The 55,744-nt window shown below is 73.1% G+C and carries 51 protein-coding genes and 3 pseudogenes; 25 read left to right on the top strand and 29 right to left on the bottom strand.

All coding sequences use genetic code 11. The features are described from left to right. Positions 1 to 97: 97 nt before the first annotated feature. Together AB0C99_RS31465 and AB0C99_RS31460 are read right to left on the bottom strand one after the other, a co-directional pair. Entirely contained in the window at positions 98 to 1,858 is a 1,761-nt protein-coding gene (locus tag AB0C99_RS31465; protein ID WP_362482384.1) for a glycoside hydrolase family 6 protein, read from the bottom strand. A 510-nt stretch (positions 1,859 to 2,368) separates the two neighbouring features. Beyond that, positions 2,369 to 3,280, bottom strand: a complete 912-nt coding sequence (locus AB0C99_RS31460) for a poly-gamma-glutamate hydrolase family protein (protein ID WP_362482381.1) — start codon at positions 3,278 to 3,280, stop codon at positions 2,369 to 2,371. A 283-nt stretch (positions 3,281 to 3,563) separates the two neighbouring features. Between AB0C99_RS31460 and AB0C99_RS31455 the strand changes: the two genes are divergently transcribed. After that, the gene (locus tag AB0C99_RS31455) at positions 3,564 to 4,295 is read left to right on the top strand and encodes a HEAT repeat domain-containing protein (RefSeq protein WP_362482379.1); all 732 of its coding nucleotides are present in this window, start codon (positions 3,564 to 3,566) and stop codon (positions 4,293 to 4,295) included. 3 nt (positions 4,296 to 4,298) lie between these two features. Further along, positions 4,299 to 4,928 (top strand): DUF6000 family protein, encoded by a 630-nt coding sequence (locus AB0C99_RS31450; protein ID WP_362482376.1) that lies wholly within the window; start codon positions 4,299 to 4,301, stop codon positions 4,926 to 4,928. A 112-nt stretch (positions 4,929 to 5,040) separates the two neighbouring features. Here the strand turns inward: AB0C99_RS31450 and AB0C99_RS31445 are convergent, their stop codons facing one another. Together AB0C99_RS31445 and xylA are read right to left on the bottom strand one after the other, a co-directional pair. Next, on the bottom strand, positions 5,041 to 5,508 hold the full coding sequence (locus tag AB0C99_RS31445; RefSeq protein ID WP_362482373.1) for a hypothetical protein: 468 nt from the start codon (positions 5,506 to 5,508) through the stop codon (positions 5,041 to 5,043). Between the two features lie 88 nt (positions 5,509 to 5,596). Next, a complete protein-coding gene (xylA, locus tag AB0C99_RS31440) occupies positions 5,597 to 6,766 on the bottom strand; it encodes a xylose isomerase (RefSeq protein ID WP_362482372.1) in 1,170 nt (389 codons plus the stop codon). Between the two features lie 123 nt (positions 6,767 to 6,889). Here xylA and AB0C99_RS31435 point away from each other — a divergent pair, with 123 nt between their 5' ends. Further along, positions 6,890 to 8,809 carry an FGGY family carbohydrate kinase gene (locus tag AB0C99_RS31435; RefSeq protein ID WP_362482369.1) on the top strand — a complete coding sequence of 640 codons (1,920 nt, stop codon included), beginning with the start codon at positions 6,890 to 6,892 and terminating at the stop codon, positions 8,807 to 8,809. Between the two features lie 53 nt (positions 8,810 to 8,862). On the opposite strand, the gene AB0C99_RS31430 is transcribed toward AB0C99_RS31435, so the two are convergent. Then, the gene (locus tag AB0C99_RS31430) at positions 8,863 to 9,324 is read right to left on the bottom strand and encodes a MarR family transcriptional regulator (protein ID WP_362482366.1); all 462 of its coding nucleotides are present in this window, start codon (positions 9,322 to 9,324) and stop codon (positions 8,863 to 8,865) included. 203 nt (positions 9,325 to 9,527) lie between these two features. Here AB0C99_RS31430 and AB0C99_RS31425 point away from each other — a divergent pair, with 203 nt between their 5' ends. The 7 genes from AB0C99_RS31425 (at position 9,528) to pcaD (ending at position 15,276) form a co-directional block, all read left to right on the top strand. Beyond that, entirely contained in the window at positions 9,528 to 10,322 is a 795-nt protein-coding gene (locus AB0C99_RS31425; protein ID WP_362482394.1) for a CoA transferase subunit A, read from the top strand. A 7-nt stretch (positions 10,323 to 10,329) separates the two neighbouring features. Further along, entirely contained in the window at positions 10,330 to 10,458 is a 129-nt protein-coding gene (locus AB0C99_RS31420) for a hypothetical protein (RefSeq protein WP_362482364.1), read from the top strand. A gap of 7 nt (positions 10,459 to 10,465) precedes the next feature. Then, positions 10,466 to 11,119 (top strand): CoA transferase subunit B, encoded by a 654-nt coding sequence (locus AB0C99_RS31415; RefSeq protein WP_362482362.1) that lies wholly within the window; start codon positions 10,466 to 10,468, stop codon positions 11,117 to 11,119. Between the two features lie 133 nt (positions 11,120 to 11,252). After that, positions 11,253 to 12,050 carry a protocatechuate 3,4-dioxygenase subunit beta gene (gene pcaH / locus AB0C99_RS31410; protein WP_362482359.1) on the top strand — a complete coding sequence of 266 codons (798 nt, stop codon included), beginning with the start codon at positions 11,253 to 11,255 and terminating at the stop codon, positions 12,048 to 12,050. A 3-nt stretch (positions 12,051 to 12,053) separates the two neighbouring features. Then, positions 12,054 to 12,668: a protocatechuate 3,4-dioxygenase subunit alpha gene (gene pcaG, locus AB0C99_RS31405; RefSeq protein WP_362482356.1), complete on the top strand. Its 615-nt coding sequence runs from the start codon at positions 12,054 to 12,056 to the stop codon at positions 12,666 to 12,668. A 44-nt stretch (positions 12,669 to 12,712) separates the two neighbouring features. After that, complete coding sequence (gene pcaB, locus AB0C99_RS31400) at positions 12,713 to 14,113, top strand: 3-carboxy-cis,cis-muconate cycloisomerase (protein WP_362482354.1); 1,401 nt, start codon at positions 12,713 to 12,715, stop codon at positions 14,111 to 14,113. Positions 14,114 to 14,148: 35 nt separating this feature from the next. Next, positions 14,149 to 15,276, top strand: coding sequence for a 3-oxoadipate enol-lactonase (pcaD, locus tag AB0C99_RS31395; RefSeq protein ID WP_362482391.1), 1,128 nt, complete (start codon positions 14,149 to 14,151; stop codon positions 15,274 to 15,276). Between the two features lie 119 nt (positions 15,277 to 15,395). Here the strand turns inward: pcaD and AB0C99_RS31390 are convergent, their stop codons facing one another. The 3 genes from AB0C99_RS31390 to AB0C99_RS31380 all read right to left on the bottom strand — a co-directional run bounded on the left by AB0C99_RS31390 (position 15,396) and on the right by AB0C99_RS31380 (position 17,609). Continuing rightward, positions 15,396 to 15,752: a DUF4265 domain-containing protein gene (locus AB0C99_RS31390; RefSeq protein ID WP_362482351.1), complete on the bottom strand. Its 357-nt coding sequence runs from the start codon at positions 15,750 to 15,752 to the stop codon at positions 15,396 to 15,398. 491 nt (positions 15,753 to 16,243) lie between these two features. Then, entirely contained in the window at positions 16,244 to 16,789 is a 546-nt protein-coding gene (locus tag AB0C99_RS31385; RefSeq protein ID WP_362482349.1) for a hypothetical protein, read from the bottom strand. Further along, a protein-coding gene (locus tag AB0C99_RS31380) for an IS5 family transposase (RefSeq protein WP_362482347.1) occupies positions 16,786 to 17,609 on the bottom strand; the annotation gives its coding sequence in 2 pieces (ribosomal slippage) (positions 16,786 to 17,259 and positions 17,262 to 17,609; 822 coding nt in all). Before AB0C99_RS31380 ends, AB0C99_RS31385 begins: the two co-directional genes overlap by 4 nt. A 144-nt stretch (positions 17,610 to 17,753) precedes the next feature. Between AB0C99_RS31380 and AB0C99_RS31375 the strand changes: the two genes are divergently transcribed. Together AB0C99_RS31375 and AB0C99_RS31370 are read left to right on the top strand one after the other, a co-directional pair. Then, positions 17,754 to 18,143, top strand: coding sequence for a hypothetical protein (locus tag AB0C99_RS31375; protein ID WP_362482344.1), 390 nt, complete (start codon positions 17,754 to 17,756; stop codon positions 18,141 to 18,143). Between the two features lie 98 nt (positions 18,144 to 18,241). Continuing rightward, complete coding sequence (locus tag AB0C99_RS31370) at positions 18,242 to 18,856, top strand: hypothetical protein (protein WP_362482341.1); 615 nt, start codon at positions 18,242 to 18,244, stop codon at positions 18,854 to 18,856. Between the two features lie 105 nt (positions 18,857 to 18,961). Here the strand turns inward: AB0C99_RS31370 and AB0C99_RS31365 are convergent. The 5 genes and pseudogenes from AB0C99_RS31365 to AB0C99_RS31345 all read right to left on the bottom strand — a co-directional run. Continuing rightward, a pseudogene (locus AB0C99_RS31365) lies at positions 18,962 to 19,222 on the bottom strand (transposase); the annotation flags it as partial. 12 nt (positions 19,223 to 19,234) lie between these two features. Further along, positions 19,235 to 19,702 carry a hypothetical protein gene (locus AB0C99_RS31360; protein ID WP_362482338.1) on the bottom strand — a complete coding sequence of 156 codons (468 nt, stop codon included), beginning with the start codon at positions 19,700 to 19,702 and terminating at the stop codon, positions 19,235 to 19,237. A 92-nt stretch (positions 19,703 to 19,794) separates the two neighbouring features. After that, positions 19,795 to 20,202 (bottom strand): DUF6193 family natural product biosynthesis protein, encoded by a 408-nt coding sequence (locus AB0C99_RS31355; protein ID WP_362482335.1) that lies wholly within the window; start codon positions 20,200 to 20,202, stop codon positions 19,795 to 19,797. A 292-nt stretch (positions 20,203 to 20,494) separates the two neighbouring features. Further along, a complete protein-coding gene (locus AB0C99_RS31350; protein WP_362482332.1) occupies positions 20,495 to 20,887 on the bottom strand; it encodes a hypothetical protein in 393 nt (130 codons plus the stop codon). Continuing rightward, positions 20,884 to 21,110, bottom strand: a pseudogene (locus AB0C99_RS31345) (hypothetical protein); the annotation flags it as partial. The gene AB0C99_RS31350 and the pseudogene AB0C99_RS31345, both read right to left, overlap by 4 nt. 282 nt (positions 21,111 to 21,392) lie before the next feature. On the opposite strand from AB0C99_RS31345, the gene AB0C99_RS31340 reads away from it, so the two are divergent. Beyond that, positions 21,393 to 21,845 carry a hypothetical protein gene (locus AB0C99_RS31340; protein ID WP_362482329.1) on the top strand — a complete coding sequence of 151 codons (453 nt, stop codon included), beginning with the start codon at positions 21,393 to 21,395 and terminating at the stop codon, positions 21,843 to 21,845. Positions 21,846 to 22,252: 407 nt separating this feature from the next. Then, positions 22,253 to 22,642 carry a VOC family protein gene (locus tag AB0C99_RS31335; protein ID WP_362482327.1) on the top strand — a complete coding sequence of 130 codons (390 nt, stop codon included), beginning with the start codon at positions 22,253 to 22,255 and terminating at the stop codon, positions 22,640 to 22,642. Positions 22,643 to 22,714: 72 nt separating this feature from the next. Here AB0C99_RS31335 and AB0C99_RS31330 read toward each other — a convergent pair whose 3' ends face one another. After that, complete coding sequence (locus tag AB0C99_RS31330; protein ID WP_362482324.1) at positions 22,715 to 24,493, bottom strand: IclR family transcriptional regulator C-terminal domain-containing protein; 1,779 nt, start codon at positions 24,491 to 24,493, stop codon at positions 22,715 to 22,717. A 154-nt stretch (positions 24,494 to 24,647) separates the two neighbouring features. Here AB0C99_RS31330 and AB0C99_RS31325 point away from each other — a divergent pair, with 154 nt between their 5' ends. After that, a complete protein-coding gene (locus AB0C99_RS31325) occupies positions 24,648 to 25,835 on the top strand; it encodes a 4-hydroxybenzoate 3-monooxygenase (RefSeq protein ID WP_362482321.1) in 1,188 nt (395 codons plus the stop codon). A 61-nt stretch (positions 25,836 to 25,896) separates the two neighbouring features. Here AB0C99_RS31325 and AB0C99_RS31320 read toward each other — a convergent pair whose 3' ends face one another. After that, positions 25,897 to 26,316 (bottom strand): MarR family transcriptional regulator, encoded by a 420-nt coding sequence (locus AB0C99_RS31320; protein WP_362482389.1) that lies wholly within the window; start codon positions 26,314 to 26,316, stop codon positions 25,897 to 25,899. 396 nt (positions 26,317 to 26,712) lie between these two features. Here AB0C99_RS31320 and AB0C99_RS31315 point away from each other — a divergent pair, with 396 nt between their 5' ends. Together AB0C99_RS31315 and AB0C99_RS31310 are read left to right on the top strand one after the other, a co-directional pair. Beyond that, positions 26,713 to 28,170: an MFS transporter gene (locus tag AB0C99_RS31315; RefSeq protein WP_362482319.1), complete on the top strand. Its 1,458-nt coding sequence runs from the start codon at positions 26,713 to 26,715 to the stop codon at positions 28,168 to 28,170. A 109-nt stretch (positions 28,171 to 28,279) separates the two neighbouring features. After that, positions 28,280 to 29,058: pseudogene (locus tag AB0C99_RS31310) on the top strand (SDR family NAD(P)-dependent oxidoreductase). Positions 29,059 to 29,150: 92 nt separating this feature from the next. Here the strand turns inward: AB0C99_RS31310 and AB0C99_RS31305 are convergent. Continuing rightward, positions 29,151 to 29,984, bottom strand: coding sequence for a LysR family transcriptional regulator substrate-binding protein (locus AB0C99_RS31305; RefSeq protein WP_362482316.1), 834 nt, complete (start codon positions 29,982 to 29,984; stop codon positions 29,151 to 29,153). A gap of 58 nt (positions 29,985 to 30,042) precedes the next feature. Between AB0C99_RS31305 and AB0C99_RS31300 the strand changes: the two genes are divergently transcribed. Beyond that, positions 30,043 to 30,459, top strand: coding sequence for a DUF5997 family protein (locus AB0C99_RS31300; RefSeq protein ID WP_362482313.1), 417 nt, complete (start codon positions 30,043 to 30,045; stop codon positions 30,457 to 30,459). A gap of 81 nt (positions 30,460 to 30,540) precedes the next feature. Here AB0C99_RS31300 and AB0C99_RS31295 read toward each other — a convergent pair whose 3' ends face one another. From AB0C99_RS31295 to mgtA, 4 genes are all read right to left on the bottom strand, one after another. After that, positions 30,541 to 31,950 carry a hypothetical protein gene (locus AB0C99_RS31295; RefSeq protein WP_362482311.1) on the bottom strand — a complete coding sequence of 470 codons (1,410 nt, stop codon included), beginning with the start codon at positions 31,948 to 31,950 and terminating at the stop codon, positions 30,541 to 30,543. Continuing rightward, positions 31,947 to 32,987, bottom strand: a complete 1,041-nt coding sequence (locus AB0C99_RS31290; RefSeq protein WP_362482309.1) for a hypothetical protein — start codon at positions 32,985 to 32,987, stop codon at positions 31,947 to 31,949. The genes AB0C99_RS31295 and AB0C99_RS31290 overlap by 4 nt, the downstream gene beginning before the upstream one ends. Then, positions 32,984 to 33,673: a hypothetical protein gene (locus tag AB0C99_RS31285; protein WP_362482306.1), complete on the bottom strand. Its 690-nt coding sequence runs from the start codon at positions 33,671 to 33,673 to the stop codon at positions 32,984 to 32,986. Before AB0C99_RS31285 ends, AB0C99_RS31290 begins: the two co-directional genes overlap by 4 nt. Before the next feature lie 159 nt (positions 33,674 to 33,832). Further along, positions 33,833 to 36,556: a magnesium-translocating P-type ATPase gene (mgtA, locus tag AB0C99_RS31280; RefSeq protein ID WP_362482304.1), complete on the bottom strand. Its 2,724-nt coding sequence runs from the start codon at positions 36,554 to 36,556 to the stop codon at positions 33,833 to 33,835. A gap of 690 nt (positions 36,557 to 37,246) precedes the next feature. On the opposite strand from mgtA, the gene AB0C99_RS31275 reads away from it, so the two are divergent. Then, positions 37,247 to 38,296: a phosphodiester glycosidase family protein gene (locus tag AB0C99_RS31275; RefSeq protein WP_362482301.1), complete on the top strand. Its 1,050-nt coding sequence runs from the start codon at positions 37,247 to 37,249 to the stop codon at positions 38,294 to 38,296. An 85-nt stretch (positions 38,297 to 38,381) separates the two neighbouring features. Here AB0C99_RS31275 and AB0C99_RS31270 read toward each other — a convergent pair whose 3' ends face one another. Continuing rightward, positions 38,382 to 39,416, bottom strand: coding sequence for a LysR substrate-binding domain-containing protein (locus AB0C99_RS31270; protein WP_362482298.1), 1,035 nt, complete (start codon positions 39,414 to 39,416; stop codon positions 38,382 to 38,384). Positions 39,417 to 39,488: 72 nt separating this feature from the next. On the opposite strand from AB0C99_RS31270, the gene AB0C99_RS31265 reads away from it, so the two are divergent. Both AB0C99_RS31265 and AB0C99_RS31260 read left to right on the top strand, forming a co-directional pair. Next, positions 39,489 to 40,445: a dihydrodipicolinate synthase family protein gene (locus AB0C99_RS31265; RefSeq protein ID WP_362482295.1), complete on the top strand. Its 957-nt coding sequence runs from the start codon at positions 39,489 to 39,491 to the stop codon at positions 40,443 to 40,445. A 110-nt stretch (positions 40,446 to 40,555) separates the two neighbouring features. Further along, on the top strand, positions 40,556 to 41,200 hold the full coding sequence (locus AB0C99_RS31260; RefSeq protein ID WP_362482292.1) for a maleylpyruvate isomerase N-terminal domain-containing protein: 645 nt from the start codon (positions 40,556 to 40,558) through the stop codon (positions 41,198 to 41,200). A 4-nt stretch (positions 41,201 to 41,204) separates the two neighbouring features. Here the strand turns inward: AB0C99_RS31260 and AB0C99_RS31255 are convergent, their stop codons facing one another. Together AB0C99_RS31255 and AB0C99_RS31250 are read right to left on the bottom strand one after the other, a co-directional pair. Further along, a complete protein-coding gene (locus tag AB0C99_RS31255; RefSeq protein ID WP_362482289.1) occupies positions 41,205 to 42,068 on the bottom strand; it encodes an alpha/beta hydrolase in 864 nt (287 codons plus the stop codon). A gap of 222 nt (positions 42,069 to 42,290) precedes the next feature. Then, positions 42,291 to 42,656 (bottom strand): YrdB family protein, encoded by a 366-nt coding sequence (locus AB0C99_RS31250; protein ID WP_362482286.1) that lies wholly within the window; start codon positions 42,654 to 42,656, stop codon positions 42,291 to 42,293. A gap of 226 nt (positions 42,657 to 42,882) precedes the next feature. On the opposite strand from AB0C99_RS31250, the gene AB0C99_RS31245 reads away from it, so the two are divergent. Next, positions 42,883 to 44,703, top strand: a complete 1,821-nt coding sequence (locus tag AB0C99_RS31245; RefSeq protein WP_362482284.1) for a S8 family serine peptidase — start codon at positions 42,883 to 42,885, stop codon at positions 44,701 to 44,703. An 85-nt stretch (positions 44,704 to 44,788) separates the two neighbouring features. Here the strand turns inward: AB0C99_RS31245 and AB0C99_RS31240 are convergent, their stop codons facing one another. The 3 genes from AB0C99_RS31240 to AB0C99_RS31230 are packed head-to-tail and all read right to left on the bottom strand — an operon-like array spanning position 44,789 to position 47,604. Beyond that, on the bottom strand, positions 44,789 to 46,921 hold the full coding sequence (locus tag AB0C99_RS31240; protein ID WP_362482281.1) for a protein kinase: 2,133 nt from the start codon (positions 46,919 to 46,921) through the stop codon (positions 44,789 to 44,791). Between the two features lie 51 nt (positions 46,922 to 46,972). Further along, a complete protein-coding gene (locus AB0C99_RS31235; RefSeq protein WP_362482279.1) occupies positions 46,973 to 47,296 on the bottom strand; it encodes a hypothetical protein in 324 nt (107 codons plus the stop codon). Between the two features lie 59 nt (positions 47,297 to 47,355). Then, on the bottom strand, positions 47,356 to 47,604 hold the full coding sequence (locus AB0C99_RS31230; RefSeq protein ID WP_362482276.1) for a DUF6296 family protein: 249 nt from the start codon (positions 47,602 to 47,604) through the stop codon (positions 47,356 to 47,358). Between the two features lie 67 nt (positions 47,605 to 47,671). Here AB0C99_RS31230 and AB0C99_RS31225 point away from each other — a divergent pair, with 67 nt between their 5' ends. Then, complete coding sequence (locus AB0C99_RS31225) at positions 47,672 to 48,091, top strand: hypothetical protein (RefSeq protein WP_362482273.1); 420 nt, start codon at positions 47,672 to 47,674, stop codon at positions 48,089 to 48,091. Between the two features lie 5 nt (positions 48,092 to 48,096). On the opposite strand, the gene AB0C99_RS31220 is transcribed toward AB0C99_RS31225, so the two are convergent. The 3 genes from AB0C99_RS31220 to AB0C99_RS31210 form a co-directional block, all read right to left on the bottom strand. After that, positions 48,097 to 48,882: an N-formylglutamate amidohydrolase gene (locus AB0C99_RS31220; RefSeq protein ID WP_362482386.1), complete on the bottom strand. Its 786-nt coding sequence runs from the start codon at positions 48,880 to 48,882 to the stop codon at positions 48,097 to 48,099. Positions 48,883 to 49,123: 241 nt separating this feature from the next. Further along, complete coding sequence (locus AB0C99_RS31215) at positions 49,124 to 50,158, bottom strand: aldo/keto reductase (protein WP_362482270.1); 1,035 nt, start codon at positions 50,156 to 50,158, stop codon at positions 49,124 to 49,126. A gap of 110 nt (positions 50,159 to 50,268) precedes the next feature. After that, positions 50,269 to 52,548, bottom strand: coding sequence for an MMPL family transporter (locus AB0C99_RS31210; protein ID WP_362482267.1), 2,280 nt, complete (start codon positions 52,546 to 52,548; stop codon positions 50,269 to 50,271). A 175-nt stretch (positions 52,549 to 52,723) separates the two neighbouring features. Between AB0C99_RS31210 and AB0C99_RS31205 the strand changes: the two genes are divergently transcribed. Continuing rightward, positions 52,724 to 53,170, top strand: coding sequence for a nucleoside deaminase (locus AB0C99_RS31205; RefSeq protein ID WP_362482264.1), 447 nt, complete (start codon positions 52,724 to 52,726; stop codon positions 53,168 to 53,170). Positions 53,171 to 53,562: 392 nt separating this feature from the next. Continuing rightward, positions 53,563 to 55,614: an elongation factor G gene (gene fusA / locus AB0C99_RS31200; RefSeq protein ID WP_362482261.1), complete on the top strand. Its 2,052-nt coding sequence runs from the start codon at positions 53,563 to 53,565 to the stop codon at positions 55,612 to 55,614. Positions 55,615 to 55,744: the final 130 nt, after the last annotated feature.

Here is a 55,744-nt window from a genome sequence, read left to right as displayed (position 1 = left end):
TCCTCGTCCTCGTCCCACAGTGCGGTGATCAGCCGCTGTACGGGAACGAGTTCACCCGGCGCCGCGCCGCCGGGCGTCGCGGCCCCCGCCCCCGCGCTCACAGCGCCGGATACGCGTTCTTCATGAGCTCCTGGAACTGGGCGGAGAACCACTGCCCCGACAGCGGCGCGTCCGGAAGCGCCCCGGACATGCTGTTGCCGTTCCGGGCGTTGCCGGTGTACGTCGGGTCGCACATCCGGTCGAAGCCCTTGCCCTGGTCGTTCGGGATCTCCTTGCTCGCCCCGTCGGACTCGCCCGGGGGCTTCATCCAGACGTACGCGTCGATGCCGGCCGCCGGAGCCGCCTGGGGCCGCTCGCCGAGGCCCGCGCCGGACTGGTTGCACCAGTTGCCGAGGTGGATGCGGCGGTCGTAGCGCCCGCCGTTCACGTACGTGTCGACGCTGGTCGTGGCGCCGGGCCCGGTGGGCCGGGCGGTGCCGCCCCAGCCGTTGCGGGAGGTGTCGATCAGCATGCCGACGCGCGGGTCGAAGCCGATCGAGACGAGCCGGTCGCGCATGGCCTGGGCGTACGAGAGCTCGTCGGTGTAGCGGTTCCAGTCCACCCACTTCGACTGGCGCACGGAGACCCCGTTGACCGAGTCGCCGATCGCGAAGTGGTCCTCCTTGAGGGCGCTGTAGTTGGCGGTGTTGACGATGAAGCCGTGCACGTCGGCGACGGTCGCGCCCTCGGCGGTGGCGGCGGTCTTGAACAGGTCGGCGGAGGGGCCGAGGTTGTCGTCCCAGCCGAGCCAGCCGTGGTGCCCGGCGTCCACGTAGTTGTAGACGTTGGGGACGGCCGCCAGCTTGTGCAGGGCGTAGCCGACGCCCTTGACGTAGTTGCCGTTGGCCTTCATCACGTCGCAGTTCGCGGTGGCCGTCGGACGGCCGGAGACGTTGGTGACGAGGTTGGGCAGGGAGTCGATCTCGACGGTGGTGACGATCCTCAGCCCGGCGTACTTGGTGTCGCCGAGGATCGTCGCGATCGGGTCGATGTACTGGGTCCGGTAGCGGTCGATCTCGGTCGGCCCGAGCTCCCCGTTGGAGGCGAGGGCGGCGCAGTCGCGGCCCGGGAGGTTGTAGACCACGAGCTGGACGACGAGTTCCCCGGAGCCCTTCTGGCGCAGCGCCTCGTCGAGGTGGGCGCGCAGGCCCATCGAACCGGCGGAGCCGCCGATGGCGGCGATCCGGTCGAGCCAGACGCCGGTGGGCTGGTTCGCCACCCGGCTGCCGCCCGGCTCGGCCGCGGCCTTGGCGGACCACTCGGGATTCACGTACACCTTGGCCCCCGCGTAGGGGTTGTCGACCCGGCTCCCGGCCGGCGGCGGCGTGGTGGGCGGGGTGGTGGGCGGTGTCGTCGGGGGTGTGGTGGGCGGGGTGGTCGGGGGCGCGCCGTTGCAGACGACGCCGTTGAGGGTGAAGAGGCCCGGGACGGCGTTGGTGCCGCTGTAGGAGCCGTTGAAGCCGAAGGAGGTGGAACCCCCGGTGGCCAGGCTCCCGTTGTAGGACACGTTCTTCGCGGTGACGGCGGCGCCGGACTGGGTGATCGTGGCGTTCCAGCCCTGGGTGACCTTCTGGTCGCCGCCGAAGGACCACTCCACCGTCCAGGCGGACAGCGGGTCCCCGGTGTTGGTCACGGTCACGTTCGCGCCGAAGCCGGTGTTCCACTGGCTGGAGACCTGGTAGTCGACCCGGCAGCCCGGGGTGGCGGCCCCGGCGGCGCCGGTCCCGATGACGGTGGCGGTGGCGCCGGTCGCGGCGATCAGCCCGAGCGCGGCGAGCAGGGCGGTACGGCTGGTGGAGCGGCTGGTGGAGCGGCTCATGGGGGTGTGACCCCTTTCAGTGTCCGTTCGGGGTGCGCGGGGATACGCGCGGCCCGAGGCCGAATGCGAGGGGGGTGCCGTCGTACGGGGTGCTCCGGAGCCGCGGCGGGTGCGGACTCGGGTGCGGATTCGGGTACGGGTTCCGGCGCGAGCTCCGGTGCGGATTCGCGTGCGGGTTCCGCTGCGGTGACGGGGGATGTCGCATGAGCGAGTCCTTCGGCGGGGGCACGGCCATGACGGCGTGCCGGCGGAATGGAAGCGCTCCCACTGGTGGGGCCAGACCGTAGCGTCAACCGACTCCGAGGAAAAGAGGGTCCGGCGGATTCGCCGGCCGATCGCATTCGACTCTTCACGCGTCTTGACGGCGTGTCGCGGACTCTGCACAGTGGGAGCGCTCCCACTGGTTCAGTTCCTGACGGTGCGCCCCGTGCGGTGCGCCGTGCACGACCCGGGACCGGGCGGACCCGCGGGAGGGCCCGCCCGGCCCCGGTCTCGGAGGTGTCGGACGGATCAGGAGGTCGTGAACTTCGCGTCGAGGCCGAGCTCGTGGTTCCTGACGGCTTCGCGCACGCCCTTGACGAAACCGTTCCAGAAGTGGTCCGCGTACGGGCTCGCCGTGCTGGGGACGCCCGCCGTGGTGCGGCGGTTGTCGGCGCCCGAGAAGGTGCCGAACATCGCTTCGCGCAGCCCGGTGGACAGCTCCAGCTGGGCGCCCGCGCCGGTACGGGTGCGGTTGACGATGTTGGCCGGGTCGTCGCCGTTGATCGGGTCGTCGGCGCCCGCGACGACGACGGCGACGCTCCGGTCGGCGCCCGCGCCGGGGGAGGTGATCCCGTTCGCCGCGAGCGAGGCCAGCAGATTGCGCTTGAGACGTTCGTCCCGGCCGCCGATGACGATCTTCCGCTCGGCGGAGTCGAAGCCGTGGAGGGAGACGGCGTACAGGTTGTTCGCGCACACCGCGAGCGCGGCGGGGTCGTCGCAGTGGGTGGAGGTCACGTGCTGGGGGCCGGAGTTCTTGAGCGCCTCGAACATCCAGAAGTCGCGCTGCGGCTCGCCGGGCACGGCCGACGCCGCCGGATCGGTGTCGTACGCGAAGGGCCGGTAGCCCGCGACGGCCATGCACAGCTCGCTCGTGCCCGCCTCGATGCCGCCGCCGTGCGGGGCGAGGACGGCGGTGCCGCCGACGGGGAGGCTGGTGGCCTTCGCGTTGTCCGAGACCACGGGCGCGCCGAGCCGGAAGCGACGCATCCAGTCGGTGCCCTCCAGGTGCGCGGTCCTGCTGTAGAGCTCGGTGTTGGACCCGTACGTATCGGCCGCGGCGGCCGGCGTCGCGCCGCCGCCGGCGATGGCGTTGAGCGTGGGCAGGGCCGCCGCCGCGGCGACGGCGGAGGCGAGGACGGAGCGTCGGCTGGTGTTCTTCATGGCGCTGATCTTGCCGGGGCCCTGGGCGGAGACGACCGGTGGGTCCCCTGAGCATGACAACCTCGGCCGCCCCGGCCGCTCATCCGTCAGCCGGGCCCGCCCGTCGGCTCGCCCGAGGGCCCGCCCCCGCCGCCACCGAAATGGCTGGCGCACCGACGCGGCCTGCGGGGAGACTGCGCAGGTGAGCGACACCAAACCCGCCCCCGACCGGAACCTGGGAGTACGACGGGGCCCAGTTCCGGCAGCCGACCATGGCGGGCGGGCGCCGGGACCGCTCCGCGTCGTGACCTCTCCCATCGAAGCACTCGTCCGGCAGCTCGACGGCGAGGCCGACGAGTCCTACGACGCCCGCGCGGAGCTGATTGGGATCGGCGCCGAGGCCATCCCGGCCGTCATCGCGGGCCTGCCCTCCCTCGGTGGTTTCGGGCAGCTGACCGCCATCGAGGTCTTCGAGGAGGTGGCTGATCCCCGTTGCGGCCCCGCTCTCATCGGCCTGCTGGCCGGCGACAACCCGACCGTCCGTGAATGGGCGGCCATGGCCCTGGCGAGCCTGGAGATCGAGGGCGCCGTCGAGCCCCTTCGCCGCGCCTACCGCGCCTGTCTGGAACGGGCCACCCCACCGGACTGGAGCGAGCCCGTCGGCATCCGCTGGGCCCTGACCGAACTCGGCGCCCGCATCCCCGTCGTCCCCCCGCTCACCGCCCGCCTACGGGCCACCGTCGCGGAGGACGCCCCCGGCTGGCCATCGGCCCACTTCAGCGAGATCGTCGGCGACCTGGCCGACCACGCCCAGGTGATTCTTCACGCCCAGTTCTGGCGTGTGGACGCGGGCCACACGTACGGCGTCCCAGGCCCCGGCCTGGACTGGGAACCCGACTGGACCGCCCCCTGGGAGCGCCTGGTTGAAGAGTCCCGCACCTGCTGCTTGCTGGAAGCCCGCGAAGCCCCGGTCGGCGACAACATCTTCGTCGCCCTCACCTGGATCGACCGGACCGACCTGCACCCGGAGAGGTGACCCATGCCGTCCCGACACCCCGAGGAGATCGGCTACGGCCATGTGGTCAAGAGCTACGTGACGAGGACATACGGCGGCCTCCCGCGCTATCTCGTACTGAACGGCGGGCGGTTTCTCGGTCCCCGGTGGTGGCACACCACCCGCTTCACCCGGCACTTGCTGAATGACGCCGCCGCGATCACCGACGAGGAACTCGAAGCCCTCCTCGGGTACGAATGGCGCTCGCGCCTCACCGCCGCCTGGCTGATCGGCGTCGACCGCCGCGAACGGTTCCGGGCCCGCATCGGCGAGCTGCTCCTGGCCAGCGAGGTCTGCTACTCCGGCGCTGCCTACTGCTTCGCCCTGGCCCGCTTCGGTGCCCACGCGGACGCCGAGATCCTCACCGCCTACCTCGACCGCTACCTCCCGCGCACCGACCTCCACTACGACCAGCCCGCCGCCCTGGGCGCCCTCCTCCGCCTCGACGCCCTCCTCGGCACCCGTCACGCCGACCGCTTCACCGAGCCCGGCGGCCTCTGGGACGAGTGGGTCAAGGGCGTGGCGCGCCTCGGCTACTCCGCCACCGCCCCCGCCGAACAGCGCCGTTGGGCGGACCTCCAGTGCGAGTTCGCCGACGGCTGGCGGCGCGCGTAGTGCGGCGCGCGGCGCCGACCGCGCGTCAGGATCTATGGGCGCTGACCCGTGGGCCCTGAGCCGTCGGCCTTGACCCATGGGCCCTGACCCATGGGCTTCGCCCCGTAGATCCCTACCCGGCCGGGTCCTCGCTCTCCGGGGCGCAGTCGCCCACGACGGACACCGTGCCGCCCCGTTTGACGAGGGTGTTCGCGGCGGGGTCCATGCGGGTGTAGCCGCAGGGTCCGTCGGTGAGGGCGCCGCTCTCCACGCGGTAGGAGCGTTCCAGGACCACGCAGAGGGTGCCGTCGCCGCAGGCGCCCTCGAAGAGCTTCTTGATCTCCGCCCAGTTCGCGCGGCCTTCGGCGGTGTCGTCGTCGAAGAGGAAGCCGTTCCTGCCCCACTCCGGAACCCGGATCTGGTCCGGGACGCCGCCGTCATCGCCCGCGCCCGTGGCTCCGTTCCCGCTCGTATCGACGCCCTTGCCACGGTCGCCGTCTCTACCGCTACCGCCGCTGCCGCCGCCATCGCAGGCGACGGCGGCGGGAAGGCACAGGACGAGCGCGACGGCCGCGCGGGCAGCGCTTGCCGAGATCCACATGACGCATCACCGATCCCCCGACGATGAAGTGGTGCTCGGAGGATGACACAGCGCTCACCACCCGTACAGGGCATGGGCGGGACGGTGTTCAGTGCACCCCGAGCAGGTGCTCCAGCGCCAGTTGGTCCAGCCGCTCGAAGGCCATCGAACGGCTCCCGGCGGCGTCCGCGTCGAAGGTCTCGTACGCCGTGGGGTCGCCGAGCAGGCCCGCGAGGCCGTCCGGGGCGGTGGGGACGGCGAGCTCGTCGAGCCGGGAGGCGGCGAGCGCGTCCCGGACCTCCGGGTCGGCCCGGAAGGCGGCCGAACGCTCCTTGAGGAGCAGGTAGTTGCGCATGCAGCCCCTCGCCGACTCCCACACCCCGTCGAAACCGTCGGTGCGCACGGGCTTGAAGTCGAAGTGACGCGGGCCCGCGTAACCGGCCGTCTCCAGGAGGTCCACCAGCCAGAACGCCTGCCGCAGGTCCCCGGCGCCGAAGCGGAGGTCCTGGTCGTACTTGATGCCGGACTGCCCGTTGAGGTCGATGTGGAAGAGCTTCCCGGCCCACAGCGCCTGCGCGATGCCGTGCGGGAAGTTGAGCCCGGCCATCTGTTCGTGCCCCGTCTCCGGGTTGACGCCGACGAGTTCGGGCCGCTCCAGACGCTCGATGAAGGCGAGGGCGTGCCCGATCGTCGGCAACAGGATGTCGCCGCGGGGCTCGTTCGGCTTGGGCTCGATCGCGAAGCGGAGCGGGTGGCCCTGCTCGGTGACGTACTCCCCGAGCAGGTCGAACGCCTCCTTCAACCGGTCGAGCGCCACTCGCACGTCCTTGGCCGCGCCCGACTCGGCACCCTCCCGTCCACCCCAGGCGACGTAGACCGAGGCGCCCAGCTCGACGGCGAGATCGATGTTCCGGATCGTCTTGCGCAGCGCGAAACGGCGGACGTCACGGTCGTTGGCGGTGAAGGCGCCGTCCTTGAAGACGGGGTGGGTGAAGAGGTTGGTGGTGGCCATCGGCACCTTCAGACCCGTGCGGTCGAGCGCGGCGCGGAAGCGCGTGACGGCCTTCGTCCGGACGTTTTCTTCCGCTCCGAACGGAATGAGGTCGTCATCGTGGAAGGTGACCCCGTACGCCCCCAGGGCGGCGAGTCGCTCCACCGTCTCGACCGGGTCGAGCGCGGGGCGGGTGGCGTCGCCGAACGGGTCGCGGCCCTGCCAGCCGACCGTCCACAGACCGAAGGTGAAGCGGTCGTCGGGCGTGGGAAGAAGCTCATGCGGCATGTCCGGCTCCTTGACGAGGCTGGCCGTGAGATTTGTTTTCTGTGATAACTAATACCGTCGGGGAAGGGCCGGGCGCCAGTGCCCGCCCACGACGACGGACAGAACCGGAAGGAGAGGTGGGCCATGCCGGCACGCCCGGTGGTCATCGGCGTCGACAGCTCCACCCAGTCCACCAAGGCCGCGGTCGTCGACGCCGAGAGCGGTGCCCTGCTCGCCGTCGGCCGCGCGCCGCACACCGTCACCGGCACCGGCGGGGCTCGCGAGAGCGACCCCGAGGAGTGGTGGGCGGCGCTCGGGCAGGCCGTCGCCGCGGCCCTCAAGGAGGCCGCCGTGCCGCCCGCCGCCGTCACCGGCATCGCCGTCGCGGGCCAGCAGCACGGCCTCGTCACCCTCGACGCCTCCGGCCGCCCGCTCCGCCCGGCCCCGCTCTGGAACGACACCCGCTCCGCGCCCCAGGCCGCCGCCCTCACCGCCGCGCTCGGCGGCTCCGGGGCCTGGCTCGGCCGCACCGGTTCCGTCCCCGTCGCCGCCATGACGGCCGCGAAGTGGCAGTGGCTGCGCGAGCACGACCCCGCCACGGCGGCCCGGACCGCCGCCGTCCGACTCCCGCACGACTTCCTCACCGAGCGCCTCTGCGGCGAGGCCGTCACCGACCCCGGCGACGCGTCGGGCACGGGGTGGTACGCGACGGGCCCGGGCGACGCTTCGGGCACCGGCTGGTACGCCGCGGGCTCCGACGACGTGTTGGGCACCGGATCGTACGCCACGGGCTCAGGCGACGCGTCGGGTGCTGGCTGGTATGCGACGGACTCCGGCGCCGACCCTGGCCGCGCTGCCGCCGGCTCAGGCGCCGGCCCGGGCCGCCCCGCCACGGGTCCCGGCGCTGGTCCAGGCCAGCCCGGCGCGGGTCCCGGCGCCGGCCCAGGCCGGCCCGCCACGGGTCCCGGCGCTGGCCCGGGCCGCCCCGCCACGAATCCCGGCGCCAGCCCGGGCGGCCCCATCGCAGGTCCCGGCGCCGGCCCAGGCTGTCCCGCCACGGGCCCCGCCACCGGCCCCGGCCGCCATCCCACGGGCCCAACCGTCCCCGCCCCCACCCCCGCCCCCGTCTCCGGCCCCGGCCGCTACGACCCGCAGATCCTCGCCCTCCTCGGCCTAGACCCCGCGCTCCTGCCGGCCGTCGCCCCCACCGGGGGCACCCGTGTGGGCTCGCTCACCCGTGCCGCCGCCCACGCCCTCGGCCTGCCGCCCGGCATCGCCGTCGCTGCCGGGACCGGCGACAACATGGCCGCCGCCGCCGGCCTCGGCCTGGGCGCCCACGGTCTCCTGGACCACCCGGTCGTCAGCCTCGGCACCTCGGGCACGGTCTTCGCCGCCACCCGCGCCCGCCCCGCGAGCCCCGGCCTGTCCGGGTTCGCCGCCACCGACGGCACGTACCTGCCGCTGGGCTGCACCCTGAACTGCACCCTCGCCGTCGACCGGATCGCCGCCCTCCTCGGCCTCGACCGCGAGGACGCCGGGCCCGGCGACGGCCTCGTCCTCCTGCCGTACCTCGACGGCGAACGCACCCCCGACCTCCCGCACGCCACGGGCCTGCTCACCGGCCTGACCCACGCCGCCACCCCGCCCGCGCTCCTCGGCGCCGCCTACGAGGGCGCCGTCTTCACGGTGCTCCGCGCCCTCGACGAACTCCTCGCCGCCTGCGGACTCGACCCCGCCGCGCCCGAGGTACGGGACCGGCCGCTGCGCCTGATCGGTGGCGGCGCGCGGGGCCGGGCGTGGACCGAGACCGTGCGCCGCCTCTCCGGCCGCCCGCTCGTGGTCCCCGCCGCCACCGAACTCGTCGCCCTCGGCGCCGCCGCCCTCGCCGCCGCGGCGGCCACCGGAGCGGAACCGGTGGCGCTCGCCCGCGCCTGGGGGACCGGCGACGGCCCGACCCTCGACCCCGTACCGCGCGACGAGGAGACCTGGGCGCGCATCGGGACAGTCCTCGACCGGGCCGCCCCGGCACTCCTCGGCGCGGAGACGGACGCGGGCCCCGCCTGACGACGGGTCGGCGCGGGGCGGCCCTCGGCGGCCAGGACGCGGTCGCTCGGGGGTCAGGGCGCGGCGGGCGGTTCCGCCGGGGCGCGCAGTTGCTCCGCCGCGTCCGAGACGCGGCGGAGCAGGGAGAGGAAGTCCGCCTGCTCCTCGGGGGAGAGGGGGGCGAGGAAGACCTGGTTCATCCGGGCCGTGCGGACGGTCAGCTTCCGGTGGGTCCGCTCGCCGTCCTCCGTGAGCCGGAGCAGCGAGCGCCGCCCGTCGTCCGGGTCGCGCACCTTGTCGAGCAGCCCGCGCCGGGTCAGCCGGCCGACGACCTCCGCGATGGTCGAGCGGTCGAGCGTCACCCGTTCGCCCAGCGTGCGCTGGTCGAGCCCCGGTTCGGCCAGCAGCGCGTTGAGGACGCCGAACTGGGGGGAGGTGATCTCCTCCGAGACCATGGTCGTCCACAGCAGGTGGTGCGCCTGCTGGAGCCGCCGGGCGAGATGCCCGGGATGCGTGGTCAGGTCCACCGCGGCCATGGCGTGCCTCCTGCTGCCGTTCGTCGGTGCACGGAACGATACCCGCCCGCGATCTCGCCGCCCTCGACCCGTTGACGATGGCAGGGCCGACGCAGATACTCAGTGTACTGACTAAATTATTCATGCCGCAGTGAGCGATGTTCGCCGGGGGAGCAACTGCCCCCGTGCTTCTTTTCGCTCGGACCGGAACGAAGGGCTTCCCCATGGACAAGGTGGTCGCCACCGCCGCGGACGCGGTGGCCGACGTCCCCGACGGCGCCTCGCTCGCCGTGGGCGGCTTCGGCCTCAGCGGCGTGCCGAACGTCCTCATCCAGGCGCTCCACGAGCGCGGCGTCGGCCGCCTCGGCGTCGTCTCCAACAACTGCGGGGCCATGGACTCGGGCCTCGCCGTCCTGCTCGCCGCGGGCCGCATCGCCCGCGTCACCGGCTCGTACATCGGCGCCAACAAGGAGTTCGCCCGCCAGTACCTCGCGGGCGAGCTCGACGTGGAGCTGATCCCGCAGGGCACCCTCGCCGAACGCCTGCGGGCCGGCGGCTGCGGCATCCCCGCCTTCTACACGCCCGCCGGGGTCGGCACCCAGGTCGCCGACGGCGGACTGCCCTGGCGGTACGACGGCCGGGGCGGGGTCGCGCTCGCCTCGCCCGCGAAGGAGGTACGGGAGTTCGACGGCGTCCCGTACGTCCTGGAGCACGCCATCCGCACCGACTTCGCCCTCGTCCGCGCCGCCAAGGGCGACCGGCACGGCAACCTCGTCTTCCACGCCGCCGCCCGCAACTTCAACCCCCTCGCCGCGATGGCCGGCCGGATCACCGTCGCCGAGGTCGAGGAACTGGTCGAACCCGGCGCCCTCGACCCCGACCACGTCCACCTCCCCGGCATCTTCGTCCAGCGCGTCGTCGCCCTCACTCCCGCTCAGGCCGCCGCGAAGGGCATCGAACGGCGCACGACCTCCGAGCCGACGACGCCGGGCGGAGCACGTGAACCCGGTGGCGTATGAGCTCCCCGTGACATACCAGCTCCCCGTGACGTACGAGCTCCCCGTGACGTACGAGACCAGCGCAACGCGCGAGATCAGCACCCCGCACGGGACCCCCGCAACGTACGAGACCACCGCAACGCAGGAGACGGAGTAGACCCGGCATGACCTGGAACCGCGAGCAGATGGCCGCCCGAGCCGCCCGCGAACTGCGCGACGGACAGTACGTCAACCTCGGCATCGGCCTGCCGACCCTCATCCCCAACCACCTCCCCGCTGGGGTCGAGGTCGTCCTCGAATCCGAGAACGGCATCCTCGGCACCGGCCCGTACCCCACCGAGGACCAGGTCGATCCCGACCTCATCAACGCGGGCAAGGAGACGGTCACCGTCCTGCCCGGCGCCTCCTTCTTCGACTCGGCCCTCTCCTTCGGCATGATCCGGGGCGGCCACATCGACGTCGCCGTCCTCGGCGCCATGCAGGTCTCCGCCCGCGGCGACCTCGCCAACTGGGCCGTGCCCGGCCGCCTGATCACCGGCATCGGCGGCGCGATGGACCTCGTCCACGGCGCCCGCACGGTCATCGTCGTCATGACGCACACCGCCAAGGACGGCTCCCCGAAACTCGTCGAGGAGTGCGACCTGCCGCTCACCGGACGCGCCTGCGTCGACCGGATCATCACGGACCTCTGCGTCCTCGACGTCACCGCCGACGGACTCGTCCTCGTCGAGACGGCCCCGGGCGTGACGGCGGAGGAGGTGGCCTCGAAGACGGCGGCACGGGTACGAGTCCCGGCCCCCGCACCTACGGACGCCTGACCGGCCGCCCGCCGTGCACCGGGCCGCAGCCCCCGCCCGCCGCGCCTTGCCCTGACTCCCGGTCCCCGGCCCCACCCCCTTCTCACCCGCCCCGCCGCCCTACCCCGCCTCCCTGATCCACCCAGGAGCCTCCATGGCCGACCTCACCCAGGCGCGCATAGACGCCGAGATCGCCGCCCACCAGGACGCCTACGACCAGGCCCTCGCCTCCGGCGCCCCGCCCCGGCACCACCCGCCGCGCGACTACGCCCCGTACCGCAGCTCCCTGCTCCGCCATCCCCGGCAGCCGCTCGTGACCGTGGGTGCGGGAGGTGCGGGAGCTGCGAGTGCAGGGGACCCTGACGCCGTCGAGCTGACCGGGCCCGTGTTCGGGGCCACCGACGTCACCGAGACTGACAGCGACCTGACCAGCGGGCACGCGGGCGAACCGCTCGGCGAGCGGATCACCGTCTCCGGCCGTCTCCTGGACCGCTCCGGCCGGCCCGTCCGGGGCCAGCTGATCGAGATCTGGCAGGCCAACGCCTCGGGCCGGTACGCCCACCTGCGCGACCAGCACCCAGCCCCGCTCGACCCCCATTTCACCGGCGTGGGGCGGACGCTGACGGACAATCAGGGAAACTACCGCTTCACCACCGTCAAGCCCGGCGCCTACCCCTGGCGCAACCACACCAACGCCTGGCGCCCCGCCCACGTCCACTTCTCCGTCTTCGGAACGGCGTTCACCCAACGGCTCGTCACCCAGATGTACTTCCCCGGAGACCCGCTCCTCGCCCACGACCCGATCATGCGCTCGGTCACCGACCGCGCCGCCCGCGAACGGCTCGTTGCGCGATACGAACACGCCCTGTCCCAGCCGGAGTTCTCCCTCGGCTACACCTGGGACATCGTGCTCGACGGACCCGCCGCCACCTGGACCGAGGAAGGACGCTGACCCATGCCCTCCCTGACTCCCACCGCGTCCAGCACCGTCGGACCCTTCTACGGCTACGCCCTCCCCTTCCCCGGCGGCGAACGCCTCGCGCCCGAGGGCCACCCCGACCGCGTCACCCTCCACGGTTACGTACGCGACGGCGCCGGCGAACCCGTCCCCGACGCGCTCCTGGAGTTCTGGCAGGTCGCGCCCGACGGCTCCCTCGCCGGGGCGCCCGGCTCGCTGCGCCGGGACCCGGTCACCGGCGGCTTCCTCGGCCGCGACACCATCCGCTTCACCGGCTTCGGCCGCGTCGCCACCGACGCCGACGGCCATTACGCCGTACACACCCTGACCCCCGGGAACCCCGGGAACCCCGGGAACCCCGGGAACCCCGGGAACCCCGGGAACCCCGGGAACCCTGGCCAACCCCACCTCGCCATAGCCGTGTTCGCCCGCGGCCTCCTGCACCACCTGTACACCCGCGTGTACCTTCGCGACGGCCCCGACCCACTCCTCGACCGCCTCCCGGCCGACCGGCGCGCCACCCTGATCGCCGCCGAGGAGCCGTACCGCGTCCACCGCTTCGACATCCGGCTCCAGGGCGAGGGCGAGACGGTCTTCCTGGAGTTCCCGTGAGAGGGCTCCCTGAGGGTCCCGTGACCGGGCGCCCCGGAGTTCCCGTGAGCGGGCCCGCCACCCCGGAGCCGGCGGGCCCGGACGCCGGACTGCTCGATCCCGTACGGGCGGGCTCGCCCGCCGAGGCGGCCACCGGCGACACCGCCTTCATGCGGGCCCTCCTGGACGCCGAAGCCGCCCTCACCCGGGCCCAGGCCGCCCTCGGCACCGCCCCCGCCGAGGCCGCCCGCGCGGTCACGGACGCGGCGGCGGACCCGTACCGTTTCGATGCCCGCTCGCTCGCCCTGCGAGCCCTGGACGGCGGCAACCCGGTGATCCCGCTCGTGGCGGACCTCACCGCGGCGGCGGGGGAGTGGGGCGCGTACGTCCACAGGGGTGCCACCAGCCAGGACATCCTGGACACGGCCGCGATGCTCGTGGCCGCCCGCACCCTGGAGGCGGTCCTCGCGGACCTCGCGCGCACGGAGGCGGCGCTGGCCGCCCTCGCCGCCGCCCACCGCGACACGCCGATGCCCGGCCGCACCCTCACCCAGCACGCCGTCCCCACCACCTTCGGGCTCAAGGCGGCGGGCTGGCGCTCCCTCGTCCTGGACGCGCGGGACCGGCTGACAGCGGTACGGGACCGACTGCCCGCCCAACTGGGCGGGGCAGCAGGAACGTTGGCGGCCTTCGCCAGGACGTCCGACGGTCCGGGCCCCGAGGCCGACCGCGTACTCGCGCTGCCCGCCGCGTACGCGCGTGAGCTCGGGCTCGCCGTGCCTCACCTCCCCTGGCACACCCTGCGCACCCCGGTCGCGGACCTCGCGGGGGCGCTCGCGCTCACCGCCGGGGCGCTGGGGAAGCTCGCCGCCGATGTGCTCACCCTCTCCCGGACCGAGATCGCGGAGGTCGCGGAGGGGACGGGCGGGGGTTCCTCCGCGATGCCGCACAAGGCGAACCCGGTGCGCGCGACGCTCGTCGCCTCGGCCGCCCGGCGGGCCCCGCACCTCGCCGCGAGCCTGTACGCCTGCCTGCCCGCCGAGGACGAACGCCCCGCCGGAGCCTGGCACGCCGAGTGGGAGCCGCTGCGCGAGCTGCTGCGCCTCACCGGCGGCGCCGCCCACCACACCGCGGCCCTCGCGGAAGGACTCCGCGTCGACGCGGCGGCGATGCGGGCCCACCTCGACCTGACCGGGGGACTCCTGGCCTCCGAACGCCTCGCGGGCGCCCTCGCCCCGCACCTGGGACGGGCCAGGGCTCGCGCCCTGCTGACCGAGCTGGCCGCCCGCAGCCGCGCCGAGGGCCGGGCACTCGCCGACCTCCTGGCCGAGGCGGCCGCCGCCGACGTACCGGAACTGGCGGGAACGGACCTGGCCGACCCGACCCATCTGACCGCGCTGACCGACCCGACCCGAGCCACGGGCCTGGCGGGCCCCCTGACCGACCGAGCCCTGGAGCGACGTTGACCCCGCAGACCCCGCAGACCCCGCTGAGCCTCGCGATGAGCCTCTACCACCGAGCCGAGGGTCCGGCGGACGCACCCGTCCTGATCCTGGGCCCCTCGCTCGGCACCTCCACCGCCCTGTGGGACGCGGTCGCCCCCGAACTCTCCCTCACCCATCGCGTCGTACGTTTCGACCTGCCCGGCCACGGGCGCTCGCCCGCCGGTCTCATCGGGACCGGGGCGACCGTGGCCGACCTCGCCGGGTTGGTCCTCGACCTTGCCGACGCGCTCGGAGCCGAGCGGTTCTCGTACGCCGGGGTGTCCCTCGGCGGCGCGATCGGCCTCCACCTGGCGGCTTTCCGCTCCGAGCGGATCGAAAGACTGGCGGTGGTCTGCTCCTCCGCGCACTTCGGCGGGTCCGAACCCTGGACGCGGCGGGCGGAGACGGTACGGCGGGAGGGCCTCGCGTCTCTGGTGGCGACGGCGGAGGCCCGCTGGTTCACGCCCGGCTTCACAGTGCCGCGCCTCGTGGAGGACCTCCGGACCGCCGACCCCGACGCCTACGCGGCGTGCTGCGACGCCCTCGCCGCCTACGACCTGCGGGAACGGTTGCGGGACATCACCACGCCCACCCTGCTGATCGCGGGCCGCGAGGACCCCGCGACCCCGCCGGCGCACCTGCGCGAGCTGGCCGACGGCATCCCGGGAGCCACCCTCACCGAACTCCCCGACGCCTCCCATCTGGCCCCCGCCGAGCGCCCGGAGGCCGTTCTCACGGCGCTCCGCACCCACCTCTCGGGGACTTCCGCTCGGAGCGGAATGAAAGTGCGCCGCGAGGTGCTCGGCGACGCGCACGTGGACCGGACCCAGGCAGGGCAGACTCCGTTCACGGCCCGCTTCCAGGACTTCATCTCCCGCTACGCCTGGGGGGAGATCTGGACGGACCCGACCCTCTCCCGCCGCGAACGCAGCCTGATCACCCTCACCGCCCTGGTCGCCCACGGCCACCACGACGAACTAGCCCTGCACATCCGAGCCGCCCGCCGCAACGGCCTCACCCCCGAAGAGATCGCCGCGGCCCTCCTCCAGACCGCCGTCTACTGCGGCGTCCCCGCAGCAAACGCAGCCTTCACGGTGGCCCAGCGCACCCTGACAGAGGAAGAGCCCCCGAACCCGACCCCGTAGCCACCACCGCGCCCCCGGAAGGCCCACCGGGACCACCCAGCCCACCCGGACGCCTCGGCACGCTCGGAGCCCATGGGCCGTCGGTCCACGAAGAAGTCCTAGCGGAATGACCTTTCGCGTCAGGAGTCGATCTCCCATTGGAGGGCGCCGGCCCGAGCAAGGGGTTCCAATGCCTCGACGAAGGACGACTCATCTGTTCCGGGCGGGAGGTCCACCGCGAGGTAGGTGCCCTGGAGCCACTCGTGTGGCAGACCGACGTCGACGGCCTTGCCGTGCAGGAGCTCATGTATCTGGTCCCGGTCCGTGTGCTTCACGACGAGTGCGACGCGAAGGGTCCGGTGGCCGGACTTGCGCACGACCCTGGTCACCAGGTGGTTGCCGTCGATGGTCACGACGTCGCGATGGCAGATTCCGTAGGTGAAGAACGGCAGACAGGCCACCTCGAACATGTCCTCGGTGAGCCGGCGTGTCCACAACTGCTCGCGCCAGCCGTCCTGCCGGTCCTACAGATCAGCGTGGATGATGTAGTTGGTGTGGCCCCGGCCGATCGGGTCCTCGTGCGTGATGATGGCGATGGAGTGCCTCCCGGAGCTGGTACCGACTCCCAGATCCTGCAACAGCCACCTCGGCCTCGATGTGGCGGGGCGTGTTCGGGCAACGCCAGCAGGCCAGTGCGCATCCGAGGGTGACGTCGTTACGGTTGCCGCCGGCCAGAGCGACGGCGAGTGGGAATGCCAGAGGCATCGATGATCGGACGACACTTACCGTCCGTCCTGTCCCGATCGACGGGGGCTTTGTCCAGTCTTGGTCCCCCATTAACGCCAGGTTGTGGGAGTCGTCGATCGTCGCTATGCCTGAGCCGAAGCCAAGCTCCTTTGGGAGGTGTTCGCAGGCGATTCCGGTGTGGAGTACAAGCGATCTAATCACCTCGAAGATCATTCCGTGAGGAGCGTTAAGACGTCGTTTCTTATGGCTGAGCGAGCTCTGGTTTCTCGCACGAGTTGCGGAGTGCTGTCAGCGCTTCCCAGCCTTTTCCCTGCGTGAAGAGGTGGCGGATGGCGCCCTGGCCGGTGTCCAGGATGACGTAGTACTCAGGAGTAAGGGACATGCCCCAGGGCTCGAGGGTGTGGGTGCGTGCCAGAGTCTGGCCGCATGTGGTGCAACTGATCCAGGGGACCAGGACGAGCTGATCGCCCAAGCCGGCTGTGGTCGCAGGCAGGGGTGCGCTGGCCGTGTTTTCGATCAGGTGCAGGGCTGAGGTGGATTCACTGCCGGGGCACTGGGAGAGACGCGGAGCAAGTGGATGGGGCCACATCCCCCAGGCTTCGCAGACAACGGCGATCTCGGCCCGGGTGGTCTCGTCGATGGGCACTTGGTGCCGCAGCAGGGCGGAGACAAGCAGTTCGAGGCCACCTTCCTGGTCGCCGATGCTCCAGTAGTCCACGACGGCCTGGGTGTCGTCGGGCGGCAGGAGGGCGGCGAGCCGGTGCCATACGGCAGCTTCGTTGGTCATGTCGGGAGAGTAGTGCGGGCGAGTCGACGGTGTCCGATGAGGACGGCGGCTATGCCGACGAAGGCGGGGAAGTGTTCGGCCTTGCGTTCGTAGCGGCGGTGGAGCCTTCGGCAGCCTGCCAGCCAGGACACGGTTCTCTCCACCACCCAGCGGTGTCGGCCCAAGCGTTGTGAGGACTCGACGCCCTTGCGGGCGATGCGGTGGCGGATACCCCGCCAGCGGAGCCATCGGCGCAGGTGGTCGTAGTCGTAGCCCTTGTCCGCGTGGAGTTTCGCCGGCCTCCGGCGCCGAGGTCCGCGGCGGGACCGGATGGGCGGGATGCCGCGCACAAGCGGTTGCAGACCCTGGCTGTCGTGCATGTTCGCGCCGGAGATACCCAGGGACAGCGGCAGTCCGTTTCGGTCGCAGAGCAGGTGGATCTTCGATCCCAACTTGCCGCGGTTGGTCGGATTCGGTCCCGTCAGTGGCCCCCTTTTGCCGCCCGCAGGCTGACGGAGTCGATCGCGCATCGCGACCAGTCCAGCTCGCCCCGTGCTCCGAGTTCGTCGAGGATGACGCGGTAGAGCCGGGCCCAGATCCGATCCCGGCTCCACTGGGCGAACCGGCGGTAGACCGTCTGCCAGCTCGGGCCGAACACCGACGGCAGCTGCCGCCACGTGCAGCCCGACGTCGCCACGAAGATGATCGCGGCCAGGGCCTCACGGTCACCCGCCCGGCGCCGCCCTCCGCCCTGCGGACGTATCACCACCGTTGGCGGCACCACCCGCCGGAACAACACCCACAACTCGGCCGGCACCAGCCGCTCCACCAGATCCGTCATGCACGGATCGACGAACGATCACGCCATAAGAAACGATGTCTAAGTGGTGTCCCGTATAAGGCAGTGACCTGGAGCTTTGCCTGACGGTGCGGTCGACGCGTGGAGCCGAAGAGAGCGTGCGAGTGCCCGGCGCACGGAGTCGGTGTGCACCCCGATTACCTGGTCGGACGCCGCCTTGAGCAAGTAGTCGCCTCGTGGCACCGGTATGGCTCGGAGGACCCGTCCGGCCCGCTGGACGTATGGCTGATGGACAGTGATGCGGTCGCCACGCGCATCACGACCGGTTCGGACTGGTGCCTGATCGTGGAGACATCGGCCCCCTTCGCCGGGTACGACATGGCGGAGTCGGGCCGTATCGAGGTGGCGCCGAGCAGCGACGAGACCCCGTTCTCGGAACACGTAGGCGAGACGGTGCTGGCAGTCGGTGAAGAGAGCGTCCCGGACCACGGACGGATCGCACTGGAGATCACCTTCGCCTCCGGTCGTGTCCGGTGTGAGAGCCACTCCGGTGAGCTTCACCTGTCCAGCGATTGACCGACACACCAGCCTGCGGCGAGAACGGTGTGAGACTCCTGCAGCAGCTGGTGTGATCAAGGCGCACGGCGTCGCAGCCGACTGTCACCGCTGGTTCCGTGTCTATTCAGCTGGACCTGACGATGTCCGCCGTTCTGGACGGACATTTTGGAATCAGAGGGACGTGTCATCGAAAGGGAGTGATGATGTCGAATTTCTTGGAATGGCAGGACCGGATGTTGCGAGCGGTCTGGCGGGACGGGGACCGGATTCCCGAGGAAGTGTCGACTTGGATGGGGGAGCTGTACGACGAGCGTGGAGGAATTCCGGAATCTGAGTTTCGTGACTCCTGGACCTCGCGAACCTTCTCCATGGCGTGGTCGGCCTTCAAGCTGGTCAGAGAGTCGGCGGAGCAGGACGCCGGGAGAGCGACCACCGGGGACGACTTCTCCTACATCGACTACATTCGTGACCCGGAGATGGGACCGGTCGGGGTGGTCCGTATCAAGTCTGCGGAGGTCTCCACGCCCGAATGGGCAGAGGTTCTGTGCGCTGTGGCAGAAGGAGTGCAGGAATTCGTCATGAGTCACCATCGCGTGACCTGGCCCGTCTGCGGCGAGCATGGCCGTGGCCTGCATGTGGACTACCTCTTTGACACTGCGGTCTGGAGATGCGCGGGCGGAGCCACGGATGGTCACGTGGTGAGAGCGATCGACCCCGCCGTGCAGCTGTAGATCACCAGATCGCCAGGGCCCTTTCTCTGGGACATTGGCGCCCATGGTTCGTTGGGCAGCAAGGGTCTGTCGAATCCGTCACCTGTGGATCAGTGCATGATCACGTTGGTTGAAACTGGCCCACACCCGGACCTTCGGACACTCGCTGAACCGTCGATGGGCCGTTGCCCCTGACAGCCCGAAGGACACTGTCGGCAGCTGCTGCCACGTACAGCCCGACGTCGCCACGAACACGATCCCCGCCGGCACCTCCAGGTCACCGTGCCGACGCCGACCACCGCCTTGAGGTCGAGACGGCGCCTCCGGCACCGCCTGCTGGAACATCTCCCACAGCTCGTCCGGCACCAACCGCTCGACAATCCCCACGACCTGTCGCGCCTACGACTCGCTCGAGCAGACGGTATCGGTCCAGGTCGCCCGGAGGTCACGGCAGACAATGGTGAGGGTGCCGTCCCAGCATGCAATCTCATGGCTGCAGCCGTCCCTGTGCGGCAGGATCTCGTCGAGAATCACCGTCCCGAGGTCCGTTCCCCGTTCCTCGTCGACGGGATCGATGACGAAGCCGGACACCCCCGCGTAGCAGATCAGCAGGTCCTGGTCGTGCTTCCAGCAGTGGTGTTGGAACTCGATCTCGATCTCCTCGCCGTCGGCGCCCCGGACGGCCCGGAGTGTCAGGTCCTTCACGCATCGCCTGCTGCGGAAGTCGTAGTGGTCCGCGTCCGTGGCGAAGGCCCGGGCGCCTGGCGGCAGGTCACCGGAGACCAAGGGCAGGTGGCTCAGGTAGCGAGCCGGGTCCAAGACCCCTGACAGGTCGCCGACCCGCGCATCGAGATTGACGTACTCCATCGACTTTCGCCCCCGCTCATGACTTGCCACTGGCCGACGAATCGTCGCACAGACCCACCAAATGAGATGACGTCTAAGGCGGTGGGCCGGCCCTACCCGCGATCTCGTGCCTTCTCGTACGCGTCCAGTTCGCCTGCGTTGCCCGTGAAGGCCGGGCCGCAGCCTGGCGGCAGGCGATCGATAACCATCGCCACCGCGTCCTGCGCGCTGTCCGTCTCGGCGATCCGCGGGCAGCTTCGGAGTGGTCCTTCGACGTAGTACAGGCCGTCGGCGAGCGTGCAGATGTAGGGGACGTCCCAGGTGTACTTCATCTCAGTGCACCTGCTGAAATGCAGCTCCCACATGCCGGTCCACGGGAAGAGCTGACGAAGCAGCGGCTGGGCGTGCGCTACCCGCACCAGCTCGGCAAACGGCTTGAGAAGCGGTGACTCCTCCGACCGGGGACGTTCGCTGTAACGGGTCAGGGCCTTGTGCCAGGCTGCGTCGACAGTGTTGGTCATGCTGCGATTGTGCAAGGTTTCCCACGTCCCTGACATCAAAGATCACTTGCCAGTGGAGCATGGTCTGATGGGGACGCGTGAACTCACCTCAAGGGCAAGGGGTTTACTCGCTCCGCTCATTCTTCACCCAGGTCCTCCAGTCAACCTTTTCCAGCCTGAGGTTGCAGGGCGCAGGGTTCGCGTGGGGCGGGGCGGAACGCTCGGGCTGGCAAGGTCCTTGATTGACAGCAGGTGATGGTCCGCCAGTGGGTGGGTTGCGCCGACACCTGGATTGTGCTACTCGTCGCGTGTTCTACCAGTACGTGGCCGGTCCCGTGATGACCCAGCCAGCGTCGGTGGGCCTGATCCAGAAGCCCAATGCCACCTCGATTATCTCCGCGCGGTAGGTGAGCTCAACGTAGACATGGCTGCCGGTTTGGCCCCAGTGGAAATCCGCGAGATCCAGTTCGCCAAGCCAGGACAGATCCTGCTCCCACTCGTCGGCAGCAGGGCTTCCACTTGCCTCGTCTCTATCGGTGCTTGCTTCGACGGACCCGGTCCACAGTGACTTGAGTACATGACGGACCGGGTGGTGATCGATGAGCTGTTCGGCCTCAGGGATCCTCCCGGTTCGGAGCAGGCTGAAGTAGCGGCGAACGACAGCTTCGACATCCGCGTTGGCAGGGTGCTCCGTCCAGATCCTCACCGCGAGATCATACGAGCTCGATAGCTGCCGCATTCTGAGCTGGCCAGTTGGAGGGTGAGGACGGCGTGGGCGACGTTCGTGATCAGGGTCGTTGAACAGCGGAGTTTGCGGAGGAGTCGCCAGGACTTGAGGGTGGCGGTGGCTTGTTCGACCGGTGCACCCGGATCTTGACCTGAGACCGGTTGACGGCCTGCTGGCCGATGGACAACTTCTCCCACCGGCCGGCGCGTTCAGATCGACTCCGCCATCGTGCGAACTCATCAGCCTGCCACTGTCAACGGCCGAAAGGGGAAAAGGGGTGCATCGGCCTGAGGAAGCGGATGATCAGGCCCTCGGTCGATCGCGCGGGGGCCTAACCATCAAGAGTTACCTCGTCTCCGACGAAGCGGCAGTCAGCCTGGTGTCATTCCTGATCCGGGCAAGAACCCTTTGTAGGCGCGTCCTTGTACTCCGGCCGTAGATCGTCATCGTGGATACCGAAGCCGTCCGTCGGTAGCCTACGCCCGTGGCTGGTACCTGGGACGAAGTGCAGTTGATCGCGCATGGCTTTGAGCGCGTGTACGTCGAGTTGGAGTGGTACAGCGGGCCGCGTGCCGGCCTCGGCGATGTCGACGGCGAACCGCACTACTTCCAGAGCGACAACTGGGATGACGTCGACGAAGCCGACGTGTACCGCGTCTGGCCGGCGAGCGACGCGGCGGTGAAGTTGGAGCGTGAGCAGTGGGCGATCTTCGCCAGGTGGAACGAGTGTTATGAGGCAGGGTTGGTGGAGCCGGAGACCCACCCCGGCCACGGCGGGACCGACGCCCGATACGACGAGCTGGCCCTGCTGCTGGCGCCGTACCGTCAGGCGCCGGACGATGCGAGGCGGCTGGTGGGCGAAGTCCGGTTCGATGCAGGGGCCCGATACCGGGTCGAGGGTGTGGACTACTGGCTCCGGTGGCGTCCCGTCAGGTGAGGCTGGCTTTGATCGTTAGAGGTTGTGTGGACAGCCAATGATCATGCGGTGACCTCGGGCGTCGACATGGTGCGGCGCGCGTGGTCGAGCAGGCCCTGGGCGAGGGAGCACTGCCGGAGCGGCTATGTCCAGGCCGTCTCCAGCACCCAACCCGTCACTACGCACGCCGGGAACTTCCGGGCCAGGACCCTGGTCGCGCAGGTCCCGAAACGAGCCTGGCAGCAGTTGTCGGCCAGAACGGGCGCGAAGGGCGAGCGGCACTACGACTGGGCACGGATCGACATCCACGACCCTGTCGGTCGGCGTGGCCGCCTTTCGGCAGCGACTATGCTCTGCGACGACATCGCGTGTCGGTCATCGGCTGGGTGAGGCATGGAGGTGTCGGGACATGCCGTCGGAGGCATTCCTTGTCAGTCGAGTTGAACCACATGATCGTCCATGCCCGGGACAACCGGGAGTCCGCGGAGTTCTTCGTGGCGCTGCTGCAGCTTGGGATCGCCGAGGAGTGGGGTCCGTTCATCGCGGTCGCCCTGGGTAATGGCGTCACGTTGGACTTCGCCACCATTCCTGCGGACAGCATCACCCCTCAGCACTACGCCTTCCTGATCTCCGAGGAAGAGTTCGACGCGGCGTACGCGCTGATCGGGCGGCGTGGCATCGAGCACTACGCCGACCCCCATCGGAAGCAGCCCGGCGCAATCAACCACAACGACGGGGGCCGGGGCGTGTACTTCATCGACCCGGCCGGTCACATGATGGAGTTCCTCACCGTGCCTTACGGCGGTTGGGACTCGTAACGGCATGCTCTGAGGGTCGTGCCTCGGCATGGAGCGCGGCCCTCCGCCGTTGCCCGTAGCGCATGGGTGTGTTCAGAACGCCGGGACCTGGGCGAATCGTTCCGTGACGTGCAGGTCCGTCTCGATGTCCTCGATCGTGCGGGCCAGTTCCGGCAGTACTTCGGTCACGCACTCCTCGCGGGTTCTGCGGGCGCTGTGCAGGGCCACGTTCACCGCCGCGACGGTCGTGCCCTCGCGGTCGCGTACCGGCATGGCGATCGAGCGCAGACCGACCTCCAGCTCCTCGTCGACGAGTGCGTATCCCTGTCGTCCTACCTCCTCGACGAGCGCGTCCAGCTCGGTGCGGTCCGTGATCGTGTGCGGGGTCAGGGGCGTTGGTGCGGTGCTTGCGAGGCGTTTCGCGCGGTCCTCGGGGGCCAGCCCGGCCAGCAGGACGCGGCCCATGGAGGTGGCGTACGCGGGGAAGCGCGTGCCGATGGTGATGTGGACGTTCATGATGCGCGTCGTCTCCACCCGGCCCGTGTACTGGACCTCGTCACCCGTCAGCACCGCCAGCGAGGCGGACTCGCGCACCCGCGCGGCCAGCCCGGCCAGGTGCGGCTGGGCGATCCGGGTCAGGGTCGTACGCGACAGCGGCGGGAAGCCCAGCGACAGGACGCGCGGGGTGAGCCGGAAGGCGCGCCCCTCCGTCGCCACGCAGCCCAGGTGCTCCAGCGTGATGAGGGCCCGGCGCGCGGTGGCCCGGGCGAGGCCCGTCGCCTCGGCGACGGCCGTCAGCGGCAGCGCCTCCCGGCCCTGGCCGAAGGCCGTCAGCACCGTCAGGCCCCGCGCCAGCGACTCCACGAACTCCCGGCCCAGTTCCTGCTTCGACGCCCCCGTCCAAGTGGCGAGCCCGGTCGTCGCCGCCGTCGCCGTCGCCGGGGGCGCCTCGCGCAGCGTCCGTTCCATGGTGTCGGCCGTCTCCCGTAGGCGCGGCAGCAGCGCGCCCGGCAGCGAACCGGCGTCGTGCCGGCTGGTGTGGCTGACGGCGCTCAGCACGCAGGCGATCCGCCCGGCCGGCCCGCGGACCGGCACCGAGAGGGCCACCAGGCCCGGTTCGATCAGCTGGTCGTCGACCGCCCAGCCCCGCCGCCGCGCCTCGGCCACCCGCGCCTCGAAGCCGTCGGCCGCCTCGGGCCGGGGAGGCAGGGCGGGGTATCCGCGACCGTCGCGACGGGCGGGCGGGCGGTTGTCGGGGCGGCCATCGGGACCGTTGTCGGGGCGGTCATCGGGACCGCTGTCGGGACAGTTGTCGTCCGGGTCCAGCGGCGCCTCGCCCGCGTGCGACCGCACCGCCAGTCCCGTCGTCTTCGCCCACTCCGCCCACTCGGATTCGTTCCACTCGGAGGCGAACAAAGCCCCGGGGGCGGTGCGTTCCGCCGGCAGGGGGTCGCCGATGCGGAAGCTCACGGACATGGCCCGCCGTCGCGTCGCCTGGTGGACGAAGCGGATGCCGTCGCCGTCCGCCACCGCCAGCGACACCGACTCGTCCAGGGCGTCGGCGAGGGCGTCGGCGTGGGCGCCGAGGAGGTCCGGCAGGCGGACGGCGGCGAGATAGGAGTTGCCGAGCTCCAGCAGTCGCGGGGCGAGGACGATGTCGCGGCCCTCGACCCGTACGTAACCCATGCGGGCGAGCGTCCCGGTGATCCGGTCGACCGTGGACCGGGCGAGACCCGTCGCTCGCTCCAGTTCGCCTACCGGCATCCGGCCGTCGGCGCCGGTCAGCCGGCGCAGCACGTCGATCCCGCGCAGGAGCGGGGTGACGGCCTCGGGCGGCGCGGCTGCCGGCGTGTCGTGCGTCGTCGGTGACATGGGGCTCCCCGTCGTGGATCTCCGGCCCACCGTAGTGAACGCGCCGGCCGACGGGCGCGGCGGCCCGTTGACACGGGCGCCCGGCCGCGCCCACACTCCCAGCATAGTGAAGATCTCTTCACTATGCGAACGGATGCGACACAGGGGAGACTCCATGCACACCACCGTCGGGATCATCGGCGGCGGCCCCGCCGGCCTGCTCCTCGCCCGGCTGCTGCACCGGGCGGGCATCGACAGCGTCGTCCTGGAGAGCCGTGACCGCGCCTACGTCGAACGGCGGCAGCGGGCCGGGATCCTCGAACAGGCCACCGTCGACGCCTTGCGCGCGGCGGGCGCGGGCGCCCGGCTGGACGCCGAGGGGATCCCGCACGACGGCATAGAGCTGCGCCACGACGGCCGCGCCACCCGCGTCGACTTCCCCTCGCTCACCGGCGGCCGGCGCGTCTGGGTCTACGCGCAGACCGAGGTCGTCAAGGACCTCATCGCCCTCCAGCTCGCCGGGGGCGGCCCGCTGCTCTTCGGGGCCGAGGTCACCTCCGTGGAGGGCGCGGACACCGACCGGCCGCTCGTCCGCTACGCCCACGAAGGCCGCGAGCAGACGCTGACCTGTGACTACGTGGTCGGCTGCGACGGCTTCCACGGCGTCACCCGCGACGCCGTCCCGGCGGGCGAGCGGCGCACCTACGAGCGCACGTACCCCTACTCCTGGCTCGGCATCCTGGCCGAGGCGCCGCCCGTGTACGAGGAGCTGATCTACGCGCACTCGGAGCGCGGCTTCGCCCTCGCCAGCATGCGATCGCCCTCCGTCAGCCGCCTCTACCTCCAGGTCCCCAACGGCACCGACCCCGCCGACTGGCCCGACGAGCGGGTCTGGGACGAGCTCGACGCCCGCCTCGCCCTGCGCGCCGACCCCGCCTGGCGCCTCAAGCGGGGCGCGGTGACCCAGAAGTCCGTGCTCCCGATGCGCAGTTCGGTCACCGAGCCGATGCGGTACGGCCGGATCCTGCTGGCCGGCGACGCCGCGCACATCGTCCCGCCGACCGGCGCCAAGGGCCTCAACCTGGCCGCCGCCGACGTCATCGTCCTGGCCCGCGCCTTCGCCCGGCTCAAGGAGACCGGCTCCACCGCGCTCCTCGACACCTACTCCGACACGTGCCTGCGCCGGGTCTGGCGCGCCGAGCACTTCTCGTACTTCATGACCACGAACCTGCACACCGACCCGGCCCAGACCCCCTTCGACACCCGTCTCCAGCAGTCGCAGCTCGACCGCGTCGCGGCCTCCCCGCACGCCGCCGCCGAGCTGGCCGAGAACTACACGGGGCTTCCGCTCGACCTGGGCTGAGGCCGTGGCGGCCGGGGGGCCACACCGCCCACCTCGCCCACCACCGCCCGCTCCCGTGGTCTCAGGGGCGGGGCCAGGGGCGCCCGTCGAGGCGTTCGATGTCCCGGTTGAAGCGCTGGAGGGCGGTGGCGAAGTCGGCCACCTCCTCGGGGGTCCAGTGTTCCAGGACCCGCTCCAGCCCCTGGATGTTGAAGGTGCGGTCGGCGTCGAGGCGCCGTTCGCCCTCCTCGGTGATGCGGAACTTGCGGGCGATGCCGCCGTCCGGGTCCGGGATGCGCTCGACGACACCGGCGCGGAGCATCGCGGCGGTCTGGCGGTTGAGCGTGGAGGCGTCCAGCCCGAAGGCGTCCGTGAGCTGGCTGATCGACAGGGGACCGTCCATGCGGATCCGGCTGAGCAGGACGTACGCGCTGCGGTCGAGGTGCCACCCGGAGGCCCGGGGGCGGGGCGTGCTGAGGTGGGAGTGACGCCCGAGGAGCATGGTCTCGAACTCGACCAGGTGGGTCGGCTTGGCCGCCGGGCCGGCAGAGCTGGTAGGGCCGGTCGGGCCGACCTGGTCGACAGGGCCGACCTGGTCGGTCTCGTCGGGCGCGCCGGTCTCGTCGGTCTCGTTCGACGCGTTTGACGCGTTGGTCTCGTCGTTCATCGGGGTCCTGTCACGGCGATGTGGCGGGGCTTGGCGGGGCTGGGCGGTGGGCTTGCGGGCGGGGGCGCGCGGTGCGGATCGGGCCGGGGGCGTATCACACAGCATATGCAGGCTGCATTGCTTGTGCATGATGCATAACGTGTGTACGTTGCACAATGCCCCATCCCCTGCGCATCGCCCGAACGCCGCCAGGCGCCCGGCGAACGGCACACGCCGACCGAGGAGAGACCCATGTCCGCCCCCACCCCAGCCGCCCGCACCGGAGGCGCCGGCGGCATCGTCGGCGTGCTCGCCCTGGCCGGCATCGTCGCCGCGCTCATGCAGACGCTCGTCGTCCCCCTCATCGGCGACCTGCCGGCGCTGCTCCACACCAGCCCCTCCGACGCCTCCTGGGTGATCACCGCCACCCTGCTCGCCGCCGCCGTCGCCACCCCCGTCGCCGGCCGCCTCGGCGACATGTACGGCAAGCGGCGCCTGCTCCTCGCCTCGACCGTCCCGCTCATCGCGGGCTCCGTCGTCTGCGCCCTGTCCGGCTCCGTCGTCCCGATGGTCGTCGGACGCGGACTCCAGGGCCTCGGCATGGGCGTCGTACCGCTCGGCATCAGCCTGCTCCGGGACGTCCTGCCGCCCGAGCGGCTCGGCTCCTCGATCGCCCTCATGAGCGCCTCCATGGGCGTCGGCGGCGCCCTCGGCCTGCCCTTCTCCGCCGCCGTCGCCGAGCACGCGAGCTGGCGCGTGCTGTTCTGGGTCGCCGCCGCCCTCAGCCTCGTCGTCGGCGTCCTCGTCTGGCTGGTCGCCCCGGCCGGCAACGTCGCCCCCGCCGCCGGACGCTTCGACCTGCCTGGTGCCCTCGGGCTCGGCGGCGGGCTCGTCGCCCTGCTGCTCGCCGTCTCCAAGGGCTCCGTCTGGGGCTGGGGCAGCGCCACCACGCTCGGCCTGTTCGGCACCTCGGCCGTGGTCCTGCTCGCCTGGGGCTGGTGGGAGCTGCGCACCCGCGACCCGCTCGTCGACCTCCGCGTCACCGCCCGGCCGCAGGTCCTCATGACCAACGCCGCCTCGATCCTCGTCGGCTTCGCCATGTACGCGCAGTCGCTCGTCGTTCCGCAGCTCCTGCAGTTGCCCGAGGCGACCGGTTACGGTCTGGGGCAGTCGATGATGGCCATGGGCCTGTGGATGGCCCCGGCGGGCCTCATGATGATGGTCCTCGCCCCGCTCGGCGCCAAGCTCTCCGCCGCCCGCGGCCCCAAGGTCACCCTCTCCGTCGGCAGCTTCGTGATCGCCGTCGGCTACCTCTCCTCGCTGCTCCTCATGGGCACCACCTGGGGCCTGCTCATCGTCACCCTCATCTGCAACACGGGTGTCGGTCTCGCGTACGGAGCCATGCCCGCCCTCATCATGGGAGCCGTCCCGCAGGCCGAGACGGCCTCCGCCAACAGCTTCAACACCCTGATGCGGTCCATCGGCAGTTCGGTGTCGGCCGCGGTCATCGGTGTCGTCCTCGCCCAGCTCACCACGGACTTCGGCGGCCACGCGCTGCCGTCCGAGAGCGGCTTCCGCATCGCGCTCCTGATCGGCGGCGGCGTGGCCCTCGCCGCCTCGGCCGTGGCCGCCCTCATCCCCGTACGCCCGGCAGCCGCCCCCGTCGCCGAGCCGCGCCCCGCCCCGGCGGCGGACGCGACCACGGCCTGAGCGGCGCCACGAGCGACCAGGACGACCCGAGCGCCACCAGCAGTACGAGCAGCACACGCCGCACCATCAGCACCAGCAGCACACGCACCCGGAACGGAGAACCCCCCTCATGACCCACCCCCAGGACTTCGCCGGCCGTACCGCCGTCGTCACCGGGGCCGGCTCCGGCATCGGCCGCGCCACCGCCCTCGCCTTCGCCGCCCGCGGCGCCCGGGTCCTCGTCGCCGATCTGAACGGCGACGCCGCCGCCCAGGTCACCGCGCTGATCGAGGAGGCCGGCGGCACCGCCGTCGCCGTCGTCGGCGACCTCAGCGAGCAGGCGGTCGTCGACCGGCTGGTCGCCACCGCCCTCGACGCCGGGGGACCGGACGGCACCATCGACGTGCTCGTCAACAACGCCGGGATCATGGACAGCATGTCCGCCGTCGCCGATGTCTCCGACGCGGAGTGGGAGCGCCTGCTGCGGATCAACCTCACGGCGCCGTTCCTGCTGACCCGGGCCGTCGTGCCGCACATGCTGGCGGCCGGCAAGGGGGCGCCATCGTGTTCACCGCCTCCGAGGCGGGGCTGCGCGGCTCCGCGGCCGGTGCCGCCTACACCGCCGCCAAGCACGGCGTCGTCGGCCTCACCAAGTCGCTCGCCGTGACCTACCGGCACCGGGGCATCCGTACCAACGCGATCGCCCCCGGCGGCACCCTCACCAGCATCCGGGTCGACCTCGACCCCGAGGCGGCCGGGCCGCGGGCCCTCGGCGCCTACATGGGGAACGTCGGGGAGCCCGCCGCGGCCGAGACCCAGGCGGAGGCGATCCTCTTCCTCGCCTCCGACGCGGCGGGCAACATCAACGGGGCCGTGCTGCCCGTGGACGGCGGCTGGTCCGCCGTCTGACGCCCGACGGCCGACATCGGCGGCCGACAGGCCGACATGGGCGGGGTCGAGACCGGCGCGCCTACCGAAGGGCGTGCCTACGGCCGACGCGCCTACGACCGGCGGCGCGGCTTCCCGGAGCGTCCGCTCTTGGGGGCCGCGCCCCCGGCCGGCTTGCGTCGGCCGCCCGCGCCCTGGGGCTTCTGCCCGCCGCCCTGCTTCTGCCCGGCTCCCTGCCGCCGGCCCTGCTGGGGCTTCGCCGCCGTGCCGGGCTTGCGGTCCTGCTCCTCCGGGCGACGGCCGCGCGAGCTGTTCACCGTACGGCCGCGCACGATGCCGATGAAGTCCTCCACCAGCTCCGTGGTGGCGTCCTCCGGCCACGACAGCGCGATCTGCGACTGAGGGGTGCCGGTCAGCGTCCGGTACGTGAGGTCCTTGCGGTGGTGGAGGCGCGCCAGCGACTGGGGCACGGCGAGCAGGCCGATCCCCGCCGCCACCAGCTCGATCGCGTCCGCCGTGGTCGCCGGGCGCTCGAACGCGGGACGGCCCGGGGGCGTCTCCCAGTCGAGGGTGTCGTCCAGCGGGTGCAGCAGGATCTCGTCGGCGATGTCCTCGACCGCCACCTCTTCCGCCGCCGCCACGACGTGGTCCTTGGGGACCACGATCACGGTCGTCTCGACGTAGAGGGGGATGGCGCTCAGTTCCGTACGGTCGACCGGAAGCCGCAGGAAGCCCGCGTCCGCCTTCCGCTCACGCAGCAGGCCCTCCGCCTCGGCCGCCTCGACCTGCACGAGCTCCAGCGGGACGTCGGGCAGCCGCTCGTTCCAGATCCGCACCCACTTCGAGGGCGTCACCCCCGGCACGTACGCCAGCCGGAAGGCGGGGGAAGCCGGGGAAACGGCGGAAGCCGAGGGGGCGGGGGTGGGGGATGCGTCCGAGCCTGTCACCTGCCCAGATTACCGGCCGTGGTCGGCGAAGGCGCACCCGCCCGATATTCTTGTCCGCATGACGCAGCACCAGACCGCCCAGACGATGAAGCCCGCCACCGCGGCGAAGAAGCTGGGTGTGTACCTCGACGCCACCCCCGCCGACTTCCGCGAGGGCGTCGTTTCCCGCGCCGAGCTCAACGCCCTCCAGACCGACCCGCCGGAGTGGCTGCGCGAGCTGCGCCGCACCGGACCGCACCCGCGCCCCGTCGTGGCGGCGAAGCTGGGCATCTCCATCTCCGGCCTGGCCCGGGGCGGCATCACGGAGCCCCTCACCACCGAGCAGATCGACGCGATCAAGGACGAGAACCCGGAGTGGCTCCAGAAGGAGCGCGCCACCCAGGCCGACGTTCGCAAGGAGACCGTCCGCATCAAGGAGCTCCACGCCGAGAAGGCGGAGAAGGCCGCGAAGGCCGCCAAGCCCCGGCAGGACTGAGCTTTTCCGCAGCCCCTGCCGGTCCACCCACCTCCCCGCCTGGCCTTGCTGGCCCCTGCCCGGCCCTTTCGGTCCGGCGGGTCAGCGGGCGGCGCAGTCCGCGGAATCGAGGATGCCGGTCATCCGCGCGGACGGCAGGGCCGGATGGGCGGCGGCCTCCTCCCGCGCCCGGTCGTCCGGGTCCGACAGGAGCCGCTCCAGCAGGGCCGGGCCCGCGCCCGGGTGTCCAGCCGCCGCCGCGCGTACGGAGTCGTCGGGGTCGGCCGCGAGTCGTTCGAGGACGGCGGGCGGCAGCTCCGGGTCCGCCAGCGCCACGGCCCGGGCGTGCGGATCGGCGGCGTCCGCCAGGCGGCGGATCCGGTCCGTGGGGAAGCGCGGGTGCTCGACGATCAGCGGCCGGAGGTGCGACGCCTCGCCGTGCTCGCGCACCAGCCGCTCCAGGACCTCCGGCGGAGCGTCCGGTCGGCGGGCGGCGGCCCGCCGGACGAGAACGTCCCGGTCGGCGTCCAGGCGGCGCCACGCCGCCTCGGGCAGATCGGCGCAGGACGCGAGCTCCCGCCGGAAGTCCGCGTGCGGGCACTCCAGATACGTCAGCCGCTCGTCGAGCGGCAGCTCCCGCAGCCACGCGGTCGAGCCGCAGTCCCAGTGGTACGCCGCGCGCGCCGTGCCGTCGCCGGAGTCCATTTCGGCTTCCACGAGCGCGTACAGCCGCGCCCTCGTCTCGGCGTCGGTGTGCCGGCTGCGCGCGACCGCCATCCGCACGTGGGCGTCCGTGGCGTCCGTGGCGTGCGTGGCATCCGTGGCGTCTGCGAGCCGGGCGACCATGCCGGGGGTGAGGTGCGGATTGCGGGCCACTGCGCGGCGGACGTGCGTGTCACCGCGGGTGACGAGGCGCGCGAACCACGCCTCCGTCAGCGGCACCGTGCCCGCTGCGGCGCACTGTGTGGCGGGGTCGGTGAGACAGGGTTCGACCAGGTCGGCGGGGATGCCGCCGGGTGGACTGAAGACGACGGTGGTGTTGCGGACCTTCGCTTCCGGGTCGGTGAGCAGGGCGCGCTGTACGGCCAGGGGCCGGTCGCGCCAGAGCTGGGCGATAGCTCTGCGGACCGCCGGATCCCGGTCGGCGGCGAGTTCGGCGCGGGGGCGCCCGTACGCCTCCTCCATGCCTTCGAGACTCGTGAGCACGACGCCCTGGGCGACCATGGAGCGGATGAGCCGAGGGAAGGCGTCCCGTACCGCCGGATCGGGATGGCCGGCGATCACGCGGCGCATCGCGGGGGAGATCCGCGAGCCCCGGAGCCTGACGGCCGCGTCGGGATCACGGCGCAGCACGGCCTCCACCACGGCGTCGGGGACCACCCCGGTCCGCCGGAGGATGCCGTCCCGCCCGTCCGGGTGCGCGGCCAGCCGCATCAGTACGTCCTCGGGGGCCTCGGGATTGCGGCCGAGGCCGGTTAGGAGCGGGCGGAGCGGGCGGATGGGGTGCGTCATGTGGGGTCCTGGGGCGGGCGGGTCATTTCGGGCGGGGCTCCCGATCCCTCGGGGTCGGGAGCGGTGAAGTCGGGGCTCGCGAAATTCGGCCTGGGGTAGCCGAGGGCCGAGAGTCGGTTGAGCGAGTGGGCGGACCAGAGCTGCGTGAAATGGGTATCGGGGTCTGGAACGGGACCGGTGCCGCCGGTGGAGGTATCCGTGTCGAGCGCTACGCGCAGGAAGGGAACGATGCCGCGTTCCACCAGCGCGTTCCGCCAGGCTTCCCGGGCCTCGGCCACGTCGGCCCGCTCGGGCACCGGTGACGGCGGTCCCGCGCGCACGGCGGTGACGACGAGGCCGACCACGGCGACGAGGGCGACCGCCCCGGCGACCGCCGCGAACCACCAGCCCGCCTGCACCAGGGCGCTCGCCAGGGACGACCGAGGGTCGAGCACCGCGAGGACGTAGCCGACCAGCAGGGAGATCAGCGCGGCGGCCCCCGCGAACGCGGGAGCGAGGACGGCGACGACAGCCGGGAGGCCCGCCCCGGACCGCGTCCCGTCAGGGGCTTCGCGGGGCGTGAGAGGGTACGCACGCGGCTCCGTCAGCCCCGGAACCCTTTGCGCTCGCGGAGCTCTCGGCGCCTTCGGCGTTTCCGGGCGTACGTGGAGCCCGAGCAGCGTCGCGAGCAGGCGGCGGCCGAAGGACATCCGGGCCCAGCGCGCGGGGGCGACCTCGCTGCTCGCCGGGCGCCCGCCCCCCAGCACGGCGGCTGCGAAACCGCGGCCGGGCGCGGGCGGGACCCGCGCGGCGGGAGCGGACGGGGCGGGGGAGCCGCGATGCGCCTCACGGACGCGCACGTAGTGGTCGTACTCGACGGCCGCTGCCGCGGCGATGACGCCGGAGGCGGTGATGGCCTGCGTGCGCAACCGCGCGGCTTCGGGCCGTTCGCCGAGGGCCGGCAGTTCCGGGCGTTCGTGGGCGGTGCGCAGCACCTCGTCGAGGATCCGCTCGTAGTCGGGACGGTCCTCGGTCAGCAGGTGCGGAAAGCTCCTCACGGCGCCTCCTCCCCGAGCGCGCGCCCCTGCCGCCATCGTGGCGCGGGATCCGGGGTGTGGGAATCCGTCACGGCCTGCCGGTGCGCCGCGCGCGGTGGGGCGGTGGGGGAGTGCGGCGCTCCCGGCGGGGCGCCGGGCCGGACTGCCCGTTCCCGGCCGGCCGGATCCGGACCCTGATCGGCTGAGGCTGAGGCTGAGGGTGAGGCCGGGGGCGAGGGAGAGGGCGACGGAGCCGGCGGCGGTGAGGGCGTGGCCACGGCCGGCGGCGCGGTGGCCACGGGTGACGCCGCTTGCGGTGCCGCGGGCTCCGGGACCGGTTCGGCCGGCTGCCGTTCGCCGGTGACGGCCTCGTTCACCGTCTGCACGCGGCCCAGTTGGGTGAGGAGCATCGGGGCCGAGATGCCGACCACCAGGGCGGCGTACCCGCCGCTGATCTGGCCCGTGGTCCCGAACAGGACCGCCGCCCCGGCCCCCATCACCCCGTGCACGACGGCCGCGACGGCGTCGACGACGGGGTCGAAGTAGGCGGGAAACCTTGGGGGTTCGCCGGACGCGGTCCCTGGCGCCGCGGATTGCCGGTGTGCGCGGCGGTCCTCCTGCCAGGAGACGAACCGCGTGTACACGTCCAGCGCCCCGCGCAGCAGCCCGCCCGCCGCCCCCAGGAGGATCAGCGTCGAGACGTCCACGCGCTCCCCCGGCCGGCGGCGCCGCCCCCTGCTCGCGCACTACCGCTCACGGCCATGCCCATGACCAACAGCCTGCCATGTATGCCGCCGTCCGGGGATTCTTTCTCGTCATCCGTCCTCAGGTGCCCCCAGGGCATGGCCCTGAGGGCGCCGCTTCCGCTACAGCCAGGTCCCGAAGCGGCGGATGTAGAGCGTCTTCACCGCCTGCGTCAGGGCGCAGTAGGCGAGCAGGATGCCGATCAGCCACGGGAAGTACGCGGCCGGCAGGGCCACGAGGCCCAGGCTGTCCGCGAGCGGTGAGAACGGCAGGTAGAGGCCGGTCAGGACCGCCAGGGCCGTCATCACCATCACCGGCCAGGAGGCCCGGCTGCGGAGGAACGGGATCTTGCGAGTGCGGATCATGTGGACGATCAGAGTCTGCGACAGCAGTCCCTCCACGAACCAGCCGGACTGGAACAGGGCCTGCTCCGCCGGGGTGTTGGCGGCGAACACGTGCCACATCACCAGGAACATCGCGATGTCGAACACCGAGCTGATCGGCCCGATGGTCAGCATGAACCGGCCGATCCCCTTGGCGTCCCAGTTGCGAGGCTTCCGCAGGTACTCCTCGTCCATGCGGTCCCACGGCGTCGCCAACTGGGCGATGTCGTACACCAGGTTCTGCACGAGCAGCATCACGGCCAGCATCGGCTGGAACGGGAGGAACGCGCTGGCGACGAGGACCGAGAAGACGTTCCCGAAGTTCGACGACGCCGTCATCTTGATGTACTTGATGGTGTTGCCGAACGTCGTCCGCCCTTGCACCACGCCCTGTTCGAGGACGGTGAGGTCCTTCTCCAGGAGGATGATGTCGGCCGACTCCTTGGCGATGTCCACCGCCGAGTCCACCGAGATGCCGACGTCGGAGTCCCGGAGCGCGGCGGCGTCGTTGATGCCGTCGCCGAGGAAGCCGACCGTGTGGCCCTCCGCCTGGAGCGCGCGCACGATCCGCGCCTTCTCTACGGGGTTGACCTTCGCGAACACGCTGGTACGGGCGCTCAGTTCGCGAAGCTCCGCCTCGTCCAGGCCGTCCAGCGCGGCGCCCGTGACGACCGTGCCCACGTCCAGGCCGACGTCCGCGCAGACCCGCGCGGCGACCAGCTCGTTGTCGCCGGTGACGACCTTCACCGTGACGCCCTTGTCGGCGAGCGCCCGCAGCGCCTGGGCCGCGTCGGCCTTGGGCGGGTCGAGGAAGGCGAGGAAACCGATCAGCGTGAGCTCCGACTCGTCGGCCACGCCGTAGGTGTCGCGCGGCTCCCGCAGCGTGCGGGTGGCCACCGCGAGCACGCGCAGCCCCTGCCGGTTGTGCTCCTCCGCCACCCGGGCCACGTCCTGGCGCAGCGGCTCGGTGAGCGCGACGGTCTCGCCCCGGTCCCGCACCCAGGCGCACCGGGCCAGCACCTCCTCGACCGCGCCCTTGGTGATCATGACGTGCTCGGGGCGCCCGAGGTCCGCTCCGAGGAGCCCGTTGCGGTTCAGGACCACGGACATGCGGCGCCGCGCGAAGTCGAAGGGGATCTCGTCGACCAGCGTGAACCGCGCGTCGACGACAACCTCCTCGGCCTCGCCCACCCGGGCGACGATCGCCCCGTCCATCAGGTTCCGCAGCCCGGTCTGGAAGTGCGCGTTGAGGTAGCCGTACTCCAGGACCTCCCGGTCCTCGTCCCCGCGCACGTCCAGGTAGCGGTCGAGGACGATCCGGTCCTCGGTCAGCGTGCCGGTCTTGTCCGTGCACAGCACGTCCATCGCGCCCAGGTTCTGGATCGCGTCGAGCCGCTTGACGACGACCTTCCGCTTCGCCAACGCGACCGCGCCCCGGGCCAGGTTGGCGGAGACGACCATCGGCAGCATCTCGGGTGTCAGACCCACGGCGACGGCCACGGCGAAGAGGAACGCCTCGTTCCAGTCGCCCTTGGTCAGCCCGTTGATCGCGAACACGACCGGCACCATCACCAGCATGAAGCGCAGCAGCAGGAAGCTGACCCGGCGCACGCCGTCGTCGAAGTTGGTCTGCGGGCGCTCGCCGACGAGCGAGCCCGCCATCGAGCCGAAGTAGCTGTCGGAGCCGGTCGCGACGACGACACCGGTCGCCGTCCCGGACGTCACCGACGTGCCCATCAGGCACAGGTTCCCGGCCTCCACCGGGTCGGTCACCTCCGGACGGCCGTGGTCCACGCCCCGGATGTCGTCCTTGGCGACGGGCAACGACTCGCCCGACAGGGCGGCCTGGGAGACCATCAGGTCCTTGGACGCGACGAGCCGCAGATCGGCCGGGACCAGGTCTCCGGCGGCCAGCCGTACGAGATCGCCCGGGACGACCCGCTCCATGCCGACCTCGCAGGGTGTCGGCAGGCTGCTGCGCCCGGCCCTGCGCACGACGGCGGTGGTCGTCGTGACGAGCCGGGCCAGCGCGTCCGCCGCCCGGCCGGAGCGGTACTCCTGCCAGAACCGCAGCAGGCCGCTGACCAGCACCATCACCGACAGGATGACGACACCCGGGTCGGCGGGGTCCTGCCAGAACATGACGGCGGCGAGGAAGACGAGTACGGCGATGAAGGGGTTCGCGTACGCCTTCGCGAGCTGGACGTACCAGCGCGGCGCGCGTTCCTGGGCGACGGTGTTCGGGCCGTGGCGCTCCAGGCGCGCGGCGGCCTCGGCCCGGGTGAGTCCGCTGCGGGTTGCGGCGAACTCCCGCAGGACCCGGTCGCCCGGGTGTCCGGCGATCTCGACGAGCCGGGCGGCGACCCGGCGGGTACGGGCCTCCAGCTCGGCCGCCTTGCGCTCGCGGCGGGTACGGGTGCCCCGGCCCGGCGGAGCGAGCTTCTGGGGGGTGAGCAGGGTCATGACGAATCCTCCCTCGGCGATTCCGGGCACGCCGGAGCGCGCACCGGATCACGGAGCGGTCGTGCGCACGCGGGCTCCTTGGAGCGTCCGCGCGGCGGAATGATCGATGAGTGAGAGGGGGTGGGTACGCGTACCTGACGGAGGTTCGGCCGGTCGTGTCGGCGGCTAGCGGTCCGGCGCGCGTCGGCGCGGGGGACCGGATCGGGTGCCGGCTCGCCGGACGGAGGCGTGCGCGGGCGCGCACGTTCGTCAGGAGGTCACGTACGGAACGGCGCGGCGAAGAGACGGCGCCGGAGAATCGCCGGTACGGGCCGGGCGCGGCGGGGCCCCCGGTGACACGGACGTGTCGGGGTCAGCCGGCCGGCAGGGTGCGGCGAGGACTTCCTTCGGGACTCATCCCGAACACCTCCTCGCCTCGCACCGATATGCCCGTCGCCCACCGCACAGCGGGTGCGGCGCGGGAGTCCAGGACGTCCACCGCGCGGCGACCCCTTGACCGTACCCCACGCGGACGGCCCGCCGCGCGGGACCAAGGTCCCGGCCGGCGGGGGTCGGAGGTCCGACGTACTCGTCTGACCTGCGGCTTTGCGCGCGCCGCAGCGCTGAGGAGCCGTCATGTTTCGACCGTTCCTTTACCGGGCGGGGTGACGTGGTCATGTCGCGGTGGCTTCGTAGGATGCGCGCGGGGAGTTGATCAGGCAGCCCGCCACCTGGACGGCGGGCCGGAAGGAGAACGCCGACGCGGTGGTCGCCGACCTGCTGGCGAAGGGCTTCGTCGGCCGGGTGGACTCGGTCGCGCTCCCCGCGGGTCCGGGCCATATCCTCAGCGAGGCCGACAACGGGCGCACCGCCCTGATCCTGGAGGGCGCCGGGGCCCGGGTGCGGGTCGACGAGATCGCCACGCGCACCCAGGCGACCGGGCACGACGGTGCCTCCCAGGTGGTCGACGGCATCAACCGCGTGCCGGGACGCAACGTGGGCTGCGGCGGGGTCGGCGACGACCGGCGCCGCAACGCCGCCGGCGAACTCGCCGCGGAACCGCGGCCGGTGCGCGACATCCTGTGCTTGGACCCCGACGAGATCGTGGTGTTCCGCCCGGAGTGGGGCGCCGCCACGCCCTCCCAGCCGACGGGCGACAGCGTGGACGTGCTCATGGACGGCAACTGGGTCGTCACCGGGCTCCGCAGCCCCGCCGGCGGACCCGTCCCCGCGGGCGGACGCGTCCTCCAGGGGATCGGCGCCGGTGCGCAGTGGCTGCGCGCCCACAGCGAGTCGAACAAGGCGTTCAAGCCCGGCACCACGATCACGGACTCCCGGGGCGCGGTCGTCAGCGGCTCCGCCCTGTCCGCCGTCGCGGGCGGCGGGCCCGCCCTGGTCCGCGACGGCGAGATCATGAGCAACGCCGACGCGAACGGGACGTTCGACCCCGACACGAACGTCGTCACCAGCGGCATCGCGCAGCGTCACCCGCGCACCCTCGCCGGGGTCACCGCGACCGGGGAACTGCTGCTCGTGACCATCGACGGCCGGCTGCCGCAGACCAGCGTCGGCGTCACCGTGCCCGAGGCCGCGGCCGTCTTGAAGTGGCTCGGCGCGAGGGACGCCCTGAGCCTCGGCTCCGGCGGCGACACCAAGCTCCTCGTCAAGGGCACTCTCTACAACCGTCCGATGGACAGCCGGCAGGCGGCGGCGCCCACCGAGTGCAGGGTCGGCAACGCGGTCGTGGTCGTCCCGCGCTGACCCGGGGGCCGGGGGCGGCCCACATACCGATGTCCGCGTGCCGATGTCCGAGTGCCGCGTGCCGGGTGCCAGGTGCCGGGGTCCGTCACCCGGCCACGCCGTCCGGCTTCCCCTCCCCGCCCCCGGGCGTGCCGCCCAGCACCGGCGGTACGGAGTCGCGCAGCGCGCGGATCAGGGCGGCGACCGCCGGGTGCGGGCCCGCGCCGCCCCGGAACGCGATCCGGGTGCGGCGGCGCACCGGGAGCGGTGTGAGGCGGACGCCCGACGGGGGTTCGAGCGCCCCCAGCCGAGGGACGACGGCCACGCCCTGCCCGGCCGCCACGAAGGCCAGCACGGTGGCGAACTCGTCCACCTGGTGCCGTACGCGCGGCGCGAACCCGGCGGCCCGGCAGACCCGTTCGGTCACCGCGCGGCAGAGGGTGTCCGGGGACGACACGATCCACGGCGCGTCCCGCCAGGGGGCGAGGACGGACAGCCCGGGGGCGGTACCCGGCTCCTCCCCGCCGGGCCCGGAGTCCGCCGGGTCCGGCACTTCGGCCCCGGACGCGGCGGCGTCGGACGCGTCGGCCCCGGACACGTCGGCCCCGGGCGCGCGCGTGGCCAGGAACATCGCCTCCTCGCACAAGGGCTCCTCCGCGAGCCCCGGTTCGAGCGCGGCGGGCACCAGGTCGTAGCCGTGGACCAGGGCCACGTCGAGGTCCCCGGCGCGCAGGGCGTGCGCCGCGCCCGCCGGGTCCACCTCCGAGACCATCGGCTCCAGCGCCGGGTGCCGGGCGGCGAGCAGGCCCAGCGCGCCCGGCAGGATCGTGCGGGTCGCCGTGGGGAAGGCGCCGATGCGCAGCGGGCCCGCCGGGCCGCCCCGCGCCTCGGCGAGCTCGGCCGAGGCCAGTTCCAGGTGTTCGAGCACGGCCTCGGCGTGCCGGACCAGCCGCTCCCCGGCCGGGGTCAGCCGCACCCGCCGCCCGGTCCGTTCGAGCAGCGGCACCCCGGCCTCCCGCTCCAGGGTGCCGAGTTGCTGGGACACGGCGGACGGGGTGAAGGACAGGGCCTCGGCGACGGCGGCGATCGTGCCGCGCAGGGCCAGTTCGCGCAGGAGGCGCAGACGACGGACATCGAGCATCAGCTCAGCTTACGTTTCGGATCGGAAAAGCGAACTGGACCTGGAGGGTCCGCCGCGCCCACCCTCGACGACATGGCACAGGAACAGACCACCACCGCCCCCGTCACGGCCGCCGCGCCGGAGTCCGCGACGGCCGGCTTCGACCCGTACGGCATCCACGTCCCCCTCGTCACCCCCTTCGCGCGGGACGGCCGCCCCGACCTCGACGCCCTGGAGGGGCTGGCCCGCTCCGTCCTCGACGACGGCGCCGCCGGGCTCGTCGCCCTCGGTACGACCGGCGAGGCTGGCGCGCTCGACGCCGACGAGCGCCGGGCCGTCGTCGACACCTGCGCGCGGGTGTGCCGCGAGCGGGGCGCCCAGCTCGTCGTCGGCGCCGCCGGGGGTGCCACGGCCGACGTCGCCCGGGACCTCGCCGCGTTCGGCCGGTGGCCCGAGGCCCGCGCGGCCCTCGTCACGGTGCCCGCCTTCGTCCGGCCCTCGCCGGAGGGGGTGCTGGCCCACTTCGAGCGCCTCGCCGCGGACAGTCCGGTGCCCCTGATCGCGTACCACATCCCGTACCGCACCGGCCGGTCGCTGGACGCGGGCACCCTGCGCGCGCTCGGGAGCCTGCCCGGGGTCGTCGGGGTCAAGTACGCGGCCGGCGGCGTCGACGAGGACACCGTCCGGCTCCTCGGCGACCTGCCGCCGGGCTTCGCGGTGCTCGCGGGCGACGACGTCTTCGCCTCGCCGCTGCTGGCCCTCGGCGCGAGCGGCGGGATCCTGGCCTCGGCGCACCTGGCGACCGCCCGCTTCGCCGAGCTGGCCGAGACCTGGCGGGCGGGTGACGTGGCCCGCGCGCGGGCGCTCGGGCACCGCCTGGCGCGGCTGTCGGCCCTGCTGTTCGCCGAGCCCAACCCGACCGTCGTCAAGGGCGTCCTGCACGCCCAGGGACGCATCCCCACCCCGGACGTGCGGCTTCCGCTGCTGCCCGCCGGGGAGGAGTCGGTCGCGGCGGCACTGAAGGAGACGGAGGCGGCGACGGGGGCCTGAGCCCGGGCCGGGTGGCCAGTCGGCCCGGGACTGGTCGGTCCCCGCGGCTCGACCGCGCCCCGGGCCGCCGCCTCCTTGTCCGGTCGCCCCGGCGCCCGTACGGTGCCGACGTGGATCTCTTCTCGCCCTCCTGGTCGGCGTTGCGCTCGGCGGTCGCCGGGCTTCCCGACGAGGACTTCGGGCGTCCCTCCGGGTGTGCCGGCTGGCTGGTGCGGGACCTGGTCTGCCATCTGGTCATCGACGCCCAGGACGTGCTGATCACCCTGGTCACGCCGGCCGAAGGGCCGCCGACCGTGGACGCCGACACGTACTGGAAGCTGGTGCCGCCGCCGACCGGCGAGGACCCGCTCGACGCGCTGATCCCGCGCCTCGCCGCCGCCTACGGGGACCCGGCGCTGCTGCGGTTCCACCTCGACGACGTGGGGGCGGCGGCGGGCCGGGCCGCCGGGCTCGCCGACCCCGCCGCCCTCGTGGCGACCCAGGACGAGGTGCTGACGGCCGGCGACTACCTCACCGCGTACGTACTCGAATGGACCCTGCACCACCTCGACCTGGGCCCCGCCGTGCCGCCCCCGCCCGCCGAGGCGCTGGCGGCGGCGCGCGGCTCGCTGGAGCGGATCGCCGGGGCCGCGTTCCCCGCCGCCTTCACGGACGGGGACGCGCTGCTCGTCGGCACTGGGCGGCGCGCCCCCACCGAGGCGGAGCGGGGCGCGCTCGGGCCGCTCGCCGCGCGGCTCCCGTTCGTGCTCGGCTGAGCCGTCAGCAGGTGGCGCCCGCGGCCTGCTCGATCAGGCGCGTGACGACGTCGGGGTGGGACATCATCGCCACGTGCGAGGAGTCGATCTCGACCGTGTGGGACTTCGCCCGCTTCGCCTCGAACCGCTCCAGGTCGGGGGCGATGGCCTTGTCCTGCCTTGCCACCAGGAACCACGACGGGATCGTCTTCCAGGCCGCCGCCGTCGCCTTCTCGGCGAAGCCCGCAGCCGTCACCGGGCGCTGCTCGGTCGCCATGACCCGGGTCTGCTCCTCGGGCAGGTCGGCGGCGAACACGCTGTGGAACTTGTCGTTCTGGATGTACAGGTCCGTGCCGCTGCCCGTCGCGTCGGTGTACGGGACGGGCCGGACGGCCGTGCCCAGCTCGCTGCCGGGGAACTTGGTGGAGAGACCGGCCGGTGACTCGCCCTTGTCGGGCATGAAGGCCGCGATGTAGACCAGCGCCTTGACGTTCGGGTTGCCCGCCGCCGCGCCGCTGATCACGGCGCCGCCGTAGGAGTGGCCGGCCAGGATGATCGGGCCCTTGACGCTCTTGAGCACGCTGGCGACGTACGTGGAGTCGTTGCCGAGGCCGCGCAGCGGGTTCGGCGGGGCGACGACCGGGTAGCCGGCGTGCTGGAGCCGGTCGACGACGTCGTTCCAGCCCGAGGCGTCGGCGAAGGCGCCGTGCACGAGGACCACCGTCGGCTTGGCGCCGTGGCCGCGCGCGGCGTCCGTGCCGTCCGCTGCCGTCGCCGTGGTCGCGGCGGGGCCGGTCGCGAGCGCGGCCGACGTGAGCAGGAGCGCCAGGGCTCCGGCCCGGCGGACGCGACGCCGGGACGGGGTGCGGTGGGCGGCGGGCACGGTCATGGGGCGCTCTCTTTCGTGGGGGTGGCCTACGTTCGTGGGGGTGGCCGGGGCCGCACCCAGCTTCGGCACACTGGGCCCGGCGCGGCGCGCTCAGCCGGGCAGGAGGGTGAGCGCGGCGGCCGGCCGGATGACGCGTTGCGCCACTTGGAGAGCCCCCGGCGGACGCGTCACGCCCCGGCGGCTCACGCCCTCGGCGGACGCCTCACACCCCCGGCGGCCACGTCACGCCCCGGCGCCCCGGGCGCGTCTCTCCGCCGTGGCGAGTGCCGTGTTGACCGCCGCCACGACGGCGAAGGCGAGCGCCCAGCCCGGCCCCGCCAGGACGTACAGCGCGGCCGTGGCGGCGCCGTAGACCAGGGCCTTCACCGCGAGGATGCCGGCGAGGGGGAGGCGGATCCGGGCCTTGGGCGCGGCGAACAGGCCCCACAGGGTGGCCGCGGCGGCGGGGGCGGCCACGGCGAGGAGCAGGCCGGCGGGGACGGACCCGGGGGTCGCCCAGCCCCACCAGGCGAGGAGGGCCAGGGCGGTGAGTTCGAGGAGGAAGGCGAGGGCCTCGTTGAGGACGTGCAGGGGCGTGGGCAGCTTCATGGTTGATCATTCTCCGTCCACTCCGATGGATATCGGACCAACTCGGCCTAACTGCGGCCCAATGCAGTCGGGTTGCTGTCACGTTAGATCAACAACGTGTAACGAAAAAACGCTTGTCGGACAGAATCCTTCCCTCCGGTAGCCGTGGCCTGGGATCTTGCGTCCACCCCACACAACACAGGACCCGGACGGCGCCACCAGCGTCTCCGGGCCATCGGAGGACGCATTGTTTTCCCAGATATCCAGCAGGCTGAGACTCCCGATCGCCGCCGCTGCCGTCGTCAGCGCCGCCCTCGCCCTCGCCGCCCCGGCCCAGGCCGCGCCCGCGACCGGCCCCGAGGTCCCCGCCGCCGCGACGAGCGCCCGCACCGCCCCCGCCACCGCCGCGGCGCCGGCCGCCGCCGGTGCCTGGGCCGCCGGCACCCGCGCCTACCTGGTGATCACCGCGCCCGGTGCCACCGCCTCCGCGCAGACGGCCGTGACCGCCAACGGCGGCACCGTCTTCGCCGCCTATGACGCGATCGGCGTCATCGTGGCCCACTCCACCAGCGCCTCCTTCGCCGCCACCATGCGCGGCGTCTCCGGAGTGCAGCAGGTCGGCGCGACCCGCACCTCCGACGTCCCGGCCGACGCCTACAACCCGGCGCTGCCCGCGAACCCGACGCAGTCGACCACGACGCTGACCGAGTCCAACCGCTGGGACATGACCCAGATCAAGGCCGACCAGGCGTGGGCCGTCACCACCGGGTCCGCCTCGGTCAAGGTCGGTGTGCTGGACACCGGCGTCGACGACCAGCACCAGGACATCGCGCCCAACTTCAACGCCGCCGACTCCGTCTCCTGCGCCTACGGCAAGGCGGACACCCGCGCCGGAGCCTGGCGCGACGTCGGCACCCACGGCACCCACGTCGCCGGGACCATCGCCGCCGCCAAGAACGGCAAGGGCGTCATCGGCGTCGCGCCCGGTGTGAAGATCTCCTCGGTCCGCGTCGCGGAGCCCACCAGCAGCCTGTTCTTCGCCGAGAACACCGTCTGCGCCTTCGTCTGGGCCGGTGACCACGGCTTCAAGGTCACCAACAACAGCTACTACACGGACCCGTGGCAGTTCAACTGCCCCGACAACATCGACCAGGCCGCCATCATCGAGGGCGTCCGCCGCGCCCAGGCGTACGCCGAGGGCAAGGGTTCGCTCCAGGTCGCCGCCGCCGGCAACTCCAACTACGACCTGGCGAACAAGACGACCGACACGGAGAGCCCCAACGACTCCACCCCGGTCACCCGCACCATCACCAACGCCTGCCTCGACATCCCGACCGAGCTGCCCGGCGTCGTGACCGTCGCCGCGCAGGCCAGCGGCGGCGCCAAGGCGTCGTACTCCAACTTCGGCAACGGCGTCATCGACATCGCCGCGCCCGGCGGTGACGGCGCGACCCAGGTGTACTCGACGCTCCCGGGCGGCAAGTACGGCAACATGAGCGGCACGTCGATGGCCTCCCCGCACGTGGCCGGTGTCGCGGCCCTCATCGCCAGCGCCAACCCGACGTACACCCCGGCTGACATCCGCAACGCGCTCGGCACCCAGGCGACCGACAAGGCGTGCCCCTCGGACGCCCGTTGCACCGGCACCACCGCCAAGAACGGCTTCTTCGGCGAGGGTTCGGTCGACGCGCTGAAGGCGGTCGGCGGCGGCACCACGCCCACCGGCCCGTACTTCGAGAACGTCAACGACGTCACCATCGTCGACAACGCCACCGTCGAGAGCGCCCTCACCGTCTCCGGCGTCACCGGCAACGCCCCCGCGACCCTCAAGGTCGGCGTGGACATCAAGCACACCTACCGCGGCGACCTCGTGCTCACCCTCGTCGCCCCGGACGGCACCGTGTACCCGCTGGAGGACTTCGCCAACAGCGACAGCGCCGACGATGTCCTCAAGACGTACACCGTCAACGCCTCCTCCGAGGTGGCCAACGGCACCTGGAAGCTGCGCGTCCAGGACATCGCCACGCAGGACACCGGGCGCATCGATGCCTGGAACCTGACCTTCTGATCCATCGTCAGGCGCCCCGCCCCCTCTCTTGAGGGGGGCCGGGGCGTCCTGTCGTTCCCGGCCGCCCGCTGCCCGCATACGCTCTTCAGCGCCAGGCCGGATGCCCCTCCGGCGCGCTCCCCGTCGTGAGCCTGCGCTCGCCCGTCCCGTCGGCCCGCACCGCCCACACGGCCGGCTCCTCGTAGGGCCCCCGGACGAAGGCCACCCAGCGCCCGTCCGCCGACCACGCCGGATCCATATCGTGGGCCCCGGTCACGACCAGCGGCCGGTCCCCGGACCCGTCCGTGCCGACGAGCCGGATGTCGCCCTTCGTCGCGCCCTTGTACGTGCCCGCCGTGTACGCGAACGTGCGCCCGTCCGGCGACCACGCCGCGTCCATCGCCGGGTGCGGCAGCCGGGTCACCCGGCGCGGCGCCCGCCCGGGGTCCGCCGGATCCACCAGGTGGATCTGCCAGTCGCCCGGCGAGACCTCCAGGGATACGGCGATCCGGCTCCCGTCCGGCGACCAGGCCGGGTCCTCCACCTGCCGCGTACCGCTGGTGAGCTGCCGCGCCGAGCCGTCCGCGACGTCCACCGCGAACAGCTGCCGCACCCCGCCCGCCTCGCGCAGGACGGCGAGCCGGGTGCCGTCCGGGGACCAGGAGACCCGGCCGCCCGCGATCGCCGCGATCCGCCGCGCCCCGGAGCCGTCCGCCTTCGCCGTCCACACCGCGCTGCCCCCGGGCGTGACCCGCGTGAACGCGAAGGAGGCCCGGTCCGGCGCCCACTGCGGCAGGATGTCGCACTCCCCGCCCGGCAGCAGCCGCCGCGGCCGGTCCGTCGCCGCGTCGCGGACGGCGATCACCCCGTGGCAGCTCCCCGGCCAGCCGGGCGCGGTGTCCTCCCGTACGAGCAGGGGAGCGGTCGGGAAGGGGGCGGCGGTGGCACCCGTGGACGTCGAGGCGCCGGGCTTCGGGTCGCCCCCGGCGCCGGGAGCCCCCTGCCACGGCCGCCACACCAGCAGCGCCGCCGCCACGGCGCACACGGCTGTCACGGCGGTCACGACCGCCACGGCCCCCGGTGCGGCGCGCCGCCGCCCGGGCCGGGGCGGCGCACCCCTGCCGGGCGGGGGTACGGGGGGCGGGGGCCCGAGCGGGGACGGTACGGGGACGGGGACGGGCTCCGTCGCCGCGGCGGCGACGAGGAGGGTGGCGGGCCGCCCTGAGCCGCCCGACGCGTCGGGCGCTCCGGCACGGTCCCGAGTGGCGTTCCCGGCGGGCCCGGTGTGGTCCGAGGCGTCGTCCCCGGCGCAGGCACCGGCGTCCTCCGAGGCGCCGTGCGGGGCATCCCCGGCTCCCGCAGGGGCCACGGTGTGCTCCGGGCCGCGCAGCAGGCGGGTCGCCGGGTCCGGGAGCCAGCCGCCGTCCGGGCGGTGGTGGACGGTGAGGGAGCGGAGGAAGGCGGTCGGGGTGGGCCGCAGCGCCGGGTCCTTGGCCAGGCAGGCGGCGACGGAGGCGCGCAGCGAGGCGGGGACGGCGCTCAGGTCGGGCTCCTCGTGCACCATCCGGTACAGCCGCCCGGCGGAGGGCCCGTCGCCGTACGGGGAGCCGCCGGCGGCCTGGGCGAGCACGATCCCCAGCGCGAACATGTCGACCGCCGGGGTCACGGCGCCGTCGGTGAGCTGCTCGGGGGCGAGGTAGCCGGGCGTGCCGACCTGGAAGCCGGTCCGGGTCAGGGCGGAGGTGCCGTCCAGGGCCCGCGCGATGCCGAAGTCGATGACCCGGGGGCCGTCCTCGGCCACGATGATGTTGGCGGGCTTGAGGTCGCGGTGGACGACCCCGGCCCGGTGGACGGCCTCCAGGGCCTCGGCGAGCCCGGCGGCGAGGACGGTGAGGGTGTCCTCGGGCAGCGCCCCGACCCGGTCCAGGACGGCGCGGAGGGTGGGGCCGGGGACGTAGGCGGTCACCAGCCACGGGGGGTCGCCGTGCGGGTCGGCGTCGACGACGGGCGCGGTGTGGAAGCCGCCGACCCGCCGGGCCGCCGCGACCTCGCGGGCGAAGCGGCGCAGGAACTCCGGGTCGGTGCCGAGCTCGGGCCGGACCACCTTCACGGCGACGGCCCGGCCGGAGCGGGACCGGCCGAGGTAGACGACGCCCATGCCGCCCTGCCCGAGGCGCCCCACCAGGCGGTAGGCGCCCGCGCCGACGGACTCGGGATCGTACGGTTCCAGCGGCTTCATCCTGCCCCCTCGCGCGACGTGCCGGGGACAGGATCGCGCCATGCGGCCGGATCAGTCCAGGGAGTGCTCCTCCCAGGTCTCGTCGTCGGGGTCGAACTCGGTGTGCGCGGACTCCCAGGTGGCCGAGGCGAGCTCGACGCCGGGGACGGCGCCGAGGAGCGCGACGGGGTCGATGAAGTGGGCGAGGGAGCCCGACGGGTCCACGTCGATGGCCTCGATGGCCTGGGCGCGCTCGTCGTCCTCCAGGTACTCGTCGTCCCGGACCTGGGTGAGGGCGGCGGCCTTGAGTGCCTCCTCGTCGGTGATCTCGGCGACGAGCTCGATGGTGACGCGCACGTAGCGCGGTGCGGACTCGGAAGGGTCGGTGCTGGTCATCCGGGCAGCTTAGGCGACGCGCGCCGCCCGCGCGTCCGCACGGCCGCGGCGCGGGCCCCTCAGCCGGGGGCGTCGGGCAGGGGCCGGGCGACGACGCCGTGCGGGGCGTCCTGGTGCCCGCCGGAGGCCAGGACGCGGACCTCGTCGCGGTCGCTGATCTCGGCGCGGATGATCCCGGTCGGGTCGGCGTACACGGGATGCCCGCCGGGCCCCTTGGCGGCCGTCCGCTCGACGACCACCAGGTCCTCGTCGGCACCGCCGACCCCGGCGAACACCAGCTCGTACCTGCGTGCGCTCACCCGCCCCATTTTACGCTTCTCCGGCCTTTTCCCCAGGTGGGAGCGGCGCCGACGGGCGCCGTGCGAGGATCGCGGGATGCCCCCGGACCAGCCGCGCCCCGCCGCCGACGGCACACCGCTCCCGTACGTACGCTTCCAGTCGCCGCACCGCAACGGGCGCGGGCACTTCACCGGGGTGTTCGGGCTGGCCAACGGGCTCGCGCGGGAGGGCCGCCTGTCGGCCCCGCAGGAGGCGTTCCGGCGCGCCGGCAACCGCTGGTACGACGCCGCCTACCCCGACCCCTCGACGGTGGACCCGACCGTCTACGACGACGCCGTGCACCCGGGCGCCGCCGCCTGGTTCAAGGTCACCGCGACCCACCTCCTCGCCCGGGTCCCCGGCTATCTGGAGATCCTCGCCGCCCACGGCGTGGACTGCCGGACCGCGCGCTCCGCCGACCCCGGCCGGATCGTCTACGAGGACGAGGTCCAGATCGTGGTCGTGCCGTACGGGTAGCCGGCTCAGCCCCCTGCCGCCCTCGCCCCCGTCACCGCGTCGACCAGCGCGGCCAGTGCCGCGCCCAGGGCACGTACGCCCTCGTTCGGGGGGCCGCCGGGTTCGGTCATGTACCGGTCGCGACGGATCTCCACCATCAGGGCGGTCACGCGCGGGTCGCGGCCGTAGTGGGCCAGCGGGACGTACGTGCCCGCGAACGGGGTGTCCGTGCCGACCTCGCCGATGCCCGCGAACGCCTCCCGCGCCGCCGCCAGCAGCGCGGGCGGCGTGTGGAAGGCGTCCGTGCCCAGGCACACCGGCGGCCGGGGGCCCTCGCCGTGCAGCTCGTACGGGAGGGCCCGGGTCGGGTACGAGTGGACGTCGACGATCACCACGCGCCCCGCCGCCGCCAGCCGTTCGGCGACCGCGTCCGTCATCGCCCGCGCGTACGGGGCGAAGTACCGCTCCACCAGAGGCGCCGGGTCGAAGCCGGCCGGCCGCAGCTCGGCCCGGTGCGTGGTGCGGGTGTACACCGCGCCCATCCCGACCGCCAGCATCTCCTCGCGCTCGTCCGGGAACCGCTCCGGATCGACCACCAGCCGCGACAGCCCGTTGACGAACCGCCAGGGCGCGCGGCCCGCCGCCGCTGCCGCCTCGGCGGCGATGTCCTCCGTGTACGCGTCCGTGATGTGGTCCAGCTCGCGGCCCAGCTCCGCGTCGCCGAGCACGATCCCGGAGCGCACGTCCGCCGGGATCGCCCGCGAGGAGTGCGGCACGTGGAGCAGCACCGGCGAGTCCGGCGCGCCGGGCAGGAGCCGGTAGGGCGGGGTGGGGGACGGGAGCGGGGACGGGGACGGGGATGGGGACGGGGGCGGGGCGGGGCGTGGGGGCTGGGTGGTCAACTGGCCTCTTCTCGGGGCGGGTTCCGGGGATACGGGAGTCACGGTGGTCCGGCGGTCCGGCGGTCCGGTGGTCCGGTGGTCCGGTGGCCCGGCGATCCGGTCGTCCGGCGCCCCGGCAGCCCGGCGGGTCCGGCGGTCCGCCGTCCTCGCGCTACGGCAGGGCCTCGCCCCGGGCCGTGATCCACAGCGCGTACCACTCCTCGTGGCTCAGCCGCGGCTCCTCGACCGCCGCGTCCCGGCAGGCCCGGATCCGGGCCGGGGCGCTGGTGCCGACGACCGGGACCACCCGGGCCGGGTGGCGTCGGAGCCACCACAGGACGACGCTCTCCGGGGTCGTGCCCTTCGCCTCCGCCAGCTCGCCGACCAGCGCGGCGGTCGCGCGCTCCTCGGGGGTCTCCTGGCGCCCGCTGTAGCGGCCCTGCGCCAGCGAACCCCACGCCTGAAGCCCGACCCCGTGGGCCAGGCAGTGCTCGACGGTGCCCGCCGGGAAGCCGTTGGCGGCGGAGGCGGGCGTGTTCACCAGCACCCCGTCCTCCAGCCAGTCCCGCCGCCCCAGGCTCATCTCCAACTGGTTGACGGTGAGCGGCAGGCTCAGCCGCTCCTGGAGCCGGGCGATCTGCGGCCCGTTCATGTTGGACACCCCGAACCGGCGCACCAGGCCCTGCCGGTGCAGCGACTCCAGCGCCTCCGCGACGTCCGCCGGGTCGGCCAGCGGGTCGGGGCGGTGCAGCAGGAGCACGTCGAGGACGTCGGTGCGCAGCCGCTTCAGGCTCTCCTCGACCCGCCGCACGATGGTGTCGCCGCGCAGGTCGTACATCCCGGGCCGGTCGCCCTCGGCGAGCCGGATGCCGCACTTCGACTGGAGGGTGACGCGCTCGCGCAGCCCCGGGGCGCGGGCCAGCACCTCGCCGAACGCGGCCTCCGCCTTGCCGTGCCGGTAGATGTCGGCGTGGTCGAAGGCGGTGATCCCGCTCTCCAGCGCCGCCTCGACGGCCGCCTCCGCCGCGTCGATGTCGGCGGCGGTCAGCGGGCTCGGGTCCCAGCTCCCGCCGAGGCCCATGCAGCCGAGGATCAGCCGGTCGGAGGGGAAAGCGGGGGAGACGGGGACAGCGGGGGCGGCGGGGCGTCCGGGGGCGGCGGCCTCGGCGCGGTCGGCCGGGTCGGCGGGGATCTGAGGCTCGGTCACGGGGGCAGCCTGCCACAGATCGTTCATCTGTACGGCGGGGTCCCGCACCGCCTGCCCCCGTCCGCGCCCGCGTGCCCCGGCTCCCCCCCCGACCCGTCCGGCCGGGCCGCTCAGCTGGGCCGGACGGGCGTCTGTGCGTCGCGCTCCAGCGCGGCCTCGCCCTCGGTGTCCAGGTGCGGGAGCGCCCGGTCGAGCCAGCGCGGGGTCCACCAGGCGCGGGCGCCGAGCAGGGTCATCACCGCGGGCACGAGCAGCAGCCGCACGATCGTGGCGTCGATCAGGACGCTCGCCGCGAGGCCGAGGCCCAGCATCTTGACCACGATGTTGTCGGACACGATGAACGCGGCGAACACGCTGACCATGATCAGCGCGGCGCAGGTGATCACCCGGGCGGTGATCTCCAGCGCGTGCGCGACGCTCGCCTTGGAGTCGCCGGTGCGCAGCCACGCCTCGCGCACCCGCGACAGCAGGAAGATCTCGTAGTCCATGCTCAGTCCGAAGACGATCGCGAACATCATCATCGGCACGTAGCTCTCGACCGGCACCTTGCCGGAGACGCCGAGCGCCGGGCCGCCCCAGCCCCACTGGAAGACGGCGACGACGACCCCGTACGAGGCGGCGATCGACAGCACGTTGAGCACGGCCGCCTTGACCGCGACGAGGAGGCCGCGGAAGACGGTCAGGATGACCAGGAAGGCCAGCCCGACGACCACGGCGATGATCAGCGGCAGCCGGCTGGAGACGATGTCCAGGAAGTCGACCTGGGCGGCGGTGGTGCCGGTGACGTAGGTCTGGGCGTCGGTCCCGGCGACCGCCTGCGGCAGCACGTCGTCGACGAGGCGGTCGGTGAGCTGGGTGGTGCGCTCGTCCTGCGGGGCGGCGACCGAGTAGGCCGTGCCGATCAGCACGTCCCCGTCCGGTGTCGTCTGGAGCGGGGTGATGGACGCGGCGTCGGGGACGTTCGCGAGCGACTTCTGGAGCTGGGTGGCGAGCGCGGCGCGATCGGCCTGCGGCACGTTCGTCTGGTCGACGACGAGGGTCAGCGGACCGTTGGCGCCCGGCCCGAAGGCGGTCGAGATCAGGTCGTAGGCGCGCCGGTCGGTGAAGGACTTGGGGTCGGCGCCGTCTCCGATGTGCCCGAGCTGGATGAAGAAGAGCGGGATGGCGAGGATGACGAGGGCCACGACGCCGCAGCTCAGGAAGGTCCAGGGGCGCCGTTCGACGCGCTGCGCGTAGCGGTGCCAGGTGCCGTGCGCGACGGCGCCCGGCTCGGCGTCGGTCTCGGCGACGGGCTTGCGCAGGTGGTAGCGGTCGATCCGGCGGCCGACCAGGCCCAGCATCGCCGGGACCAGGGTCAGCGCCGCCAGCACGGCCGTGACCACGGTGAAGGCCGCCGCGAGCCCGAGTTTGCCGATGAAGCTGACGCCGGACACCCACAGCCCGGACAGGGCGATGATCACGGTGCAGCCGGAGACCAGGACGGCCCGCCCGCTGGTCGTCGTGGCCATGCCGGCGGAGGTGGCCGGATCGTGCCCGTCCATGAGGTTCTGGCGGTGCCGGGTGATGAGGAACAGCGCGTAGTCGATGCCGACACCGAGGCCGATCATGGTGGCCAGCGTCGGCGACACCGTGCCGAAGGTGAACGCCGCCGCCGTCAGGCCCAGCAGGGCGAGCCCGCAGATCGCCCCGATGAGGGCGGTGACCAGCGGCAGCACGGCGGCGATGACGCTGCCGAAGCCGATCAGGAGCACCACGATGGCCACCGCGAAGCCGATCGCCTCACTGGTGCGGTCGTCGGCGGCGGGCCGGGCCAGCTCGCCGAGCGGACCGCCGTACTCGACCGTGACACCGGCGTCGCGCAGCGGCTGTACGGCCGTGTCGACGCCGTTCAGGTAGTCGGTGCCGAGCGTGGACGGCGGCACGCTGAAACGCACGGTGATGTAGGCGGTCTTCCCGTCCGTGGACAGCGGCCCGGTGTCCGGCACGGACGAGGGGCTGGTCGGCGGGGGAGTGCCCGGCGGCGGCAGCGGGTTCTGGGCGTTCAGCACGTCGGGGAGCTTCTGCAGCGAGGCGACCGCCGTGTTCACCGCGGACGCCTCCTGGGTCAGCGGCTTCGCGGGGTCGTTGAGCACGATCTGGGCGCCGTAGCCGCCCGCGGCGGGGTCGTGCGCCTTCAGGACGTCGAGCCCGTCGGCGGACTGCACACCGGGGAGCGTGAAATTGTCCGAGTACTGGCCGCCGACCGCCCGGTTGGCGAACTGCAGGCCGACCAGGGCGGCGAGCCACAGGACGATGACGACGACGAACCGCCGGGCACACCAGTGCCCGAGCCGGTACAGGACACTCTTACGCGGTGCGAGCCCGCCCTTGGCGGGGGCCTGTGCGCTCATGACGTGGTCACGTTCCGGTAGGGGAGTCCCCGAACGGAGGCTGAGGCTACGGTGCCGGGGCTGGTCCGGCGCCGACGGCCGCACTACCTCCTCGGCTCTGCCTCCTCAGCCAATTGTTCGCCCTCGGGGGCCGCTCGGCATCTCGGGGGCGGTCCGCCGGGATAGCCTCCCGGGCATGAACGAGATCACCTCCGCCGACGAGCAGTTGCTGCGTCGCGCGATCGGACTCGCCGCCCGCGCCGTGACCCTCGGCGACGCCCCGTACGGCTCCCTGCTCGCAGGACCCGACGGCACCGTCCTCGCCGAGGACCACAACACCGTCCGCCGCGACGGCGACATCACCGCCCACCCCGAACTGAAGCTGGCCCGCTGGGCGGCCCGCGAACTCGATGCCGAAACGGCCGCCGGCACCACCCTCTACACGAGCTGCCAGCCCTGCGGCATGTGCGAGGGCGCGCTGGTCCGCTCGGGCATCGGACGGGTCGTGTACGCGCTCTCCGCCGAGCAACACGTCGCGCTCCACCCGGAGTCGGGCGCCCGGCCGGTGCTCGACCAGGACGGCCCCGCCCTCTTCGACGAGGCCCGCCGCCCGATCGAGGAGTACTACCGCCCGCAGGGCTGACCCGCCAACCCGCCCCCGGAAAACCGTTGTTCACCCGGGCCGCCCGCTCCCTACACTTCCCGGAGCGGGCCGCCCGGCCCGCCGTGCCACACCCACGGAGCGACGGAGGGAGCCGACCATGCGTGCCGCCATGAGCACCGCCACACCCGTCGTCCCCCGGGTCCCCCGCGACCGGTACGACGTGATCCTGGCCTCTTCGCCCGTCCGGTATCGGCTGCGCGGCCGACACCGCTGACCCGCGACGACGCAGGACGCACACGCATCACGCATCAGGCACCACGCCTCACGCCTCATGCCTCATGCCTCACGAATCACCCCACACCCCACGGTCCGTCCGCCGTCACGGGAATCGCGCTGCCCAGCCACCGCTTCGCACGCGAAAGACCACCATCATGCGTACCTCCGGCACCGCCCGTCCCACCGTCGATTCCGCCGTCCGCAACCTGGGCATCCTGGCCCACGTCGACGCCGGCAAGACGACGCTCACCGAGCGCTTCCTCTTCCTGACCGGCGCGGTCCACAAGCGCGGCGAGGTCCACGACGGCACCACCGTCACCGACTTCGACCCGCAGGAACGCGCCCGCGGCATCACCATCTCCGCCGCGGCCGTCAGCTGCGACTGGGCCGGGCACCGCCTTAACCTGATCGACACACCCGGCCACGTCGACTTCTCCGACGAGGTCGAGCGCGCGCTGCGCGTCCTGGACGGCGCCGTCGCCGTCTTCGACGGAGTGGCGGGTGTCGAGCCGCAGAGCGAGTCGGTGTGGCGCCAGGCCGACCGGCACGGCGTCCCGCGCCTCGCGTTCGTCAACAAGCTCGACCGCGCGGGCGCCGACCTCGACACCGCCGTGGACTCCCTGCGCACCCGCCTCGGCACCGTACCGCTGCCCGTCCAGCTCCCCATCGGCCGCGAGTCCGGCTTCCGGGGAGTCGTCGACCTGGTCCGCCTCAGGGCGTACGAATGGCCCGACGGCGGCGGCCCGTACACCGAGGGCCCGGTGCCCGAGGAGCTGCGCGAGGAGGCCGCGCGGCGGCGGCGCCGGCTGACGGAGACGGTCGCCGAACTGCACCCCGCGGCCCTGGAGGAGTACTGCGAGCACGGCACGCTCGGCGAGGCCACCCTCGCCGCCGCGCTGCGCGAACTGACCCTCTCCGGCGCGGGAGTGGTCGTGCTGTGCGGCTCCGCCTACCGGGACCGCGGGATCGAGCCGCTGCTCGACGCCGTGGTCGCCTATCTGCCGGCCCCGGCCGACCTGCCGCCGGTGCGCGAGGACCGCCCCGCCGACCCGGCGGCGCCGCTCACCGCGCTCGCGTTCAAGGTGGCCGGCACGCCCACCGGCCGCCTCACCTACCTCCGCGTCTACGCGGGAACGCTCCGGAAGGGGGACACCGTGCTCGACACCACCGCGGGCCGCACCGAGCGGATCGCCCGGATCCTGCGGGTCCAGGCGGACCGCACGAGCGAGGCGGACGCGGCCGTGGCCGGGGACATCGTCGCCGTCGTGGGCCCGAAGACGGTCCGCGCGGGGGCGACGCTCTGCGCCCCGGACGCCCCGCTGCTGCTGGAACCGCCGGTCGCCGCCGACCCGGTCGTCTCCGTGGCCGTCGAGGCCCGGCGCGGCACCGACACCGAGCGCCTCGCGACCGGTCTCGCCCGGCTGGCCGAGGAGGACCCGTCGCTGGTCGTGCGCACCGACCCGGAGTCGGGCCAGACGCTGCTGTCGGGCCTGGGCGAGCTGCACCTGGAGGTCGCGGTGGAGCGGCTGCGCCGCGCCCAGGGCCTGGAGGTCACGGTCGGCCGGCCACGGGTCGCGTACCGGGAGACGCCCGCCGGGAGCGTGACCGGGCTCGTCCACCGGCACGTCAAACAGGACGGCGGCGCGGGCCAGTTCGCCCAGGTCGTGCTCGACGTCGAGCCGCTGGAGGACAGCGAGGACAGGGAGGGGGAGTTCGTGTTCCGTTCGACGGTCACGGGCGGGCGGGTCCCGCAGGAGTACGTCCGCGCGGTCGAGGCCGGCTGCCGTGACGCGCTCGCCGAGGGCCCGCTCGGCGGCCATCCGGTCACCGGTGTGCGGGTCACGCTCACCGACGGCGCGACCCATGTGAAGGACTCCTCGGAGCTCGCCTTCCGTGCCGCCGGGCGCTTCGCCCTGCGCGAGGCCCTGCGGACGGGCGGCACGGTGCTGCTCGAACCGCTCGCCGAGGTCACCGTCACCGTGCCCGAGGCGGCCGTCGGCACGGTCCTGGGCGACCTGTCCGCGCGGCGCGGCCGGGTCACCGACTCGACCGCCCGCGGCGGTACGGCGGTGCTGACGGCGACGGTCCCGCTGGCCGAACTCTTCGGCTACGCCTCCCGGCTGCGCGGACGCACCCAGGGCCGCGGCGCCTTCACCAGCCGCCCGGCCGGGTACGCCCCGGCGGGTCAGGGCCAGGGCCAGGGCTAGGGCTAGGGCGCGGAGACGCCGTGGGCCCGGTGCGTGCGGCCGGTGCGCAGGGCGCCGGCGCAGGGCGAGTTGAACGGGTAGCGGTGGACGGAGCCGACCTCGATGGGGCCCTCGTCGCAACAGACCTCGC

The sequence above is a fragment of the Streptomyces sp. NPDC048659 genome, from assembly GCF_040650575.1.
Lineage (GTDB): Bacteria > Actinomycetota > Actinomycetes > Streptomycetales > Streptomycetaceae > Streptomyces.
Note: the sequence above shows the minus strand (reverse complement) of the source record. Positions and strands in the feature narration are given on the sequence as shown.

Coding starts and splice junctions, on each gene's coding strand:
- AB0C99_RS31315 (WP_362482319.1), top strand. CDS start 26,713: ATGTCCGCCCCCACCCCAGCCGCCCGCACCGGAGGCGCCGGCGGCATC.
- AB0C99_RS31240 (WP_362482281.1), bottom strand. CDS start 46,921: ATGAAGCCGCTGGAACCGTACGATCCCGAGTCCGTCGGCGCGGGCGCC.
- AB0C99_RS31385 (WP_362482349.1), bottom strand. CDS start 16,789: ATGACCAACGAAGCTGCCGTATGGCACCGGCTCGCCGCCCTCCTGCCG.
- xylA (WP_362482372.1), bottom strand. CDS start 6,766: ATGCCGCATGAGCTTCTTCCCACGCCCGACGACCGCTTCACCTTCGGT.
- AB0C99_RS31270 (WP_362482298.1), bottom strand. CDS start 39,416: ATGCTCGATGTCCGTCGTCTGCGCCTCCTGCGCGAACTGGCCCTGCGC.
- AB0C99_RS31465 (WP_362482384.1), bottom strand. CDS start 1,858: ATGAGCCGCTCCACCAGCCGCTCCACCAGCCGTACCGCCCTGCTCGCC.
- AB0C99_RS31265 (WP_362482295.1), top strand. CDS start 39,489: ATGGCACAGGAACAGACCACCACCGCCCCCGTCACGGCCGCCGCGCCG.
- mgtA (WP_362482304.1), bottom strand. CDS start 36,556: ATGACCCTGCTCACCCCCCAGAAGCTCGCTCCGCCGGGCCGGGGCACC.
- AB0C99_RS31255 (WP_362482289.1), bottom strand. CDS start 42,068: ATGACCGTGCCCGCCGCCCACCGCACCCCGTCCCGGCGTCGCGTCCGC.
- AB0C99_RS31230 (WP_362482276.1), bottom strand. CDS start 47,604: ATGGGGCGGGTGAGCGCACGCAGGTACGAGCTGGTGTTCGCCGGGGTC.
- AB0C99_RS31445 (WP_362482373.1), bottom strand. CDS start 5,508: ATGTGGATCTCGGCAAGCGCTGCCCGCGCGGCCGTCGCGCTCGTCCTG.
- AB0C99_RS31360 (WP_362482338.1), bottom strand. CDS start 19,702: ATGGAGTACGTCAATCTCGATGCGCGGGTCGGCGACCTGTCAGGGGTC.
- AB0C99_RS31300 (WP_362482313.1), top strand. CDS start 30,043: ATGACGCAGCACCAGACCGCCCAGACGATGAAGCCCGCCACCGCGGCG.
- AB0C99_RS31210 (WP_362482267.1), bottom strand. CDS start 52,548: ATGAGCGCACAGGCCCCCGCCAAGGGCGGGCTCGCACCGCGTAAGAGT.
- AB0C99_RS31330 (WP_362482324.1), bottom strand. CDS start 24,493: ATGTCACCGACGACGCACGACACGCCGGCAGCCGCGCCGCCCGAGGCC.
- AB0C99_RS31320 (WP_362482389.1), bottom strand. CDS start 26,316: ATGCTCCTCGGGCGTCACTCCCACCTCAGCACGCCCCGCCCCCGGGCC.
- AB0C99_RS31225 (WP_362482273.1), top strand. CDS start 47,672: ATGCCCCCGGACCAGCCGCGCCCCGCCGCCGACGGCACACCGCTCCCG.
- AB0C99_RS31425 (WP_362482394.1), top strand. CDS start 9,528: ATGGACAAGGTGGTCGCCACCGCCGCGGACGCGGTGGCCGACGTCCCC.
- AB0C99_RS31205 (WP_362482264.1), top strand. CDS start 52,724: ATGAACGAGATCACCTCCGCCGACGAGCAGTTGCTGCGTCGCGCGATC.
- pcaD (WP_362482391.1), top strand. CDS start 14,149: ATGAGCCTCTACCACCGAGCCGAGGGTCCGGCGGACGCACCCGTCCTG.
- AB0C99_RS31325 (WP_362482321.1), top strand. CDS start 24,648: ATGCACACCACCGTCGGGATCATCGGCGGCGGCCCCGCCGGCCTGCTC.
- fusA (WP_362482261.1), top strand. CDS start 53,563: ATGCGTACCTCCGGCACCGCCCGTCCCACCGTCGATTCCGCCGTCCGC.
- AB0C99_RS31460 (WP_362482381.1), bottom strand. CDS start 3,280: ATGAAGAACACCAGCCGACGCTCCGTCCTCGCCTCCGCCGTCGCCGCG.
- AB0C99_RS31250 (WP_362482286.1), bottom strand. CDS start 42,656: ATGAAGCTGCCCACGCCCCTGCACGTCCTCAACGAGGCCCTCGCCTTC.
- AB0C99_RS31435 (WP_362482369.1), top strand. CDS start 6,890: ATGCCGGCACGCCCGGTGGTCATCGGCGTCGACAGCTCCACCCAGTCC.
- AB0C99_RS31235 (WP_362482279.1), bottom strand. CDS start 47,296: ATGACCAGCACCGACCCTTCCGAGTCCGCACCGCGCTACGTGCGCGTC.
- AB0C99_RS31355 (WP_362482335.1), bottom strand. CDS start 20,202: ATGACCAACACTGTCGACGCAGCCTGGCACAAGGCCCTGACCCGTTAC.
- pcaH (WP_362482359.1), top strand. CDS start 11,253: ATGGCCGACCTCACCCAGGCGCGCATAGACGCCGAGATCGCCGCCCAC.
- AB0C99_RS31415 (WP_362482362.1), top strand. CDS start 10,466: ATGACCTGGAACCGCGAGCAGATGGCCGCCCGAGCCGCCCGCGAACTG.
- AB0C99_RS31430 (WP_362482366.1), bottom strand. CDS start 9,324: ATGGCCGCGGTGGACCTGACCACGCATCCCGGGCATCTCGCCCGGCGG.
- pcaG (WP_362482356.1), top strand. CDS start 12,054: ATGCCCTCCCTGACTCCCACCGCGTCCAGCACCGTCGGACCCTTCTAC.
- AB0C99_RS31450 (WP_362482376.1), top strand. CDS start 4,299: ATGCCGTCCCGACACCCCGAGGAGATCGGCTACGGCCATGTGGTCAAG.
- AB0C99_RS31295 (WP_362482311.1), bottom strand. CDS start 31,950: ATGACGCACCCCATCCGCCCGCTCCGCCCGCTCCTAACCGGCCTCGGC.